At 41.9% G+C, this 57,448-nt stretch carries 57 protein-coding genes, 1 tRNA gene and 1 other RNA gene; 32 read left to right on the top strand and 27 right to left on the bottom strand.

Annotation, left to right across the window (positions count from 1 at the left end; translation table 11 throughout):
* Positions 1 to 234 precede the first annotated feature (234 nt).
* The 9 genes from JZO70_RS14600 to JZO70_RS14560 all read right to left on the bottom strand — a co-directional run bounded on the left by JZO70_RS14600 (position 235) and on the right by JZO70_RS14560 (position 5,318).
* Positions 235 to 450, bottom strand: a complete 216-nt coding sequence (locus tag JZO70_RS14600; protein WP_207674381.1) for a DUF4177 domain-containing protein — start codon at positions 448 to 450, stop codon at positions 235 to 237.
* A 9-nt stretch (positions 451 to 459) separates the two neighbouring features.
* A complete protein-coding gene (locus JZO70_RS14595) occupies positions 460 to 690 on the bottom strand; it encodes a hypothetical protein (protein WP_207674380.1) in 231 nt (76 codons plus the stop codon).
* 11 nt (positions 691 to 701) lie between these two features.
* A complete protein-coding gene (locus JZO70_RS14590; protein ID WP_207674379.1) occupies positions 702 to 929 on the bottom strand; it encodes a hypothetical protein in 228 nt (75 codons plus the stop codon).
* Positions 930 to 940: 11 nt separating this feature from the next.
* The gene (locus JZO70_RS14585) at positions 941 to 1,531 is read right to left on the bottom strand and encodes a TetR/AcrR family transcriptional regulator (protein WP_207674377.1); all 591 of its coding nucleotides are present in this window, start codon (positions 1,529 to 1,531) and stop codon (positions 941 to 943) included.
* Positions 1,532 to 1,803: 272 nt separating this feature from the next.
* Entirely contained in the window at positions 1,804 to 2,562 is a 759-nt protein-coding gene (locus JZO70_RS14580; RefSeq protein ID WP_207674375.1) for an ABC transporter permease, read from the bottom strand.
* Positions 2,555 to 3,346, bottom strand: a complete 792-nt coding sequence (locus tag JZO70_RS14575) for an ATP-binding cassette domain-containing protein (protein WP_347565163.1) — start codon at positions 3,344 to 3,346, stop codon at positions 2,555 to 2,557. The genes JZO70_RS14580 and JZO70_RS14575 overlap by 8 nt, the downstream gene beginning before the upstream one ends.
* A gap of 165 nt (positions 3,347 to 3,511) precedes the next feature.
* On the bottom strand, positions 3,512 to 4,153 hold the full coding sequence (locus tag JZO70_RS14570) for a TetR/AcrR family transcriptional regulator (RefSeq protein ID WP_207674373.1): 642 nt from the start codon (positions 4,151 to 4,153) through the stop codon (positions 3,512 to 3,514).
* 160 nt (positions 4,154 to 4,313) lie between these two features.
* The gene (locus tag JZO70_RS14565; protein WP_207674371.1) at positions 4,314 to 4,604 is read right to left on the bottom strand and encodes a hypothetical protein; all 291 of its coding nucleotides are present in this window, start codon (positions 4,602 to 4,604) and stop codon (positions 4,314 to 4,316) included.
* 66 nt (positions 4,605 to 4,670) lie between these two features.
* On the bottom strand, positions 4,671 to 5,318 hold the full coding sequence (locus JZO70_RS14560; RefSeq protein WP_207674369.1) for a TetR/AcrR family transcriptional regulator: 648 nt from the start codon (positions 5,316 to 5,318) through the stop codon (positions 4,671 to 4,673).
* 240 nt (positions 5,319 to 5,558) lie between these two features.
* Between JZO70_RS14560 and JZO70_RS14555 the strand changes: the two genes are divergently transcribed.
* From JZO70_RS14555 to JZO70_RS14545, 3 genes are all read left to right on the top strand, one after another.
* On the top strand, positions 5,559 to 6,911 hold the full coding sequence (locus JZO70_RS14555; RefSeq protein WP_242703959.1) for an MATE family efflux transporter: 1,353 nt from the start codon (positions 5,559 to 5,561) through the stop codon (positions 6,909 to 6,911).
* 87 nt (positions 6,912 to 6,998) lie between these two features.
* Entirely contained in the window at positions 6,999 to 7,217 is a 219-nt protein-coding gene (locus JZO70_RS14550) for a hypothetical protein (RefSeq protein ID WP_207674367.1), read from the top strand.
* 192 nt (positions 7,218 to 7,409) lie between these two features.
* A complete protein-coding gene (locus JZO70_RS14545) occupies positions 7,410 to 8,132 on the top strand; it encodes a dihydrofolate reductase family protein (protein WP_207674365.1) in 723 nt (240 codons plus the stop codon).
* A 69-nt stretch (positions 8,133 to 8,201) separates the two neighbouring features.
* Here JZO70_RS14545 and JZO70_RS14540 read toward each other — a convergent pair whose 3' ends face one another.
* Positions 8,202 to 9,950, bottom strand: a complete 1,749-nt coding sequence (locus JZO70_RS14540) for a 1-deoxy-D-xylulose-5-phosphate synthase (protein WP_207674363.1) — start codon at positions 9,948 to 9,950, stop codon at positions 8,202 to 8,204.
* Between the two features lie 28 nt (positions 9,951 to 9,978).
* The gene (locus JZO70_RS14535; protein ID WP_207674419.1) at positions 9,979 to 10,851 is read right to left on the bottom strand and encodes a DUF3737 family protein; all 873 of its coding nucleotides are present in this window, start codon (positions 10,849 to 10,851) and stop codon (positions 9,979 to 9,981) included.
* A 265-nt stretch (positions 10,852 to 11,116) separates the two neighbouring features.
* Between JZO70_RS14535 and JZO70_RS14530 the strand changes: the two genes are divergently transcribed.
* Both JZO70_RS14530 and JZO70_RS14525 read left to right on the top strand, forming a co-directional pair.
* The gene (locus JZO70_RS14530) at positions 11,117 to 11,683 is read left to right on the top strand and encodes a flavodoxin family protein (protein ID WP_207674360.1); all 567 of its coding nucleotides are present in this window, start codon (positions 11,117 to 11,119) and stop codon (positions 11,681 to 11,683) included.
* Positions 11,676 to 12,398 carry a dihydrofolate reductase family protein gene (locus JZO70_RS14525; protein ID WP_207674359.1) on the top strand — a complete coding sequence of 241 codons (723 nt, stop codon included), beginning with the start codon at positions 11,676 to 11,678 and terminating at the stop codon, positions 12,396 to 12,398. The genes JZO70_RS14530 and JZO70_RS14525 overlap by 8 nt, the downstream gene beginning before the upstream one ends.
* A gap of 109 nt (positions 12,399 to 12,507) precedes the next feature.
* Here JZO70_RS14525 and epsC read toward each other — a convergent pair whose 3' ends face one another.
* A complete protein-coding gene (gene epsC / locus JZO70_RS14520) occupies positions 12,508 to 13,146 on the bottom strand; it encodes a serine O-acetyltransferase EpsC (RefSeq protein ID WP_430748901.1) in 639 nt (212 codons plus the stop codon).
* 20 nt (positions 13,147 to 13,166) lie between these two features.
* Positions 13,167 to 14,345, bottom strand: coding sequence for an MFS transporter (locus tag JZO70_RS14515; protein WP_242703958.1), 1,179 nt, complete (start codon positions 14,343 to 14,345; stop codon positions 13,167 to 13,169).
* A 252-nt stretch (positions 14,346 to 14,597) separates the two neighbouring features.
* Between JZO70_RS14515 and JZO70_RS14510 the strand changes: the two genes are divergently transcribed.
* The 6 genes from JZO70_RS14510 (at position 14,598) to JZO70_RS14485 (ending at position 20,239) form a co-directional block, all read left to right on the top strand.
* Entirely contained in the window at positions 14,598 to 15,380 is a 783-nt protein-coding gene (locus JZO70_RS14510) for a transporter substrate-binding domain-containing protein (protein ID WP_207674353.1), read from the top strand.
* Positions 15,381 to 15,392: 12 nt separating this feature from the next.
* A complete protein-coding gene (locus JZO70_RS14505) occupies positions 15,393 to 16,052 on the top strand; it encodes an ABC transporter permease subunit (protein WP_207674352.1) in 660 nt (219 codons plus the stop codon).
* A gap of 11 nt (positions 16,053 to 16,063) precedes the next feature.
* Positions 16,064 to 16,795 (top strand): amino acid ABC transporter ATP-binding protein, encoded by a 732-nt coding sequence (locus tag JZO70_RS14500; protein ID WP_207674350.1) that lies wholly within the window; start codon positions 16,064 to 16,066, stop codon positions 16,793 to 16,795.
* 23 nt (positions 16,796 to 16,818) lie between these two features.
* A complete protein-coding gene (locus JZO70_RS14495; RefSeq protein WP_207674348.1) occupies positions 16,819 to 18,255 on the top strand; it encodes a glycoside hydrolase family 1 protein in 1,437 nt (478 codons plus the stop codon).
* Positions 18,256 to 18,870: 615 nt separating this feature from the next.
* Positions 18,871 to 19,413 (top strand): hypothetical protein, encoded by a 543-nt coding sequence (locus JZO70_RS14490; RefSeq protein ID WP_207674346.1) that lies wholly within the window; start codon positions 18,871 to 18,873, stop codon positions 19,411 to 19,413.
* A gap of 214 nt (positions 19,414 to 19,627) precedes the next feature.
* The gene (locus tag JZO70_RS14485) at positions 19,628 to 20,239 is read left to right on the top strand and encodes a YczE/YyaS/YitT family protein (RefSeq protein ID WP_207674344.1); all 612 of its coding nucleotides are present in this window, start codon (positions 19,628 to 19,630) and stop codon (positions 20,237 to 20,239) included.
* 167 nt (positions 20,240 to 20,406) lie between these two features.
* Here JZO70_RS14485 and JZO70_RS14480 read toward each other — a convergent pair whose 3' ends face one another.
* Together JZO70_RS14480 and JZO70_RS14475 are read right to left on the bottom strand one after the other, a co-directional pair.
* Complete coding sequence (locus JZO70_RS14480) at positions 20,407 to 21,192, bottom strand: ankyrin repeat domain-containing protein (protein WP_207674417.1); 786 nt, start codon at positions 21,190 to 21,192, stop codon at positions 20,407 to 20,409.
* A gap of 255 nt (positions 21,193 to 21,447) precedes the next feature.
* Positions 21,448 to 21,756: a MerR family transcriptional regulator gene (locus JZO70_RS14475; protein WP_207674342.1), complete on the bottom strand. Its 309-nt coding sequence runs from the start codon at positions 21,754 to 21,756 to the stop codon at positions 21,448 to 21,450.
* A gap of 88 nt (positions 21,757 to 21,844) precedes the next feature.
* Between JZO70_RS14475 and JZO70_RS14470 the strand changes: the two genes are divergently transcribed.
* The gene (locus tag JZO70_RS14470) at positions 21,845 to 22,216 is read left to right on the top strand and encodes a carboxymuconolactone decarboxylase family protein (protein ID WP_207674341.1); all 372 of its coding nucleotides are present in this window, start codon (positions 21,845 to 21,847) and stop codon (positions 22,214 to 22,216) included.
* A 94-nt stretch (positions 22,217 to 22,310) separates the two neighbouring features.
* Here the strand turns inward: JZO70_RS14470 and JZO70_RS14465 are convergent, their stop codons facing one another.
* From JZO70_RS14465 to JZO70_RS14455, 3 genes are all read right to left on the bottom strand, one after another.
* Complete coding sequence (locus JZO70_RS14465; protein WP_207674339.1) at positions 22,311 to 22,478, bottom strand: PspC domain-containing protein; 168 nt, start codon at positions 22,476 to 22,478, stop codon at positions 22,311 to 22,313.
* 112 nt (positions 22,479 to 22,590) lie between these two features.
* Positions 22,591 to 22,958, bottom strand: a transfer-messenger RNA (tmRNA) gene (gene ssrA / locus JZO70_RS14460).
* Positions 22,959 to 23,029: 71 nt separating this feature from the next.
* Positions 23,030 to 23,797 (bottom strand): Cof-type HAD-IIB family hydrolase, encoded by a 768-nt coding sequence (locus JZO70_RS14455; protein WP_207674337.1) that lies wholly within the window; start codon positions 23,795 to 23,797, stop codon positions 23,030 to 23,032.
* A 146-nt stretch (positions 23,798 to 23,943) separates the two neighbouring features.
* Here JZO70_RS14455 and JZO70_RS14450 point away from each other — a divergent pair, with 146 nt between their 5' ends.
* Complete coding sequence (locus tag JZO70_RS14450; RefSeq protein WP_207674335.1) at positions 23,944 to 24,663, top strand: response regulator transcription factor; 720 nt, start codon at positions 23,944 to 23,946, stop codon at positions 24,661 to 24,663.
* On the top strand, positions 24,660 to 26,138 hold the full coding sequence (locus JZO70_RS14445; RefSeq protein ID WP_207674333.1) for a sensor histidine kinase: 1,479 nt from the start codon (positions 24,660 to 24,662) through the stop codon (positions 26,136 to 26,138). The genes JZO70_RS14450 and JZO70_RS14445 overlap by 4 nt, the downstream gene beginning before the upstream one ends.
* Before the next feature lie 30 nt (positions 26,139 to 26,168).
* On the opposite strand, the gene JZO70_RS14440 is transcribed toward JZO70_RS14445, so the two are convergent.
* The 3 genes from JZO70_RS14440 to JZO70_RS14430 form a co-directional block, all read right to left on the bottom strand.
* Positions 26,169 to 27,611 (bottom strand): NCS2 family permease, encoded by a 1,443-nt coding sequence (locus JZO70_RS14440; RefSeq protein WP_207674331.1) that lies wholly within the window; start codon positions 27,609 to 27,611, stop codon positions 26,169 to 26,171.
* A gap of 212 nt (positions 27,612 to 27,823) precedes the next feature.
* A complete protein-coding gene (locus tag JZO70_RS14435) occupies positions 27,824 to 28,504 on the bottom strand; it encodes a hypothetical protein (protein WP_207674329.1) in 681 nt (226 codons plus the stop codon).
* 144 nt (positions 28,505 to 28,648) lie between these two features.
* Entirely contained in the window at positions 28,649 to 30,796 is a 2,148-nt protein-coding gene (locus JZO70_RS14430; RefSeq protein ID WP_207674328.1) for an LTA synthase family protein, read from the bottom strand.
* 186 nt (positions 30,797 to 30,982) lie between these two features.
* Here JZO70_RS14430 and JZO70_RS14425 point away from each other — a divergent pair, with 186 nt between their 5' ends.
* From JZO70_RS14425 to ybaK, 3 genes are all read left to right on the top strand, one after another.
* On the top strand, positions 30,983 to 32,155 hold the full coding sequence (locus JZO70_RS14425) for a class I SAM-dependent methyltransferase (protein ID WP_207674327.1): 1,173 nt from the start codon (positions 30,983 to 30,985) through the stop codon (positions 32,153 to 32,155).
* A 14-nt stretch (positions 32,156 to 32,169) separates the two neighbouring features.
* The gene (aroD, locus tag JZO70_RS14420) at positions 32,170 to 32,919 is read left to right on the top strand and encodes a type I 3-dehydroquinate dehydratase (RefSeq protein WP_207674325.1); all 750 of its coding nucleotides are present in this window, start codon (positions 32,170 to 32,172) and stop codon (positions 32,917 to 32,919) included.
* 165 nt (positions 32,920 to 33,084) lie between these two features.
* Positions 33,085 to 33,573, top strand: a complete 489-nt coding sequence (ybaK, locus tag JZO70_RS14415) for a Cys-tRNA(Pro) deacylase (protein ID WP_207674323.1) — start codon at positions 33,085 to 33,087, stop codon at positions 33,571 to 33,573.
* On the opposite strand, the gene JZO70_RS14410 is transcribed toward ybaK, so the two are convergent.
* Positions 33,570 to 34,826, bottom strand: coding sequence for a BaiN/RdsA family NAD(P)/FAD-dependent oxidoreductase (locus tag JZO70_RS14410; protein ID WP_207674321.1), 1,257 nt, complete (start codon positions 34,824 to 34,826; stop codon positions 33,570 to 33,572). The two genes, ybaK and JZO70_RS14410, sit on opposite strands and share 4 nt — an antisense overlap.
* A gap of 94 nt (positions 34,827 to 34,920) precedes the next feature.
* On the opposite strand from JZO70_RS14410, the gene gdhA reads away from it, so the two are divergent.
* From gdhA to JZO70_RS14395, 3 genes are all read left to right on the top strand, one after another.
* Positions 34,921 to 36,264 carry an NADP-specific glutamate dehydrogenase gene (gene gdhA, locus JZO70_RS14405; protein WP_207674320.1) on the top strand — a complete coding sequence of 448 codons (1,344 nt, stop codon included), beginning with the start codon at positions 34,921 to 34,923 and terminating at the stop codon, positions 36,262 to 36,264.
* 91 nt (positions 36,265 to 36,355) lie between these two features.
* Complete coding sequence (locus tag JZO70_RS14400; protein WP_207674318.1) at positions 36,356 to 37,702, top strand: glucose-6-phosphate isomerase; 1,347 nt, start codon at positions 36,356 to 36,358, stop codon at positions 37,700 to 37,702.
* Between the two features lie 341 nt (positions 37,703 to 38,043).
* Positions 38,044 to 38,262 carry a hypothetical protein gene (locus JZO70_RS14395; protein ID WP_207674316.1) on the top strand — a complete coding sequence of 73 codons (219 nt, stop codon included), beginning with the start codon at positions 38,044 to 38,046 and terminating at the stop codon, positions 38,260 to 38,262.
* Between the two features lie 175 nt (positions 38,263 to 38,437).
* Here the strand turns inward: JZO70_RS14395 and JZO70_RS14390 are convergent, their stop codons facing one another.
* Entirely contained in the window at positions 38,438 to 39,037 is a 600-nt protein-coding gene (locus JZO70_RS14390) for a TVP38/TMEM64 family protein (protein WP_207674314.1), read from the bottom strand.
* 180 nt (positions 39,038 to 39,217) lie between these two features.
* Between JZO70_RS14390 and JZO70_RS14385 the strand changes: the two genes are divergently transcribed.
* Entirely contained in the window at positions 39,218 to 40,570 is a 1,353-nt protein-coding gene (locus JZO70_RS14385) for an Nramp family divalent metal transporter (protein WP_207674312.1), read from the top strand.
* Between the two features lie 394 nt (positions 40,571 to 40,964).
* Here the strand turns inward: JZO70_RS14385 and JZO70_RS14380 are convergent.
* Positions 40,965 to 41,052 (bottom strand) — tRNA-Ser (locus JZO70_RS14380).
* 42 nt (positions 41,053 to 41,094) lie between these two features.
* Positions 41,095 to 41,667, bottom strand: coding sequence for a TetR/AcrR family transcriptional regulator (locus tag JZO70_RS14375; protein WP_207674310.1), 573 nt, complete (start codon positions 41,665 to 41,667; stop codon positions 41,095 to 41,097).
* A gap of 383 nt (positions 41,668 to 42,050) precedes the next feature.
* Here JZO70_RS14375 and JZO70_RS14370 point away from each other — a divergent pair, with 383 nt between their 5' ends.
* Both JZO70_RS14370 and JZO70_RS14365 read left to right on the top strand, forming a co-directional pair.
* The gene (locus JZO70_RS14370; protein WP_242703956.1) at positions 42,051 to 42,803 is read left to right on the top strand and encodes a threonine/serine exporter family protein; all 753 of its coding nucleotides are present in this window, start codon (positions 42,051 to 42,053) and stop codon (positions 42,801 to 42,803) included.
* Positions 42,804 to 42,815: 12 nt separating this feature from the next.
* Positions 42,816 to 43,274 carry a threonine/serine exporter family protein gene (locus JZO70_RS14365; protein WP_207674308.1) on the top strand — a complete coding sequence of 153 codons (459 nt, stop codon included), beginning with the start codon at positions 42,816 to 42,818 and terminating at the stop codon, positions 43,272 to 43,274.
* Between the two features lie 93 nt (positions 43,275 to 43,367).
* Here JZO70_RS14365 and JZO70_RS14360 read toward each other — a convergent pair whose 3' ends face one another.
* Entirely contained in the window at positions 43,368 to 44,171 is an 804-nt protein-coding gene (locus tag JZO70_RS14360; RefSeq protein WP_207674306.1) for a Cof-type HAD-IIB family hydrolase, read from the bottom strand.
* Between the two features lie 167 nt (positions 44,172 to 44,338).
* On the opposite strand from JZO70_RS14360, the gene JZO70_RS14355 reads away from it, so the two are divergent.
* Positions 44,339 to 45,541, top strand: coding sequence for a multidrug efflux MFS transporter (locus JZO70_RS14355; protein WP_207674304.1), 1,203 nt, complete (start codon positions 44,339 to 44,341; stop codon positions 45,539 to 45,541).
* A gap of 48 nt (positions 45,542 to 45,589) precedes the next feature.
* On the opposite strand, the gene JZO70_RS14350 is transcribed toward JZO70_RS14355, so the two are convergent.
* Positions 45,590 to 45,775: a YjzD family protein gene (locus JZO70_RS14350; RefSeq protein WP_207674303.1), complete on the bottom strand. Its 186-nt coding sequence runs from the start codon at positions 45,773 to 45,775 to the stop codon at positions 45,590 to 45,592.
* A 101-nt stretch (positions 45,776 to 45,876) separates the two neighbouring features.
* Between JZO70_RS14350 and dnaE the strand changes: the two genes are divergently transcribed.
* From dnaE to JZO70_RS14310, 8 genes are all read left to right on the top strand, one after another.
* Positions 45,877 to 49,164 carry a DNA polymerase III subunit alpha gene (gene dnaE, locus JZO70_RS14345; protein WP_207674301.1) on the top strand — a complete coding sequence of 1,096 codons (3,288 nt, stop codon included), beginning with the start codon at positions 45,877 to 45,879 and terminating at the stop codon, positions 49,162 to 49,164.
* A 137-nt stretch (positions 49,165 to 49,301) separates the two neighbouring features.
* On the top strand, positions 49,302 to 50,264 hold the full coding sequence (gene pfkA, locus JZO70_RS14340; protein ID WP_207674299.1) for a 6-phosphofructokinase: 963 nt from the start codon (positions 49,302 to 49,304) through the stop codon (positions 50,262 to 50,264).
* Between the two features lie 70 nt (positions 50,265 to 50,334).
* On the top strand, positions 50,335 to 52,119 hold the full coding sequence (gene pyk / locus JZO70_RS14335) for a pyruvate kinase (RefSeq protein WP_207674298.1): 1,785 nt from the start codon (positions 50,335 to 50,337) through the stop codon (positions 52,117 to 52,119).
* A gap of 176 nt (positions 52,120 to 52,295) precedes the next feature.
* Positions 52,296 to 52,841 (top strand): YceD family protein, encoded by a 546-nt coding sequence (locus tag JZO70_RS14330; RefSeq protein ID WP_207674296.1) that lies wholly within the window; start codon positions 52,296 to 52,298, stop codon positions 52,839 to 52,841.
* 63 nt (positions 52,842 to 52,904) lie between these two features.
* Entirely contained in the window at positions 52,905 to 53,084 is a 180-nt protein-coding gene (rpmF, locus tag JZO70_RS14325; protein WP_207674294.1) for a 50S ribosomal protein L32, read from the top strand.
* A 146-nt stretch (positions 53,085 to 53,230) separates the two neighbouring features.
* The gene (gene gndA, locus JZO70_RS14320; protein ID WP_207674292.1) at positions 53,231 to 54,652 is read left to right on the top strand and encodes an NADP-dependent phosphogluconate dehydrogenase; all 1,422 of its coding nucleotides are present in this window, start codon (positions 53,231 to 53,233) and stop codon (positions 54,650 to 54,652) included.
* 147 nt (positions 54,653 to 54,799) lie between these two features.
* The gene (locus tag JZO70_RS14315) at positions 54,800 to 55,486 is read left to right on the top strand and encodes a response regulator transcription factor (RefSeq protein ID WP_207674290.1); all 687 of its coding nucleotides are present in this window, start codon (positions 54,800 to 54,802) and stop codon (positions 55,484 to 55,486) included.
* On the top strand, positions 55,483 to 56,991 hold the full coding sequence (locus tag JZO70_RS14310) for a HAMP domain-containing sensor histidine kinase (RefSeq protein ID WP_207674288.1): 1,509 nt from the start codon (positions 55,483 to 55,485) through the stop codon (positions 56,989 to 56,991). The genes JZO70_RS14315 and JZO70_RS14310 overlap by 4 nt, the downstream gene beginning before the upstream one ends.
* Positions 56,992 to 57,448 lie beyond the last annotated feature (457 nt).

Raw genomic sequence — 57,448 nt, 5'->3', positions numbered from 1 at the left:
ACAGGTAAAAATGGATATATCAATACTGAGTATTGTGGCACGCCGGCTCTTTGTTTACTTTAAAGATGTAGGTGAATTGGAAAGAAATGAAGTAATTACAAGAATTGTCTATCCGGTAGTTCAGCTAAAAATTAACAGATATCAGGCTGTTCCAATAGTGGAGAATATATGTGACTAGGAAGATTCATCTTGGCATGTGGCTGGCAAAGAAAGGGAAGAGTATACAGCGTGCAATCACGAGGATTCCACAACCGTCTTTTTAAGTACAAGAAATTGCATTTGAGCAATACCAAAAATAGTATAGGCAGAACTACCTAAGCCTTTTTGTGAAAAAATAGCAACCAGCTCCCAGCCACGCTCTCCGGCCTGATTGAGCTTTGCGGTCAATCCTTCGCAGGAATGACTGATTTCGTCGTTAGTGAAGGGGATAGTTTTGTATTTGTATCGCATAGTGACCTCCTAGTCATCTTGATCTTGTGAAAGCAGCACGGCACCGGCTAGTCCTAAAGTTCCCAGCACGATCAGTGAAGGCTTTTTGAATAGCGCCCCTGTTCCGATTAAACTAAGGCCAACGAAACTGTTCGTGACACTGCAGGCACGTCTTGTTGCGGGGGTCGGGCGTGGAATTTTGATCGATAGTCCCAAGTCATCTGCCAAATTTTCAAAATAAGCTGCTGTTTGATTTATCATAAAAATACCTCCTATAAATAGCTCATGATTAGCTGGGTTCCCGAACTAATCACCATGAGCAAACCAATTCCGCCGACAATCCAAGGGTAATTTCTTTTGACAAGGTTCTTGATCAGGAAAAATGCGATCAACAACATTGCGAGGCCAAGTACCAAGGTCACCATCCAGCCTACCCGAAAAAGCGGAACAAATTGTAAAAAGCTTCGTTGAATTGCAGCGATTATTTGTAAATGATCCATGCCTATTCCTCCTATTCAAACAGCTCAGCGACTAACTTATCTACCATAAAATCAAAAATCTCAAAATAATCATACATTTCAGACAGTGTCTGCTTGGTGGCAACCGTCGAAAGCAGGGCGCTTAACACCCCAAAAGCTTTAGCATCGTCAACTTTTGGTTTTAATTGTGCCGCTTTACAAACCTCTCTGAAAAAGGAAATGCTTTCAAATTTAAGTTCTTCCATGTTCTCATCCGAAAGCTTGGTAACAAACGCTCTAAAATCAGGTGTATTAACATCATAGAGAAAAGGTTTGCTGTCGAACTCACGGAACAACTCCTTGAGGGCTTTCGCCAGGCTGGCTTGGTTCGCTCCTTGCAGCACAGTTTGTAAAAATTGATCGGTTAATCGAACTTGGATTGCTTTAGCAGTTTCGAAAAACAGTTCCTCTTTAGTGGAGTAGAGGGAGTAAAATGTACCAATCGCAATAGCGGTGTCACTGCACAGCTGCTTAATACTTGTTTTCTTGTATCCTTGTAATACCCAAAGCTGTTCACAAAGGCTCAGCAATTGTTGCTTAATGTTCTCCTTGTCCTCTTCAGACAAGACTGGTTTTGAAGGCATATCAATCAAGCTCCTTTCTTTGCGAATTTATTTTGTGAATATTCGTTTATAAATGTTCGCAAACAAAGAATAACACGCTCTTACCCAAAAGTCAATTCAGTAAAGGTTCAGCTGTAAGCAAATCACGATTTGCCGTCAAGGTAATGATGGGATAAGATCGGATTTCTCTATCAACCAAATCCGCTTCTCCTATCACAAGGGGTGAAGTCAATTAAAAAAACACACGTCAACTGGCCAGTCAGCGTGTGCTACGAATTTATCACAAATTTTTCCTAAGCGGTTTTCTTTTTGTAGACTTGCAGCGAAATAAAATAGGTCACTAGGATGGTGCCGATACACCAAGTCAAAGCGACCATTAGGCTATTATCCAACGGCAAATCCAAGGTCAACGATCGGATGCTATCGATAATTGGCGTCATCGGCTGGTTTTTAGCGAACCAGCGAATGCCGCCAGTCATCGTTTCCACCGGAGCAAAGCCAGAACTAATAAAGGGGAGAACGAAAAAGGGAAGCATTAAACTGATGGAACCCTCGGCGGACTTGGCGATTAATCCACAAAGTACACTGACCAGCGACATGGCAATGTTCACCAGAACAAGCAGTCCTAGGACAACACCCCAATCCTTAAAGCCAGCTTGCGGTCGAAACCCTAAAACCAAGGCAGTAGCGAAGATGATCACAGTGGCAATCGTATTTCTGACAACTCCAGCGCCGGTATGGCCGATGATCACCGCCGATTTTGAAATCGACATCGTACGGAAACGATCGATGATTCCTTTAGTCATATCGGTTGCGACATTCATGGCTGAATATTGCGAAGCTTGACCGATACTTTGCATGATAATGCCGGGCACGATGAAATCCACATAATTAAAATCGGCTAAATTTGTCATATTGCCCATGATGGTAGTAAACAGCAGCATGACGATAAACGGGAGAAAGGTGGCAGTTAAAAGAGCTTCTGGATTTCTCAGCGAGATGGACAAACAACGTTTAAACATAATCCACGAATCAAAAATTGTATTACGCATGAATTGTTTCCTCCTTTGTTTCATCGATCAAGCTTAAAAAAACATCTTCTAATGAAGGCAAGTTTTGTTCGACACCATCAGCGGCCATATCATTTTCACGTAACAGCTCCATGGCTTTTGTGGCACTTTTTTCACTGTTAAAGTTTAGTGATACACCGCGGCTAGGCATGATTTCCTTGAGATATTGCGGGGTGCCTTCCACCAGTATTTGACCTTTGTGGAGGATCGCAACATTGTCCGCCAAATATTCCGCTTCTTCTAAATATTGGGTAGTCAAGAATACAGTGGTTCCTTTTTCGGATAGATCTTTTACCAGATCCCACATGGCGATGCGGTTTTGCGGGTCCAGTCCGGTGGTGGGTTCATCTAAGAAGAGGACTTGCGGGTTAACCATCAGACTCATGGCGATATCTAAGCGCCGCCGCATCCCGCCAGAATAAGTGGAGACCCTGCGATCAGCTGCATCGGTTAAGTTGAAAAAGGCTAACCATTCGACAATTTTTCGTTTAACATTCGGCAAACGTCGCAGCTGCCCAATTAGTTTCAAATTTTCTCGGCCGGTTAACACTTCATCAACGGCGACAAACTGGCCAGTTAAGCTGATAAACTCCCGCACCTGATCACCTTGAATCACGACATCACAGTCGTTGACCGTTGCTTTGCCGCCATCTGGTTTCAGTAAAGTCGACAGAATTTTAACAATCGTGGTTTTTCCGGCACCGTTGGAACCCAGCAGAGCATAGATGGTACCGCTGGGAACCGAAAAATTGACATCTTTTAGCACCACTTTGTCCTGAAAGCTTTTCTTTAGGGCAGAAACTTCAATAGAAATAGGTAGATTTGAAATAATAATTCCTCCTTAGATGTATTCTTACTGTAAAACTGAAACGAAACGATTGAAACTTACATACCTGACAAACGAATGTATTGAAGCAAAAGACAAGTTTACTTAGTCTGCTTCAGCGAAAAAAGGCAGTGATTTGATTGATGTTTCCAAGTCCTGGTCGTAAATCGGCAGCCCCATTTTGTCTAGTATTTCAAAGATAAATAGATATTTGCTTTGCATTTTCTCAACACTGTCGCCAGTGACCGAAAGCATGAACCAAACATCAATAAACGATAAAAATTCGGCTAATTCTTCGGCGTACTTAGTATGAATCGAGCCGTCTTTTTGACCTTCCTCAATCAACTCCAGCCAATAAGGGCATAAAATCCGACGATTGGAGTCAATCATTCGGACTAACACTTGCGGATTGTTCAAGAGGGGAAGAGACTGTTTGGATAATTCCAATTGATTTTCATCGGCTTTGTTTAGCATGATGGCCAGCCGCATTTTTTGTAACCCATTTAAATCAGTCCGCTTTTTGACTATTTCAAAGGGGTTATTAGCAAAGAACATCTTATCTCCCAGCGCATCCATAATATCTTCTTTTGATTTGAAATGATGATAGATGGCTCCTTTGGTCAACCCATTCAATTCATTGACGATATCCTGAATGGTGGTGTCGTCGTAGCCTTTTTCTATAAATAGGTGTTCCGCTGCTTTTAGAATTTTATCGACGGTGATTTCTGGATATTTGTTTCGAGCCATCTTATCCTCCTTCAAAACATCCATACAGTATGAATGTATATGGGTTTAAGCGTCCGAGTTATCAGGAATATCTGACAATAGTTCAACAACAGCAATTGCGGTAATGATGGCTATCGTTGTCCATTTCACGCAAAAGTATATGTTCCTCATTGTTCCCACCTCATTTCTTCCTAAATACAGCATATTTAACAAGTTTTCCGGCAATTACTAGGCTGCCACCAATTAAGCAGGCCTTCGCCGTTTTATCGTAGCCGTTTTCAACAAAGGGTACAGCGCTGGCGATTAGTCCAACTCCAGTCAAAATGGTAATCGTATTTCCGACTATCCGAACCGGTCGAAATCTCCAGGCGCAGGTGAGGGACTTATCTAGCAAATCTGCTGCTTCCTCAACTGTTTCTTCAATCACATCACCAAAATGCTCCATTGCTGCGTCAAATTCTTCTTCTGTCATGTTAGTTCCTCCTTTTTATACATGCTGAATGTATGTATTTAAAAAAATAAAATTGCCGGAGCAATTTTATTCAGTTAGTATAGTTTCCAATGTCTTTTTAGCATACCCAAGTGTTTCATCGTCAATGACAGGTACTCCAATTGAATCAAGGATATCCTTCATCAAATAGAGTCTTTCCAGCACTTCTGCCTTAGAACCAGGGAATATCGCTGGCGGCAACCAAACATTTAAAAGTAGGGTGAATAAGCTAGGTAACGCTTTAGGGTATTTTATATCCTTTATCGAGCCGTCATCAATCGCTTCTTGAAAGAGTTTCTCAAAAAGCTTAGCAGCAATAGTTTGGTTGCTTTCCATAAACTCGGCTAAGATTCTAGGATTCTCTAGTAGAGAAATAGACATGACGCCGACTTTTTGCTGATCTTCGTTTTGTAAGGACAATTTGATGACTTTTTTTATTTTCTCTAAACCAGTCAACTCTTTTTCCGCCATCACTTTTTCAAAAGGATTATTGTCCCAAAACAATTTGGTCCCTAAAGCGTCCAAAACTTCTTCCTTCGATTTAAAATGATGATAAAAGGCGCCTCTAGTCAATCCTTCTAGTTCGTTGACGATATCCAGCACGGTAGTCTCTTCATAGCCTTTTTCAAGGAAGAGTCTCAACGATGCATCTAAAATTTTTTGGACCGTTTCTTCAGGATATTTATTACGCGGCATGTTTAACCTCCTCTATACATACACTGTGTTTGTAAGTTCAGGCTAACATACACAGTGTATGTTGTCAATTGCTTGCTTGTAAACAAGATACTTTGGAGAGGTATTTTTATTCTAAAAAATCGTTGACTAGAAGGCACGATTTGATATGCTTCTACTATAAAGAGCGGCGATTGACCGCAATGCCTATGTTTAAGTTGGTAATTTTTGAACATTTACCTAAAGTAGAGAGGGGGCTTCAATATGGGAAAGGATATGACGCAGGGGAGTATTGTGAAGGTTTTACTGCTGTTTACAATACCATTGGTTCTTAGTGGGGTGTTTCAACAGTTGTTTAATTGGGTAGATGCCTTTATTGTTGGGAATGTGGAGGGGGAGCTTTCGCTTGCGTCGATCGGAGCGACGACAGCCATTTATAATTTGTGTATTACGATGATTGTCGGCTTTACCTCTGGAATATCTGTGTTGTCTGCACAACATCATGGCAAAAGGAAATTCTGGGAAATGCGGGAAACCTTGTTTTCCTTCGCATTTATTTTGGGCGGGATTTTTCTGCTGGTGTCATTATTAGGCAGTGTGCTGACTACTTCGATTGTCACGATTCTTGATACGCCTGAGAAGCTGATCACGCTAGCAAGCAGCTACTTAAAAATTATGCTGCTGGGTGTTCCCTTTTTAGCGATTTACAATGTTTACTCAGGTGTATTAAGAGGCGCCGGTGACAGTAAAGCGCCGTTTGTTTCGATTCTAATTTCCTCACTGGCGAATGTAGTTTTGGATATCTTGTTTGTGGTGGTTTTACGTAAAGGTGTAGCAGGTGCCGCGGCGGCTACAGTCATCTCGCAAATAGCGATGACTCTATTTTTGGTCTTTTATACGGAAAGAACCTATTCTTATTTAAAGTATCGCCTCGATAAAAAAATATTTGAGCAGAAAAATATGATGGAGGGGACAAGGTTTGGTGTGCCGCCAACCATTCAAGCAAGTATTAGTTCTATGGGAAATATTATTCTTCAGCGATTTATGAATGGATTTGGTGAACAAACTATTGCGGCCATAACAACAGCTTATCGAGTTGATTCGGTCATTCTTTTGCCGATTGTTAATTTCGGTTCAGGGGTTGCTACTGTTGTGGCACAAAATATTGGTGCTGAAAATGAGGAGCGAGCAAAACGAACGTTGAAAATCGGGTTAATCATCATTGCGATAATCTCGCTTAGTATCTCCCTGTTTATCTTTTTATTTGGTGAGTATCTGTTAGCCATGTTTGGGCTGTCCGCTGCTTCGGTCGGTATTGGAAAGACATTTTTCCGAACTTTGGCTCCTTTCTATATTATCTATGGTTTTTCGATGGTCATTAGGGGATATATTGAGGGAAATGGCGATATGGTCTTCTCAAGTGTTGCAGGAGTAATTTCTTTATTTGCCAGGATAGCCGGCTGCTATTTATTGGTAGAGTTGTTTGCTGGCAATGTTCTAGCAATAGCTGAAGGTCTTTCTTGGATTGTTTTACTTGTGCTTTACATGGTTAGGTATTGGAAAAATAATTCAAAAAAGAAGAATGGCGCGGATCAGACAAGTATAAGTTCTGATTAGTTAGGATTCATGTATGAGCAGAAAATACTATATATAGTGGGAAAACTATTGAACTCTCTGAAATCTATTTTACGAGAGGGGACAACCATGGGAAATGTAGAGCAATTGTTTTGTGAGATATGTAGAGACTTCTCTGATGTTAAGTACACGATTACCCCGATTACCGAAATGGTTAAAAATGTAAGTTTTACCTACAACAAAAAAGCTGCGAAATGTACTGGTTGCGATTCAGAAATATTTGTGCCAGAAATACATGACGAAAATCTAGAAGCTAGATTGGCAGCCTATCATACGAATGTTTTATAAAGTTAAAGAGCCGATAACGAGAAGGTTCCTTCCTTCAATCGTTATCGGTTCTTTTTGATATTTTTCCTGCAGTTAGTTTTTCATCTGTTTTTTGAAGAACTCCTGTCTTCCTCTTGACTTAACCACGACATTAAGTGATAAAGTGAAGTTAATAGAGCGAGACTGACAGCTCATAAAGGAGAGTAGATTATTATGACTAGACCCAAGATTACGCTGCACATTTTCACTTCAATGGATGGAAAAATTACCGGTTCATTTGCCAATGCCCCAGAGTGCAAGCCCGCCGCTGAACTATTCAAAGCGATTGGTTTTCAGGAGAATCATCCGGCGAGCTTTCATTTTCAAGGTTGGCTTTACGGCAGCAGTACTGGTGAAGAATTTACCAATCATGCGAAGCCAGAGCTGAAGGAAGTAACCGCCGATGTGCCTAAAGGAGATCATATTATCAATTTGGGCAAAGAAAAATATTTCATTGCCTTTAATCGAACTGGCAAACTTGGCTGGCAGGAGAACACAACTTCCTATGCCGATGTTGAGGCTCATGTATTGGAGATCTTGACGGAACAAGTAACGGATCAGTACAAAGCTTTTCTGATCGAAAAAGAAATCCCTTATTTAATTGCAGGTGCAGAAACAATTGATCTGGGGCTGGCCTTGGATAAATTAGCCACGATTTATGGCTTGGACAATCTTTTGCTGGGCGGCGGAGGTGTCTTAAACTGGAGCTTTTTAGAGGCTGGTTTAGTAGATGAGGTCAGCTTGATTGTCGCTCCGGCGGTGGATGGCGATCCGCAAGATACGGCCTTGTTCAATTCGCGATTCACGGGGAATCCCGGTCCTATCGGCTTTACCTTGAATTCAGCGGAGGTACTGGACGGCGGCACGCTGTGGCTGAGATATAGGCCGAACAACTAGTTTTGCGGTAGGGTTTACGACAGACAAAAAGGTGAGACAAACTTATTCGGGTTTGTCCCACCTTTTTTGCTATATATGCTTTTTAACTTCTGCGACAATCGCTTCCGGCGTTAACCGATAGCGCTCGGCTAATTCCTCCATCGGCACATTATCGGTAAATTCTTTGGTGGCGCCAAAGTTCAGCACCTTCATCGCTGAATCGCCATAGAAGGCAGCGATCGTTTCGCCAAAGCCGCCGGTCAAACTGCCATCCTCCAAGGTAATCACTAGAGAGTGTTCCTGTTTTAAACCCTCTAAGCAATTCTTATCTAAATCCGTGATGAACAGCGGATTAATCAAAGTAGGCGAGATGTCTAATTGGTCTGTCAACCGTTGATAAACCTCTTTGCCTAAAGAAAGATAGCTGCCTAAAGCTAGAATCGCGACTTTTTCACCAGCTTTTTGGATGTCGTATCGTGCTTGACTGTAGTCCAAGAAGGCCGTGTCTTTGGAAATCACTTCGCCAGCCGGCAAACGAATCGCCACCGGTCCTTCGGTTTGAACCAGCGCCCATTTCACCATTGCCAGCAGCTCTTCCTTGTTGGTAGGTGCCAGATACTTGATATTTGGAATACTATTAATCATAGGAATGTCGAAAATCCCTTGATGGGTAATATCGCTTTCGTTCACATGACCGTTGCCCACGATAATGACAGCCGGTAATTGATTCACTGCTAAATCATGAGACAACTGATCATAAGCCCGTGGTAAGAAATAGCTGGAATGGAACAGAACTGGGCGAATGCCGTTTTTGGCTAACCCAGCCGCAAAGCTGACCGAATGAGCCTCCGCGATCCCCACGTCAAAATAATGAGCAGGGTGTTTTTCTTTTAGCTGTGGCAAATCAAACATACCGGGAATCGCGGCATTGATGGCGGCCAATTTTGTATTACCAGCTGCAATTTCCGCCATTAAGTGCTCCACCACAACACCACTGTAGCTTTGTTGGTTAGAAGAATTTAGACCTTCACCGCTCTCCAGATCGAAGGGCGGGCGCCAGTGATACAAGCCTTTATCCGCTACGGCATGGTCATAGCCATGACCTTTTTCGGTATGAACATGCAGCACAATTGGATGATCAATGTCTTTGACTGCTTCAAAGGCCGCGATCATACTTTCCACATCATTGCCTTCTTCGATATAGCGATAATCAAGGCCTAAGCTTTTGAACAAATTATTCTCTGACTGGCCTTGGGTTTCTCGCAGCTCAGCCAAGGTACGGTACAAGCCGCCAAAGTTTTCGTCAATCGACATTTCGTTGTCGTTTACAATCACAATCAAGTTCGAGCCTAATTCAGCAGCGTTGTTCAAGGCTTCAAAGGCCAAACCGCCGCTTAAGGAACCGTCCCCGATCAAAGCCGCCACATTGCCTTTTTCCTGTTTCAAATCCCGCCCTTTTGCTAATCCTACCGCTAAGCTGATAGAAGTAGAGGTGTGGCCGATTTTAAAGAAGTCGTGCTGACTTTCATCCTGGGAAGTGTAGCCAGACACGGTTGAAAAGGTGTCTTCTTCCAGAAAGGCCGATTTCCGGCCAGTTAAGATTTTGTGGGGATAGGACTGATGGGAAACATCCCAAACAATCTTATCCGTGGGTGAATCAAAGACATAGTGAAAGGCAATGGTGAGTTCCACCGTTCCTAAGTTGGGGCCGACATGGCCGCCGTTTTTGCTGACTTTGTTTAGCACAGCCGCTCGGATATCGACGGCTAAGGCGGTACGTTCTTCTTGATTTAATTTTTTGACATCCTCGGGTCCATTGATACGTGACAAAATTTCCATCTATAGTATTCACTCCTTGTTTCAAATATTAGTTGTTTGCTAAAACCGTCATTTTTTCGTAGGCTTCCATCAAACAAATTCTCGTTTGGGTTGGATCAATTTCGGCTTCCTCCATGATCAGTTCACCGATATTTTTGGCTTTGATGGTGCCGGAAATCGGGTTTTTGACACTGTCAATCGTGGTATTAACGGAAACATCCACGGTTGAGTATTCAAAAGCCAAATCGGTATTGATGATTTTGCCGTTTTCGATCACTAAATTTTCCACATAACACAGGCCTTGTTCGCTTTCGATGTAGCAATTGACAAAGCGCAGGTTGGTAGAATTCCAGCCAAGGTATTCGCCGATAATTACTGAATCGTAGACAGTGACATCCTTACAGTTCCAAAAGGCATCCTTGGAAATTAATTTGGAATTGTGGATTTCGATATTTTCTGCGCCGTCAAAGGCATAGTTGCCGCTTAGTGAGAAATCAACGGCCGTGATGTTTTTACTATTCATGGCAAAGTAATTGCCCTCTGCCTGAACATTGTCCAGCGTAATATTTTCACAGTTCCAGAAGGTTTCTTCGGCTTTCGGCATGTGGACGTTGGTTAAACGAATATCCTTGCCGCGGCGGAAGGTTTTCGGTGCTTGGATGATGCTGTCGGTAATGGCGATATTGTTGGTGTACCAGATACCGGAACGAGCAGTTTCTAACAGGGTAGTGTTGCTGACTTCGACATTTTCACAGTACCACAAAGGATATTTCCAGCGGAAGATGCTGTCGCTGATGTCCAGGTTGCGGCTTTCTTTTAATGGAGATTCACCGTCTTCAAACACGGAATTTTTTACAATCAGGTTGTTGCTTTTAAATAAGGCACGTTCTCCGGTTAAGTGTTGTTGGTCAATAGTGTTCATCATTTTAATTTTCCTCTTTTCTTTTTTTCAGCAGGGCAAGTTGTTCTGGGTATTCCTGCTGCGGTTGGCTAATGGGTCAGTCGTTTCGGCTGGTATCCTTCCAGCTGATGAGTTCACTCTATCACTTAAAGTCAAGGTTAAGTCAACGATAAAAAACGAATTTCTTTTAAAAAAATTTCTTTTCCTAAATTGCGGAAAAAGGCATTGACTTGATGTCGAGGTTAAGTGTTAGGCTTGATCTAAAGGGAACGAGGAGAGGATTAAAATGAAAAAAATATTAGTATTGGTGGGCAGCGGCACACCTCGAGGATCGACCATGCAGCTGACGGATGCCTTTATCGCCGGGGCCCAAGAAGCCGGTCATCAGGTGAAGAAGGTTTTTCTTGGCAACAAGCAAATCGAAGGCTGCCGCGGCTGCAATTTTTGCCAAAGAAGCGGCAGCTGTGTGATCAAGGACGACATGCAAAAGCTGTATCCGTTGTTTGAAGAAAGCGATGTGTTGGTTTTTGCCTCCCCGTTGTTTTTCTGGACGATTTCCGCCCGCATCAAAGCTTTTATTGAACGTTTGTATGCCACGTCTAAAGATGACAAGTTCCCTAAGAAGGAAACGATGCTGCTGATGACAGCCGGGGACGAGAACTTTTGGACCTTTGAACAGTCGGTTTCCTATTACCGCTTTGTCACCCAAGCGATTGAGTGGCAGAACATCGGCATGTGCCTGGCTGGCGGAACCAAGATCGAAGACGGCAAACACATCATTAAAGAGAACTATTTGGAAGAAGCCTTCCAGTTAGGAAAAAATACGATTACAAGGAGCGAACAAAATGACTAGACCGTATATTTTTTGCCACATGTTTACCTCATTAGATGGAAAGATTTTAGGTCCTTACATGGACACCCCGGAAAGCGACAAGTCGGGGGATCTGTTTTACGAAATCGCCTTCGGGAAAAATCGTCATTATGATCACCAAGGCTGGCTGTCTGGACGAACGACGACAGATGACAACTTTACCCATTACAAGGAACCCGTGTTAGAAACTGATTTCCCTGAGGTTCCGGCGGGGGATTTCGTAGCAGAGCATGATTTATCCATGTATTATATTTCGATTGATGCTTCTGGCCGTTTAGGTTGGGAAAGCAATCTCTTGACCTATCGAGAAACGAAGGCTCATGTAATCGAAGTTCTGTCGGAAAAAGTCGGCGACGATTACAAGCATTTCCTGCGCCAGCTGAATATTTCTTATATCATTGCCGGAAAAGACAGCATCGATCCGGTATTAGCGGTCAAGAAGCTGCAGGAATTGTTCGACATGAAAATGATCATGCTGGGAGGCGGCGGTGTCTTGAACTGGTCCTTCATCCAAGCCGGGATGTGCGATGAACTCAGCGTGGTAATGACGCCAGTAGCTGACGGTTCCTCTGATCTGCCATCCTTGTTTGAAACCAAAGAGGGCTTGACTGAGGCCAAACCAGTTACCTTCAGCCTGGAAAGCAGCAGTACCTACAAGGATGGTACCCTGTGGTTGCGGTATTTAGTGAATAATTAGTAAGCAAATAGACTACCAGTAAACTCTTACGTTTAGCTGGTGGTCTTTTCCTTGTCTTCCGAAAAAAGGCCTGCCAACTTCATGGAAGCTAGCAGGTCTTTTCAGTCAATTAGCGGCAGCAACAGGAAGTCAAAACTTCTTCTGCAACTTTCTGATTAACGGGTATCTTAATTTCCTGCGAAACAGGCTGGTTGATCCGAACCACAGCCGCTGGAATGCCCACCACTGTCGCGTAGGCAGGGACTTCTTTCAGAACGACACTACTGGCACCAACTTTAGCGTATGCACCAACCACAATCGGTCCTAGCACCTGCGCATGGGCGGAGATCATGGCTCCTTTTCTAACCGTCGGGTGGCGTTTGCCGGTGTCTTTACCGGTTCCTCCTAAAGTTACTCCGTGAAACAAGACCACGTCCTCTTCAATCACGGCAGTTTCGCCAATTACTAAGCCCATCCCATGATCGATAAAGACACCATGGGAAATTTGCGCCCCAGGATGAATTTCGATCCCAGTCAAAAAGCGGCACCACGCCGCATGCAGCTTAGCCAACAGGAAAAGCTGATGACGGTACAAAAAATGGGAGAGACGATGTCCCAATAAAGCGTGAAAGCCAGGGTAAGTGAGTAAAATTTCCAACGTCGAGTGTGCTGCCGGGTCATTTCGTTTGGCAGCTTGAAGCGCATGTTTTAACCAACGCATTTTCTTCCTCCTATCAAAATTTGTACTAAAAGAGAAAACAACTTGAATCAGCTGTTTTCTCTTTGTATTTATTCTTTAATCGCTGAAGCGGTCATATTTTTAGTACCCAGTGAATTCCGCAAGACAATCGACAGGATGCTTAAGATCAAGAAGGCAATCGCACCGATCAAGGTAAAGCGGGTATCAAAGGCGGTAATCAGCATGCCGCAGATAAACGGTCCAAAAGTGGTGCCTAGATTAGCAGCTGTTAAGAACAGACCATTTGAGAAGTCCGGTGCCTCCGAACCAAATTCAGAAATCAAGTACTGATTCACATTGGCAGCAATCCCCGCCAAAATACCTAGAACAATAATCAGCACTATTGCTGCCAAGCTCATACTTCCGAAAAAGAAAATCAAGGCGAAGGTAGTGATCAAGGCAAATGGCAAAGCGAAAATGGTTTTCTTGGCATTGGTGGTCAGAATTTTTCCGGCAATTACATTTCCAACAATATTGGTCAAACCGTAAACCAGCAGGATGAAGCTGACGGAGCGGCTAGACATATGGGTTACAGTATCCAGAAAGTCTGACAAGTAGCTGTAAAAGCCGAAGACGGCACCATTTAATAAAATCACAGTAACAATTGACACCAGCATTTGCGGTTTTTTCAAAACGCCTACCTGTTTGCCGTAAGAAAGACGAGTAGTTACCGGAATTGATGGGACGAAAATCAAGGTAGCAAGCAATACCAGGCCGTTAACTGCCGCGAAGAAAACCATCGACATAGCGAAGGACACTTCGTTGGCGATAAAGCTGGTAACCGGAACCCCCAGCACCATCCCAGAAGACACGCCGATGAAGACTTTAGAGACAGCCTTGGCTGATTGGTGGGCCGGCACAGAAGTTCCTGCCACGGTCAAAGCCATCGACACATAAATCGGATGGAAGGCCGCCGGAATGATCCGGGCCAAAAGCAGTACGGTAAAGCTTGAGGCAAAGACTGAGACGATATTGCTGATGGTGAAAATGCCTAAAGCCAGCACCATCACTGTTTTACGATTCACCTTGGAAAACACCAGCGGCATCGTCGGTCCAGCAATCGCCACGATTAAAGCAAAGGCACTCACCAAAAGGCTGGCGGTAGGAACCGTTACGTTAAATTCTTCAGCGATCAGCGGCAAAATTCCGATAATCCCCATTTCCGTATTCATAATTCCAAAGACACCGATGGTTAATATTAAGATCAACAGACTATTATTCTTTTTCAAATGTATCTCTCCCTTAAAAGTTTGTACCCAGAGCATAAGCCTTCACCTTGAGGTCAAGTCAAGCATAAAAAGAAAAAAACTTTTATTTGGTAATTTGAGTGAAGTTCAAAATTCTCCTATATAATAGAAGGAATTTTTCAAAAGTCAGCCCAGCTGCCAGTTCTGCAAAAAAATTTAAATAAGCGCTTGACTTAAAGTCAAGGTTAAGGAATAAAATCAAAACATAGAAGAGCGTAATAGGAGGAAAATAGTATGAAAAAATTAGCGATTATCACCTCGCTGCTGGCAGCTTTAGTCTTAAGCGCCTGCAGCAATGGCCAAGAAAATCAATCCGCGTCGTCAACTGGCACTGAAGAACGAAAAGTCTTGCGAGTAGGAACAGAAGGTTCGTATCGGCCGTTTTCTTATCATAATGATGAGGATGAATTAGTCGGCTATGATGTGGAGGTGGCTCAAGCAGTGGCCGAACAAATGGGCTACGAGGTTGAGTTCCATGAAGCAGCCTGGGATTCAATGCTGGCGGCCTTTGATGGGGATCGGACCGATGCCATTTTCAATCAGGTAAGTATTACCGACGAACGTCGGGAAAAATATGATTTCAGTGAGCCTTATAGTGTGGCTCATATTGCTTTGATTGTTCATGAAGACAATAATGAAATCCAAGATTTTTCTGACTTGACGGGGAAAGGCGTAGCCCAAACCATTACCAGCAACTTTGCCCGTTTAGCTGAAGAGGAATACGACGCCAATGTAGTGAGTGTGGAGACCTTCAACAATTCCTTTGACCTAGTGATGAACGATCGAGCGGATGCTACGTTAAATGATGATGTCATTTTCTACGATTACTTGAACCAGCAACCAGATACACCATTAAAAATCGCTGCAACCTTAGATGAAGGCGTACCGGCAGCTGTCCTGCTGCACAAGGATGATCCCTTGCTAGATGAAATCAATGCGGCGTTAGCAGAGCTGCAGGCCGATGGCACTTTAACTGAGATTTCTGAAAAATACTTTGACCGGGACATTACCCAATAAGGAGGAGAGATAGTGGAACGATCCCTTGAAATAGTCCAAAGCTCACTGCTGCCATTACTGCTGGCCTTTTTTGAGGCGACGATTCCTCTCACCATTATTTCTTTCGTGTTGGGGGTCATCATCGCCGTCATCACCGCCTTAGCACGGATTTCCAAGAACAAGCTGTTGAACAGTTTCTTCTATCTATATGTCTGGATTTTTCGCGGCACGCCGTTACTGGTACAGCTGTTCATTATCTTTTTCGGTTTGCCATCGGTAGGAATTCAGCTGGAGGCTTGGAGTGCGGCGATTATCGCTTTCTCCTTGAATACCGGCGCCTACGCTTCAGAGACGATCCGCTCGGCGATTTTGGCCATTCCCGCCGGACAATACGAATCGGCTGCGTCTTTAGGCATGAGCCAGCGCCAAATTTTTACCCGAATTATCGCACCGCAAGCTTTAAAGATTGCCCTGCCGCCCTTGTCCAACAACTTTGTCAGTCTAGTGAAAGATACTTCGCTGGCTGCCAGCATTACCATTGTAGAAGTGTTCTTGACGGCTCAACGGATTGCCGCGCGAACCTATGAACCGCTGTTACTGTATTGTTTAGTGGCCGTTTACTATTTGATCTTTTGTACATTGTTAAATTACTTGCAGTCGGTGCTGGAACATCGCATGGCGCGATATGAATAGGGGGATAAAAGATGTTAACAATCGAAAATCTAACCAAAGCCTTTGACGATCAAACCGTGTTGAAAAACATCACCGTCTCCTTTCGCGAAGGGGAGACCACGGCAATTTTAGGCCCTTCCGGTTCAGGAAAAAGCACGTTTTTGCGGGCGATTGACCTGCTGGAGATTCCCGAAAGCGGCAGAATTGCCATTAATGATCTAGAAGTAACATTTCCCAGCAACCCAACCTTCAAGGAGAAAAAGAATTACCGGCAATATTTCAGTATCGTCTTTCAAGCCTATAATCTTTTCCCTCATTTCACGGTGCTGCAAAATATTATGGAGGGCCCGGTGCAGGTGAAGGGAGTCAGCAAGGACCAGGCCAGACAAAAGGCCATTCAGCTGTTGACTAGGGTTGGTCTGGCCGATAAGCAAAATGCTTATCCTGCTCAGCTTTCCGGTGGCCAGCAGCAGCGGGTGGCGATTGCCCGAGCTTTGGCGATGGAGCCGTTATTCATGCTTTACGACGAACCAACCAGCGCCTTAGATCCGGAGCTGTCTAATGAAGTGCTGCTGACGATCCAGCAGCTGGCGGAAGCCGGCAATTCGCAAATTGTCGTCACTCATAATTTAGAGTTCGCCCGCAAGGTAGCCGACCGGATCTTGTTTATGGATCAAGGCCAGCTGCTCTTCGACGGCTCGACGGAGTTGTTTTTCCGCAACAAAAAAGATCGGATTCAACAGTTTATCCAGCAAATTGCTTAATCATACAAATTGGAGGAGAAAGAATGAGTTTTAAAGAAGGATTTTTATGGGGCGGCGCTACAGCTGCCAATCAATGTGAAGGGGCCTATGACGCAGACGGAAAAGGTTTATCAGTTGCCGATGCGATGCCAGGAGGAAGACAACGCTTTTCCGTCATTTCTGCACCGGAGTTTAATTGGGAAATTGAACCAGATAAATATACGTATCCCAACCATGTGGGCATTGATCATTATCACCGCTTTAAAGAAGATATTGCCTTGTTTGCGGAAATGGGCTTTAAGTCCTATCGTTTCTCGATTGCCTGGAGCCGCATTTTTCCAAAAGGCGATGAAGAAACCCCAAATGAAAAAGGCCTGGAATTTTATGATCAGTTGATTGATGAATGTTTGAAGTACGGGATTGAACCAGTGGTGACGATTTCCCACTATGAAATGCCTTTGTATCTAGCCAAAGAATACGGCGGCTGGAAAAATCGCCAAGTAGTAGACTTTTTTGAACGTTATGCTACCATTTTGTTTGAACGCTACGCCCAAAAGGTAAAATACTGGATGACCTTCAACGAAATCAATTCGGCGATGGAATTTCCGGCCCTTTCTCAAGGCTTGATCGTTGCTACCGGTTCAGAGGATTACACCAATCGCTTCCAAGCTTGGCATCATCAATTTGTCGCCAGCGCCTTAGCAGTGAAAATCGGCAAGTCGCAGCGCAGCGATATTCAAATCGGCTGTATGCAAATTTACGCGCCGTTGTATGCCTTCGATTGCAATCCAGTGAACCAATTCGCGTCTCAATTGAAGCAACGGGCCTTTGATTATTTCACCAGCGACGTGCAGGTAAGAGGGTATTATCCAACTTATTTGAAGCAGCTGCTGAAGGAATACGATGCCGAGGCACCTAAAATGGAAGAAGGCGACGAGGAATTATTGCGGGAAAATACCGTTGATTATATCGGCTTTAGCTACTACATGAGCATGGCCATCAACGAAACCAGCGCCGAAGACAGCGATCCAGCTGCCGGAAATCTAATGGAAGGCGTCCGCAATCCTTTCCTAGAATCCAGTGAATGGGGCTGGCAAATCGATCCACTAGGCCTGCGTATTTCCCTAAATGACCTGTGGGATCGCTATCAAGTCCCATTGTTCATCGTGGAAAACGGCTTAGGCGCCAAAGACGAAATCAACAAAAACGGTGAAATTATCGATGATTATCGGATCGATTACATGCAAAAACATATCGCTGCTATGCATGATGCGGTAGAAGATGGTGTCGATCTGATGGGTTACACACCGTGGGGCTGTATCGATTTAGTCGCAGCTTCTACCGGAGAGATGAGCAAACGCTACGGCTTTATCTACGTTGACCTGGACGATGAAGGCAACGGAACCTTAGATCGCAAGAAGAAAAAATCCTTCGATTGGTACAAAGAAGTGATTGCTACGAATGGAGAAGCGAGTTTGTAAATAGATTTATATTAGACCAAATAGTCTGGCTGAGGGATTCAGCGGGCTGTTTGGTTTTTTTCGTGGATAAAAAAGGCGACTAAAAAACAGTATGCAACAAAGCGTGCATACTGTTGAAGTCAGGTGTTACAAGACGATTTATGTCAGAACAAATGGATAAAGAAATTTTTTCTATGGAATAAGACTAGAGAAATTGACAAAGAAACAACAGAACGCAATAACAAGGAACCCTATCCCAAATGCTAAGCCATGCCAAAGTCCCAACATGATAAATGGTGACGTAGCCTCATTTCCTTCTGTTTTAACCTGAGTGAATGCTCGACGGAACGAAAATAGCTGCCAGATACTTAATAACAAAAAGATGCATCCGAATAAGTAACGCATATGATCACCCCTCTATTTAAATATAGCATGATTTGATAACGTTTTCAAACGAGCGTTAAAAAACAAATGAGCAGATATAAAAAAATACGCCAGTATTATCATACGATATATTTGAATGATTTATCGAAAAATAGACAATACGGCCTTAATTCTATTTATAGTGCCTTTTATTCAAAAGCACAATAGTGTAAAATGTATTATATATAAAAAAAGAAAAAGTGGGGAAATCAAATGAAAATGAGAGCGTTTACTATGTTGTTTACATGTGTTAGTCTGTTAACTCTGACTGCATGTTCACCTGGTTCTTCAACAGAATCATCATCTACAGAAGAAACTTCGGTTAGCACTGAAACCAAAAAATCTACGGAAACAACGGAGTCTACAAAGTCTTCAGAAACAACCGAGTCTTCAGCAACTGCGACAAGCATGCCTGATCAGTTTTCACTAATGATTGAAGCTGCTCAATCGCAAATACCTACGTTGATGGAACAAATGGGCGATGAATACTCTGATATAAGTATTACAGAAGGTGAAAATCATACCATCGTTTACACTTATACAACTGCAGTTGACCCTGGATACGCCGTCGATATGGAAGCTTTGAAACCTGTGTTAGCAAAAGGCCTAAAACCTGTAATCAATCAAGCCAAACTTATTGCTGACGACGTCAAAATTCAAGTTATTTATCTTAGACCAGATAAGACTGAAATCGGTAATGTCATTATCACACAAGAAGATACAAACAATATTGACAGTGAAACACCGGAACAATAAGCATTTGATAATCTGAAATAAGTAAAAGAGAGGCGTGTATCGTCTCTTTTTTATTTTGAAAAAGAAAGGGATTTAATTTATCATAGCCTGCTTGAGTCGATTTATTGACTCTAAGTCTTGAAAGCCGATACAATTAATTAAAGCTTAACTAACAGCTTTTAGGAGCTGATTGCAGTCATCGCTTTTCTTAGACCAACAAGCGAGGTAGATAAATATGATAGGAAAAAAGCATTCGGTAAAACAATATATATTAGCGCTAACGGGAACCTTCATTGCAGCCATCGGTATACGTCTGATTGTAGTAAGCGGATCGGGAGCGGATGCTATGAGTACCTTTATAATGGGATTGATGGAGCACCTGCCATTTCGTTTCGGGACCGTGAGTAACATTTTTAATGGGAGCTTATTGGTAATTATTTTCTTATATGATCGTCAGCTGATTGGAGTAGGCAGCATTATCAAAAGTATTGGCGTCGGAATATTTCTGAACTTGATTGAATCCGCGGGGTGGCTGCTTAATATTCCAGCGATTTTAGATTATCCAGCTGTTACGGTAGGAACCATAATCCTGGGTATGGGTACGGGGATTTATCTGTTAGCCGATGCTGGCTCGGCTGCTTATGATAGCTTGATGATTATTTTGCAACGATTGCTGAAGGTGTCGGTGAAAACAGCCCGAATTATTTTGGATGGCAGCTTCTTTTTAGCCGGCTATTTACTAGGAGGAACCATCGGATTAGGAACGATCATCGTGCTGTTGGTCATGGGCCCGTCCCTCGAATTGACCTTGAAGCATTTGCCTAAGCTAAAGCTGTTTCGAGTATGAAGAGTTAAGAAAATAAACTAATGAAAATCCACTTATACTTGTGATCCAGTGGACGAACGAAATAAACGATAGAAAAGCTATCTAAAAGTAGACAGCATTTCTATCGTTTTTTGGCTTTTTAAAAAGATTAGAACCTAGCTACCAAACTTCTTATACCCGTTTTTTAATCAACCCTGTGCCTCTTGAAGCATCCTGGCAATATTTCCATAGCCTAATTGATTCGCATAATCTCCAGCGGATTTCCCATAATTATCTCTAATCTCAGGATCAGCTCCGTTTTTCAACAGTTCAGCGACAATATCCTGATAAACCTGTGACCCATCTCGCAAGGCAACGGCTTCGATTAAGGCAGTATAGCCATAATTGTTTTGATGATTGATATCCACCCGTCCATCAGCTAACAGGATCTTTACGTTTTCAAGGTGTCCTTTTTCAGCAGCCGGGATCAGCGCATTGCCGCCAAAACGGTTGGTGATAGTTTGGTCAGGAGTTGCGTGTACTAGCATATAAGAAAGAATTTCTGTTTTTCCTTGTGCGCCAGCATAGAGATAAGGACTGTCTTGAATGGCTTCTTGCTTATTAATGTCAGCGCCGGAATCAATCAGCGCTTTTGCAATTTCAACTTGGTTGTTGTGAACAGCAATCATTAGTGGCGTCTCGGACTGCTGGTTCACCTCATCAATCGGATAAGCCGAAGATTTTAGAATTTCGTTGGTTTGATTTAAATCATTAGCCGAAACAGCCTGGATTAAGCTTCCTGCGGGGTAATTCATAGTAGTATCCTCCTCTGAATGTTTAGTTGTAGAATCTATCGGTTGCGCGCTTTGTTGAAGGGATGATTGCGCAGAACTGCTGGTGACTGTTGAATCCGTGACCGCGCTTTTCGGTGAACGGTCCTGGCAACCTGCTAATACAATAAGGAAAGTAAACACGATAAAAGCCGCTTTCCACAGGTTTGACTGCAAAATTCTCAATAAAATAACCCCTCTCTTGTTATCACGTATTATAGCATTGAAGAGATTATTCAACCGCTTAGGTGACTTGAAATAAAAAAAGATGGATTCTTTCTACAAGTAGAACTAAGTCCATGAGGAAATTTAAATTACACAGCACAACTGCAAAAATAAACGCTTAGTTCCACTTTATTCCGTGAACTCCTGTCTAACTGAAGCATAGTGTGCTTTCTTTTCCTGCAAAAAATCAATATGCTACTGTAAATTCTTCTTCTCCAGCTCCAGCAGCTGCTCTTGTTCCTCCAAGATCGCAATCCGCTGCAAAATAGTTTCGGCCCCTTTTTCTCGCAATTTTGAGTATTCGATGATTTTTGCTAAAGGCATACCGGTTTTTTTAGCTCTCTGAATAAATTGAATCCAAGCAAGATCTTCCTCAGTGAATACCCGATAGTTATTGGCAGTGCGTCGAGGGTGCAGCAATCCTAGCTCTTCGTAATACCGTAAAGTCGGTATTGATAAATCTGTTAATTTGGAAACTTCTGAAATTTTGTAGGTTAGATTCATTTTTTCGTCCTTTCCGAAAATTTGTAGTTGCTGTCAAGTAAACTTGATAGTTTATGATCAGTATATTAAAGAAAAGGAGACAGTGATCATGAATAAATTTGAACGAGGCTTAAAGATAAGAGAACAAATAATTGGGGAAAAAGCTAGTGGATCAGTCACAGATAGTTTAAAGGACATTGCACCGATTTTAGACAAGTACACACAGGTGGCATTCGATGAAATGAGCAATCGGGATGCTTTGAACATGCAGCAAAGAGAAATGATTACGTTGACTACTTTGGTAACGCAAGGAGACACGGCTTCACAGCTGCGCGTCCACATTCAAGGTGCTCTGAACGTTGGATTATCCCAAGAAGAAATTGTAGAAATCTTTATCCAATGCCTGCCATATGTCGGGTTTCCCAAAGTCTTGAATGCTGTTTCGGTTGCAAAAGAGGTTTTCAAACAAAGTAGTAATTGAAATAAAGCAGAGTCTTTTTTAGGCTCTGCTTTTATCTTTATCTATTCATCTAAAAGTGTAAATGCAATGTGAACTAAAATCTTGAAATCACAAATCAGTAGTCAACACTCGGCAGCATTACCGCCAAAATGATATAAGGCATGAACATTCCTGGAAACAAGAAAAGGATTCTAAACAGCAGGGGTGAGGTACCAAAAAAATCGGCGAATCCGGCACAAACACCAGCAAAAATTTTATCTGGAGACTTTCTGAGTTTCTTCATTTGAATAGCTCCTTTTTAATTAATACTATCAGGTTTGGGTATTAAAGCAACTAAAGATAAAAACAAAAAAGAGCAAAATCCCAAAATAGGATTTCACTCTTCAGAAAGCTTTTAATGGAGCTGGCGGGAGTCGAACCCGCGTCCAAACATATTGACTACCCAAAAATCTACGCTCATAGTCATACTATTTAAGATTCGCTTTGCCTTCTGCCGCATGACAGGCCGCAGGCATTGCTAGTCTGATGATCTCTTTTTCAACTTGCAGACGGAAAGTTGAAACGTATCCCACTAATTTTGAGACCCTTACCCGAGCACATGGGCGATACCGGGAGGATCTACGCTAACTGTTTTTAGGCAGCTAAAGCGTAAGTATTGTTATTGTTTTTAGCAGTTATATTTAACTGTAACGTTTTAGCGTAGACGTAACCTACGAAGCGCAATTCAGGCTCAAACTATGCCTGTCGAATCCGTAACAGCCCCTTCTTAGAATTTTACTGCAAGATTTATTATAACATCTTCAAAGTGAAAAAGCAAAAAAGGGACCGTAGTTTCTAAATTAAATCGTAATGTTTTAAGGCTTTTATAATTCCGCCGTTAGTATTTTTATCCGTAATGAAATCTGCCTGTTCCTTTACTTCCGTCAAAGCATTGCCCATGGCGATTTTGTGGTCACAAGCTGTCAGCAATGCCACATCATTTATCCCATCACCAAAGCCGAAGGTAGGAATATCCGGCAGTTTCAAATAATCCTTCACCGTTTGCACACCGGTGCCTTTATTAATCCCTCTATTCACCACATCAATACAAAACGGGCCATTGCGATAGAAGGTAAATTCAGGAAAAGCTTCTTTATAAATCGAATCGTTTCCTTCAGATAAAACCAAGATCATATTGGTAGTAAATTCCCGATAAGCCTCCGGATGAATCGGCGGCAACTCTAAATGAAAATAATCATAAGATTTTTGGACAAATTCATTCACCCCTGAGATAAACAACTGTTCCGTAGAATGAAAAGCCAGCTCGTCTTGCAAGTCGCGAGCAAAGTGAAGCATCGTCTCGCAGCGCTCCGGCTCGATTTCGTTAGCCTCGACAATTGTTCCATCAACTTTTACCATCATGCCGTTCATGGTAACCGTCGACGCGATATGAGAATCCTGTTTGATCTGCTGGATTTCCCGTTCATTGCGGCCGGTAGCGATAATCGGCAACACTTTGTTTTTCTTCAATTGACCAATCGCTTCCCCAACTTCACTAGAAACCTGAGACTTTTCGTTCAATAACGTACCATCTAAATCAAAAAATGCAATTGCTTCGTACATATAGTATCCCCTTTACTTCTTTTCTTTATCTTAGCAATTATTGAAGAAAAAACAAATACTTATTGAAGATACTGGTAAGGTAATGGTTGAAAAGATCGATTTAGAGTATACTAATTATGAGAAACGCTGATAATGGAGGAAAACCTATGAATATACTAATGATTGAAGATAATGAATCTGTTTCTGAAATGATGCAAATGTTCTTCTTAAACGAAGGCTGGGATGCAACCTTCAAATACGATGGCAAAGATGGACTGGATGCCTTCAAGGAAGATCCGGAAAAATGGGACATGATCACCTTAGACTTGAACCTGCCTAGCATGGACGGAATGGAAGTCGGACGAGAAATCCGCAAAATCTCCAGCACTGTGCCGATTATTATGTTAACGGCCCGTGATTCAGAGAGTGATCAGGTGATCGGATTGGAAATGGGTGCCGACGACTATGTAACTAAACCATTTTCACCGCTAACCTTAATCGCCCGCATCAAAGCCTTGCATCGCCGCAGCGAACTAGCAACAGAACAACAAACCGGCGGAGCAGGGGACGGCAGCTTTGATATTCAAACCCAACATTTCAAGATGAATTTGAAAACCCGGGAAGCTTACTTGCAAAACAAACCAGTCGAAGGCTTAACACCGAAGGAATTTGACTTGCTTTATACGATGGCGAAAAAACCACGCCAAGTCTTTACCCGAGAACAGCTGTTAGAATTAGTCTGGGACTACCAATACTTTGGTGACGAACGAACCGTCGATGCCCATATTAAAAAGCTGCGTCAAAAAATTGAAAAAGTGGGGCCGCAAGTCATCCAAACTGTCTGGGGCGTGGGCTACAAATTCGATGATTCTGGAGTTGGGCAATGAAATACCTTTACCAGCAGCTCTTAGCCTTTGGCGGGTTGATTTTGTTGATACTGCTGACTTTAGGACTAACTTTTACTCAGTTTACTAGGCAAACAATGGAAGAAAGCAACTACAACCAGTTGATCGGTTTTACCCGTTCAATTGAACAAACGGCAGCTCAGCTGGCAGACCAATATCCTTTATATAAAGATCCGGATGAAGCCTTTTTAGGTTCTATTGCCCTAACCGAAAATATGCTGAAGCCGCAAGATGTTAAATTTGTCTTCATTGACGCCAACCAAATAATCCGATTTCCTAGTAACAAAAAGGTTGCCGAGCAAACCTTGATTACCCAAAGTCAGTGGGAGGAATTAAGTAACGGTCAGGAACAAAAACTAATCCGTTCCACTGACATGTACGGTAATGAACGCTCTACTTCCTATGCAATGGTGCCATTTTTTTTACCTGAAAAAGTATTTTACGGCGTCCTGATTGTCACTCAACCGGCGGGCAACGTTAGTGAAAGTGTCAAATCCGTAACTAGCGATCTATTTAAAGGCTTCATCATTGCCTCGGTAATAGCTACTATTGTTAGCTACTTTTTCGCCACTCGCCAAGTAAGAAGAATTAATCGCATGCGTTCAGCTACCCGAAAGATTGCTAACGGTGACTTTGACGTAACTTTACCCAACAACGGTAAAGACGAGTTCGACGATTTAGCCGAAGATTTCAACAGCATGACGGTTTCCTTAAAAGAATCCCAGGAAGAAATCGAGCGGCAGGAAGAGCGCCGACGCCAATTTATGGCGGATGCCGCCCATGAAATGCGGACTCCACTAACCACTATCAACGGACTTTTGGAAGGTTTGCAGTACAATGCCATCCCAGAAGACCAACGCAGCAAGGCCATTACCTTGATGCAAAACGAAACTTCGCGGTTGATTCGATTGGTGAATGAAAATCTCGATTATGAGAAAATCCGTACCAACCAAATCAGCATGATAGTGAAGAAATTCAACGCCACCAAAGCTTTACGGGGCTTATTGACTCAACTAGAGGCAAAAGCGCATGCAGCCGGTGATCAGCTAGTATTGACCACTACCGAAGAAATTGATATTTACGCTGATTACGATCGCTTCATTCAAATCATGGTGAACATCATCCAAAATGCGATTCAGTTTACCACTGATGGTACGATCACCATCAATATGTACAAAGAAGAAAAAAACACCGTCGTGCAAATTTCCGATACCGGAATTGGCATGAGCGAGGATCAAGTGAAAAATATTTGGGATCGCTACTACAAGGTGGATCCTTCTCGCAAGAACACCAAGTATGGTGAATCAGGTTTAGGCCTGTCCATCGTGCAAGAATTAGTACGTCTCCACAATGGAACCATCAAAGTCGAAAGCGAACTGGAAAAAGGCACCACCTTTACCATCAGCTTCCCCGACGAAGAAGTAACCGAACCAAAAGAAACGGAGCAGCCATCCTAGGCCGCTCCGTTTTTTAAGTCTTATTTGCTTTTAAAGTACAGCTAAAATGACAAAGTTCAAAATAAACAGCAGGTTAACAATCCACAACACGGGTGAAACCTCATTAGCTTTGCCTTTAACAACTTTAACAATCGCGTAGAAGATAAAGCCAGCGGCGATTCCATAAGAAATGCTATAGCACAAGCCCATAAAGATACTTGCGAAGAAAGCGGGAACTGCTTCTTCCAAATCCAACCAGTTAATATCCGCAAAGGAAGCCATCATCATCACACCCACCAAAATCAACGCCGGTGCAGTCGCTTGGCCAGGCACAATAGCGATCAACGGAGAAAACAAACTGCTTAAAGCGAACATAGCCGCTACCACGACTGAAGTTAACCCAGTCCGTCCGCCAGCTCCAATCCCAGCAGCTGATTCCACAAACGTTGTCGTATTCGAAGTCCCAAAAATTGCCCCGATCGAAGTCGCAATCGCATCCGCAAACAATGCACGATCCATTTTAGTTTTAAAGCCTTTAGAATTCGCCGTTTCCAATGCCAATTCATCTTCCTTCGAGAAAATCCCCGTCCGACGCCCAGTTCCAATAAAGGTACCAATTGTGTCAAAGGTATCCGACAAACTGAAGGCCAAAATTGTCATTAAGACCTGCGGCAATTTAGAAGAATCTGAGAACAATGCACCCATCCCTTCAGAACCAAAAGCTGCACCAAAGGTCGTTCCTAATTCAGAAATTGAATTGCCTAATGAGTTGCTTTGGAAATCAATCGCACCTAATTGCACCACGCCCATTGGAATTCCAATCAAGGTAGTAGCAACAATCCCAATCAAAATCGCACCGCGCACATTTTTTACAACCAAAATTGTCGTCAGTACCAACCCAATCACAGCCAGTAAAATTGGTGCATTGTTAAAGTTAGCCAAAGCCGGTACCACACCGCTGTTCATGGCAACGTTGGTAGCTTGACCGTTTTCCACCACACTGCTGGTAATGGTTGCTGAATCAGCTGAGAAGGCCAGCAGTCCAGCATTTTTAATACCAACATACGCCACAAAGATCCCTATCCCGCCGCCAATTGCGTGCTGCATACTTTCAGGAATCGCATGAATAATCAGCTTACGAATTTTTGTCACGGTAATTAATATATTGATAATTCCACAAATGAAAACCATGGCTAGTGCTTCTTGCCAAGAATAACCCAGTCCAAACACAACAGTGTAGGTGAAGAAGGCATTCAGCCCCATACCAGGTGCTTGAGCGTAAGGAACATTCGCAAACAATCCCATAACCAGTGTCCCAATGACTGAAGCAATGATCGTTGCTAAAAAGACTGCTTGAAAAGGCATGCCTGAAGCAGACAACACAGTCGGATTGACAAATAAGATGTAACTCATAGCAAAGAAGGTAGTAATCCCTGCCATTATTTCAGTTGAAACTGTGGTATTTTGTTCTTTCAACTTGAAAAACTTTTCCATCAGAATAAACGCTCCTTAAAGTAGATTTAGTATAAAAGAGAATACTTTCCGATTATATGAAATCTGACACAGTAATTCAATCAAAAGTTGAATGAAACGACCAATAAAAATAGGAACGTTCGTGTTTTGCTCGCGAACGTTCCTAAATGATGGTTTTCTGATGACAAAAAAAGTAGAAATTGCTCATAATTGAATGAATCGTGAAATAGTATCTACCGATGCTCCAAAGCTGAACGGGCTCTGGAAGTTTTCCTGCTGATTAGACCTCGGAAGAACAGACTAACTGGAAGTACTAACACAGCCAGCAGACTACCCGCCTTCACCAAAGAAGTCATAAACATCTGGAAAAAAGTTCTCGAGGAGATATCCAATGAAAGAGGCCAGCGAACAGAAAAAGCGAAACCGCTATCGCCGTTACTTAGCACAAAACTTGGCAGATCATTGAATCGATCCAGACTATATTGGTAGAAACGCTGCAAAAATTGTTGATAGCTGGATTCGAAAATCACGAACAACGCCATCAACAAAAACACAGCCAGCAGGATAACGATTAGCAGCTGCAAAGAAAAACTCAACGGATTATGGGAAAAGTAATCCATGACATTTTTGCGTTTAATAAAAAGAACCATAAAACTGACCAGCAAAATAACTACAATAGCAAGACAGCTATACATAAACCAATCGGCAAAGTAAGACTGAATTTCTTCTACCTCGCCATTGGTAAATAATTGTATATCATAAGTTGCCAAATTAGCATGCAATTGGGAAATCATCGAATAAAGCAGTAATAGCGTTGTTAAGGCAAACAAAGCAATACTGGCAAAAGCAAAAGTCAAATAGAAGGACAGTTTGCTTTTGGTTAGATCATTTAAAGCCGTTTGTAGGGAACTCATTTACCTCACCTCATACTCTAGTATAGAAAGTGAATTTGAAAGAAGTATGAAGTCTCTAAGAAAAAGTGACACTTTTTTTATAGCGATGAACCGAATTCGTTAAAAAACCTCCTTCAGCAAGTTGCTAAAGGAGGTAGTAGGGTCTTATTCTTGAACCGGCGCTTCTGGCGTTTCAGTTACTTCCGGTGTTGCAGCTGGTTCATTGTATTGCTTATAGGTTTTAGTTTGGTACATATCTTGTGTGGACGTACCAAGTTGACTGTAAAGGCTAGTTGATTGATCGCCAAGCTTGCTTTCAGTTTTCTCAAGCTGCTGCAGAGCATTCTTGTAATCGTAGTCGGCCGGATCGATGGTTTCCATACCGCTGCCGGTGTAGAAGCGCAACAGATCACCGTTGTTAATATTATCCGACGTGCTCAATTGCTGACTAACCGCCTGCTGCCATTCTTCGGTTTTCGCTTGCAGATTTTCATCTGGAGCTGTAACCATAAAGCCAGTATGGTTGTCATACAGGCTGCCGCCATAGTATGTGTAATCAGGTGTTACATAATCGCCGCTGCGGAAAGCAACCAGCTGATCATTTTCAGGTGACAACAAATCTTGACCTAACTGAATGTACTTGCTGGAATCAATTCCTAACAAATGCAATAAAGTAGGTAAAGCATCAATTTCGCCGCCGTAAGTATGATTCACTCCGCCGTTTTCTTGACCTGGAATATGAATCATATAAGGAACCCGCTGCATTTGCGCATTGTCAAAGTTGGTCCAAGATTCCTTGGTTTTGCCAAGTAGTGGTGCCAATTCAGAGTTCCGTGAAGTTGAGATACCATAGTGGTCGCCATACATCACGATGACTGAATTTTCGTACAAACCGCTAGATTTCAAGTAATTGAAGAATTCTTCAACGGCTTTGTCTAAGTAGTTGGCTGTTGCAAAGTAACCGTTGATGGTTTCATCATCAGTGGTCGCCATTGGGAAACCACCTTCGTCATTTTGGAACTCACTATATGGATAGTGGTTAGACACGGCAATAAACTTAGAATAGAAAGGCTGCTGCAAACGTTCCAGGTATTTCACTGATTGCTGGAAGAATGGTTTGTCATGCAAGCCGTATTGGAATGAATTATCTTCGTTTACATCATAGTAAGATGAGTCAAAGAAGTGATCATAACCAAAACGTTTGTAAGTTTCGGTCCGGTTCCAGAAGTTTCCTGAATTTCCGTGGAAAGCCGCACTGGTGTAGCCAGCTTCCTGTTTCAAAATATCCGGTGCTGCTTGGAAGGTATTTTTGCCGCCCAATTGGGTAAACAACGATCCTTGGTTCAAGCCGAATAAAGAATTTTCTAACAAAGTTTCAGCATCTGAGGTTTTCCCAGCTTTTACTTGGTGGAAAAAGTTATCAAAGCTGAAGGTACTGTTTTCATGGTAAATACTGTTGATGAACGGTGTTACTTCATGTTCTTGACCAGCTTCATCCGTCAATTTGTAATCAATCAAAAATTGTTGGAAGCTTTCCAAGTGAATGTAGATGACGTTTTTGTCTTTCGCAATGCCATACAAATCTTCGTTAGGCGCTGCATAATGATCTTCCACGTAAGCTTCAACATCAGTCAAATCATTGGGACTAGCTTCAGCCCGAACTTGGTTGGTTTTGTATGTTTGGATTCCGTCATAAGCAGTAAAGGCGCTAATACCTAGATACTTCACTAAGTAATCCCGTGAGAAGGTACGAGTTAACAATTCAGGACGATCCGCTTCCGCTAAGAAAAGGTTCCCTGAGAAAATCATCACTGACAAAGCGGTCATGGCAAAGGCCATTCTTGCCCGGACCGGACGTTCTTCCCGTTTGATAACTTTTTTCCAAACCAGAATCGGCAGGATAACCAAGTCAATCACAAACAGCAAGTCATAAGGACGGAACAAGCGAATCGCGCTTTCTCCCAATCCGCTGGCTACTTTACCAGCACCTAACAAGGTGTTAACGGTAATAAAGTCGGTGAATTCACGATAGTAAACCACGTTAGAGAAAATCAAGATAGTCGTCAACGCATAGATAAACAGCATCGTTCGATAGGCGGCTTTAGGTCTTCTCACATACAACGCAATCGACAGCAAGAACATGGTTGTCGCAATCGGATTAATAAATAGAATCAAATATTGTCGTAGGCTTTCAATACCTAAATTAAATTCAAAGAGATAAGCAAAAATACTTTTGGCCCACAAGAGAAACGTCAATAACGCGAAGAATCCTAGGCGTTTATTTAAAAATGTGGGTACTTTTATGTTTTTCAATACATAACTTCCTTTCTATAGAAGAAGTGTAGAATGTGAAATTTATTCACTCCATATCATTCTACCCGCTTGGAGAAGGTACGTCAATCTAACTCGAGATGATGAATTGATGTTTAAAAAAAACTTTATTAACACAATATGAGCGATTTCTTTGATATACTAATAAGAAGAAAGCAGGGATTAAGTGTGCAAGTAGAAATCAAAGACCAAGCCGCGAAGAAAATTCGCCGTGGAATTCCATTAATTCAAAAAGAAGATCTTAAAAAATACCATGAAACTTTTCCTAAAGAATGGGTGAAGTTTGTCGATAAACAAGGCAAATATGTGGCCACAGGCTACTTAGGAAAACAAAACAAAGGCATCGGCTGGGTAGTGGATCGCAACGATTCAGCGCTGAACGATGAATTCTTTGAACAGCTCTTTCAAACCGCGATAGACCAGCGCAGTTTTTACTTCTCCGATGAAAGTACTACCGCTTTTCGTTTGATTAACGGTGAAGGGGACGGACTTGGCGGGATTACTGTCGATTATTACGACGGTTATTTAGTTGTCTCATGGTACAACGAGACCATTTACCATTTCCGTAAAAAACTGACTGACAGCTTGCAAAAGCTGCTTCATCCAAAAGGCATCGTGGAAAAAATCCGTTTTACCAGCGATCTGCCGGAAAGCAACTGGGTCAGCGGCAGCAAGCCGGAAGAACCTTTACTGGTAAAAGAAAACGGCGTAAATTATGCCACCTATTTAGATGAAGGCTATATGACGGGGATTTTCCTTGATCAAAAAGAAGTTCGAGGACGCTTAATCGAGGGTGTTGCTCTAGGCAAACGCGTGTTGAACATGTTCAGCTACACCGGTGCCTTCTCAGTAGCCGCTGCTTTTGGCGGAGCTTTGGAAACCACCAGTGTCGATTTGGCGCAGCGCAGTCGCGCAAAAACCGAAGAACAATTTGCTGTTAACGGCATTTCTTTAGATCAGCAGCGGATCGTTGTAATGGATACGTTTGAATATTTCCGTTACGCCGCCCGCAAAGAGCTGACGTATGATCTGATTGTCTTAGATCCGCCAAGCTTTGCCCGAAACAAGAAAAAGACCTTCTCAGTATTAAAGGATTATGGACGCTTAATCGAAGGCAGTCTAGATATTTTGTCTGCTGAAGGAACCATTATTGCTTCAACCAATGCGTCAAATTTCACAATCGAAAAGTTCCAAGCAGCAATTGAAGAAGTATTCATCAAAGAAAATGTAACGTATCATTTAACTGAAAGCTATCGTTTGCCACCAGATTTTCCAGCGGTGGAACAGTTGGCTGAAAGCAATTATTTAAAGGTCTTGATATACGAAATTCAAAAAGAATGATGGAGACGATGTAGATGATGGATGTAGAAGTGAGAAATGTTCGTTTTAACGCCGGAAGACCAAAAATCTGCGTGCCGTTGATCGGGCGCACCTTTGACGAAATTATTGAACAAGCCAGCCTGGCAAAGAAGCAGGCCGATGTCATCGAATGGCGGGCTGACTACTACCAAGATTTATTAGATGACGAGGAATTATTAATTACTTTGTTAGCTTTGCGGGACGAATTACGAGAAATCCCATTAATTTTCAATCTGCGTACCAAACCAGAGGGCGGCGAAGTGGAGCTGTCCTTGCGGGATTACCGCCGCATCAATGAGTTTGCTGTTTCTTCACGGGCTATCGACATGGCGGACATCGAGTTAAGCCACGTAGACAAGCTGGGCTCCACCTTCATCAAGTGGATGCAGGCTTTGGACGTCAAAGTCATCCTAAGTGACCATAACTACGAAAAAACACCAGAAAATGCTGTGCTGCTGTTCCGTTTAAACATGATGGAGCATTGGGGCGCCGATATTGCCAAGATCGTGGTTGTTCCTGGAGATGAAGATGATGTAATCCGTTTAATGGAAATGACCCTGAAGGCCCAAACCTTTGTGACCTTGCCAACTGTCACGGTTTCCATGGGTAAGCTAGGTAAAATTTCAAGGGTAGCCGGCTACTTGAACGGTTCTTGCATGACCTATGCTTGCTTACCAGGCTGTGCTTCAGCTGAAGGCCAGATCGAAGTAGAAAAATTGACCATGATTTTAGATGAATTTAGTTAATAAGACGGCCGTTTTGTCTCTTGGAGACAAAGCGGTTTTTCTTATATAGAGGCATTGTTCAAGACGATAGGATTTCTTTGTACCGTATCGGAGAAGGAAGTCTGCGTACATTTTCAATTGTCTCTGACGAATTTCTTTGCTATGCTTTTAGCGAGGTGGATTGAGATGGCAAAAAAGAAGGTAACCAAAACCAATGCGATTCGACTAGTGGAGCAGAAAAAAATGCCTTATGTCGAACATGAATATCAATGGAGTGAAGATGATTTAGGCGCCGGTCATGTGGCAGAACAAGTCGGCATCCCGCCTGAGCGTATTTTTAAAACACTAGTGGCGGTGGGGAACAAAACCGGCCCCATCGTAGCAGTCATTCCCAGCAATCACGAACTGGACTTGAAAAAAATCGCTAAAGCCAGCGGTAATAAGAAAGTCGAGATGCTGCATTTGCGGGATTTAGAGGCCACCACCGGTTATATCCGCGGCGGCTGTTCGCCGATTGGTATGAAAAAGCTGTTTCCTACTTATTTAGAGGAAACAGCTCAAGAATTTCAGCAAATTGCGGTATCAGCCGGCAAGCGGGGACTGCAAATGGAACTAGCCCCCGATGCGATTGTTCAGCTGACTCGCGGCCATTACGTGTCCATAGTCAAAGACTAAGCGAAGGACTGATACGCTGCATGGGTACCAGCAACATAACCTGTACAAAAGGCACTGGTGATATTGAAGCCGCCCGTATATCCATTAATATCCAACAGTTCACCGGCAAAAAACAAGCCGGTGATTTTTTTGCTTTCCAGCGTTTTAGGAGAGACTTCTTTTAATTCGATCCCACCGCCAGTCACGAAAGATTTTTCTAAGCCAAAAGTCCCTTTAGCAGATAATTCCCAATGCTTGCAGTAATCATTCAAGGCTTCCAACTTCGCTTTCGGCAATTGATTCGCTGCAATGTCACTTATTTCCAACTTAGTCAGAAAATGCTGCAGCAGACGTTCCGGCAAGAATCCAGTCAAAGCATTTTTCATTTGTTTAGTTGAAGCTGTCACTTGCTGGGTCAATTGCTCCAAAACCTCAGCCTTAGTTAAGTCTGGGAAGCAGTCCAAAACCAACGTAACTCGATCCTGCTGCTTCAACAATTGATTCACAAAGCTGGAGCAGCGTAATGCTGCCGGACCGGACAAGCCGAAATGAGTAAACAACAAATCCATCACATGGGAAGCCACCACTTTTTTCTTTTCATTTACGACACTCAATTGAACATCCCGCAATGACAACCCCTGCAGTTCCTTCTTTTGAATAAAGTCCTCATCTAATAAAATTGGCGATTCAGTAGGGTACAAAGGAGTTACGTGGTGCCCCAAAGATTTAGCCAGCCGATAGCCATCGCCAGTCGCCCCAGTTGAAGGATAAGTCAGGCCGCCAGTTGCTAAGACCACACTTTTGGCAGAATAATCGCCAGTCTCCGTGCGCACGCCGGTGATCTTGGTACCGTCGTGAATAATTTTTTCTACCGCAGTCTGGTAGATCACGGTCACGCCCAGCTGATCCATTTCATTTTTCAGGCCTTCGACAATTGTTTTAGATTTGTCGGTAGTAGGAAACATCCGGCCATGATCTTCTTCTTTTAAAGCTACACCGCGATCTTCAAAAAAGCGAATGATATCCTGATTGTCCCATTGAGAAAACGTACTGTATAAAAAGCGCCCATTTCCCGGAATGTGCTGAATCAAATCTTCCACCGGTCGATTATTGGTAACATTGCAGCGTCCGCCGCCGGTCATCAACAATTTTTTGCCTAAGCGTTTGTTTTTATCAATAAGTGCCACCTTTGCGCCATTTGATGCAGCTGCGATCGCTGCCATCATGCCGGCTGGACCAGCACCAATGACGATGACTTCGAAATTTTTATCCATTTTTTCACCTCGTTGCAAAGTTTATCATGAAATTTCTAACACTTCTATTAGAAAATGATGTAAACTATGAGTATCTAATGTGAGGAGGAGTTTTATGCAAGCAAAGCAATATGTCGAACAGATTCAACAGTACTTAGAGGAAAAGGATCCAAATCAATCTGAATTTCTGCAAGCTGTAGAAGAGTTTCTACCTACAATTGTCCCTTTTTTAGATGAACATCCTGAATACATTGAACATAATATTTTGGGAATCATCGTAGAACCAGAGCGCATGATCCAATTCCGTGTGCCTTGGCAAGATGATAAAGGCAACTGGCAAGTAAATCGCGGCTACCGCGTACAATTCAATTCTGCGATTGGGCCTTACAAAGGCGGCCTGCGTTTCCACCCAAGTGTGAATATGAGTATCTTGAAATTCTTAGGCTTTGAACAAATCTTCAAAAACAGCCTGACTGGTCTGCCAATCGGCGGCGGGAAAGGTGGTTCTGACTTTGATCCTAAAGGTAAATCAGACCCTGAAATCATGCGTTTTTGCCAAAGCTTCATGACTGAATTGTCAAAACATATCGGCCCTAACTTAGATGTACCAGCTGGTGACATCGGTGTTGGCGGACGGGAAATCGGCTATTTATTCGGCCAATACAAACGTTTACGTGAATACGACGCCGGCGTGTTAACAGGAAAACCTCTAGGCTTTAACGGCAGCTTAGGCCGTACCGAAGCAACTGGTTATGGTGCTGTATACTTCGTTAAACATTTACTAGAAGACAAAGGCGATTCTTTCCAAGACAAAAAAGTATTGGTTTCCGGCAGCGGAAATGTAGCCATCTATGCGATTGAAAAAGTGCAAGAGCTTGGCGGAACTGCCGTGACTTGTTCCGATTCCAACGGCTATGTCTACGACAAAGACGGTATCGATCTAGATCTGTTAAAAGACATTAAAGAAGTTCGCCGCGAACGTTTAACCGAATACGTAAAAGAACGCAGCAACGCTGAATATTTTGAAGGTTCTGTTTGGGACTTAGAAACAGCAGCCGATATTGCTTTACCATGTGCTACTCAAAACGAAATCGACAAAGCCAAAGCAGAACGTTTAGCTGCCAACGGCGTAAAAGTAGTTGCTGAAGGAGCGAATATGCCAAGTACCATGGATGCTGTCAAAGTTTACCATGAAAATGGTGTCTTATACGGACCTGGTAAAGCCGCTAATGCTGGTGGGGTAGCTGTTTCCGCTCTAGAAATGAGCCAAAACTCGCAACGTCTATCATGGACCAAAGAAGAAGTTGACGGCAAATTAGACGACATCATGAAAAACATTTATGAAACTTGTCGTGACACAGCTGCAAAATATTCTGAAAAGGATAACTATGCCGCAGGTGCCAATATTGCCGGCTTTGCTAAAGTCGCTGACGCGATGATCGCACAAGGTTTGGTTTAATCGAAGAAATTGAAGGTTCAGGCTTGAAAAAAAAGCAAAAGAAACGTAAAGTATAACCTGTACGAAGTGATTTACAAGGAGGAAAAAAATCATGTCACATATTCATTTCGATTATTCGAAAGTCGCTCCATTTGTTAATGAACATGAAATGGAGTACATCAAAGGTCAAGTTGCTTTAGCCCACAAAGAATTACGGGAAGGAACTGGCGCAGGAAACGACTATCTAGGCTGGATCGATTTACCAGTTAACTATGACAAAGACGAATTTGCCCGCATCAAAAAAGCAGCAGAAAAAATTCAATCTGATTCTGAAGTATTAGTAGTTATCGGAATCGGCGGTTCTTACTTAGGAGCTCGTGCCGCAATCGAATTCTTGCACCAAACATTCTTTAACGTATTGGACAAAGCAGATCGCAAAGCACCGCAAGTATTCTTTGCCGGAAATTCAATCAGCTCTACTTATATTGCTGATTTAATCGAAGTAATCGGTGACCGTGATTTCTCAGTAAACGTTATTTCTAAATCAGGTACTACAACTGAACCTGCTATCGCTTTCCGTGTCTTCAAAGAATTACTAGTGAAGAAATATGGTGAAGAAGAAGCAAACAAACGTATCTACGCAACAACTGACAAAGCTCGCGGCGCAGTGAAAACTGAAGCTGATGCAGCTGGTTGGGAAACTTTTGTAATTCCTGATGATGTTGGCGGACGTTTCTCAGTATTAACAGCTGTTGGTTTATTGCCAATCGCTGCTAGCGGAGCAGATATCGATGCATTGATGCAAGGTGCTGCAGACGCTCGCGAAGCTTACTCAAGCGAAAACTTGGATGAAAACGAAGCTTACCAATACGCAGCAATGCGTAACTTGTTATACCGTAAAGGTAAAGTAACCGAAATCTTGGTTAACTACGAACCAGGTATGCAATACTTCAACGAATGGTGGAAACAATTGTACGGCGAATCAGAAGGAAAAGACTTGAAAGGGATCTACCCATCAAGTGCCAACTTCTCAACTGACTTGCATTCATTTGGCCAATATATTCAAGAAGGCCGACGCAATATCTTTGAAACGATTGTTAAGGTTGAAAAACCTCGCAAATCTGTGGCGATTCCAAGCCAAGAATCTGATCTGGATGGCTTAGGCTACTTGGAAGGCAAAGATGTCGACTTTGTAAACACGAAAGCTTACGAAGGCACATTATTAGCTCATACAGATGGCGGCGTACCTAACTTGGTATTAAACATCCCAACCATGGATGCTTACACTTTAGGTTATGCAATGTACTTCTTTGAAATTGCTGTAGGTATTTCTGGTTACTTATTGGGGGTTAACCCATTTGACCAACCAGGAGTAGAAGCTTACAAAAAGAATATGTTTGCTTTACTAGGCAAACCTGGCTTTGAAGATCTTGCTAAAGAATTGAACGAACGTCTATAATCAAAATCATAGCGCAGCGAGCTTTTCCGATTCATTCGGAAGACTCGCTGCGCTTTTTTGCGTTGTCCAAGTTTTTCTCAGAGTAATAATCATCTTTGAAATATAAGAAGGTACTTATCCAATTGTAGTTAATTGATTTGTTTTATGTGAAGAGTGAGGACAGCTGATAGGGGTAAATCTATAACTAGCATAAGATAACGCAGGGAAAAGGATCAACAAATCTTTATATATCAATAGATTTATGGGTGCCATTTGAAATTTGTTCAAAAAATTACCACACAACCGTTTTCATGAGAAAATTATTATGTTATTATAAAAGCATGAGAAAAAGGAGGATGGAAATGGAAAATATTGAGATAGGTGGTACTTATTCATGCAGAGCAATTGGTTTGGAAAAAGAGGTAGAAGGCGTTGTAGAACGGCTGTATAACAACACTGTGATGATCAGTGTCGTCACGTATGATCCAATTGATCGGGCACGAGTAATTGAGCTGCAAAATCGGTTGTTGGTGAAATACGAGGACATTTCCAATCAGCTCGCGTTGGAACATTTAGCATAATTAGTAGCCGATGTGTAATTAAAATTAATACTTAAACGAACAAGGGGGCATTCTTTTGCTCCCTTTTTTAATTGCATAGAAAAACATGCATATTTCTGTAACGAGAAGACTTTAATAACAATATTTTGGAGATATGCATAGATGTGATTTTTTTGCAAAAGAAAAGACTCACCAATTAGTGAGTCAGTAAACCTGCTAACCAGCTGCCGCCATGCAGCAACGCTAAACTGTATAGGAAAATTGAAACTGGCTTAGCCAGCAAAATAATCGCTGTATATTTCTTAAAAGACATATTAGTGACGCTTGCCATTAAACACAGCGCATCATCTGGTGCCACCGGTAAGAAGATTGCTAGAGCGAAAAGCTTTTCAAAGCGCTTGTCATTTTCTAACCAATGACTATATTTTTGATAGATTTTATCACTGACTAAGTGACTAATTAATGGTCGACCGTAGTGTCTGCCTAAAAGGAATAAAATAATTGAGCCCAAACAAATTCCCACATAATTATAGATAAAGCCCCAAACCGGTCCAAAGATCAACACTCCGGCTGCTAGGCTGATTCCCCCCGGCAAAATCGGAATAACGACTTGAACCATTTGTATGACGATGAAAATGAGCGGCCCGACGATAACTGATTGACCAACTAAGCTTTGCAAGGAATTCATATCCTTAAAGACTCCTAGATGGTAGAAATAGACAGCTAAACCAACAGAAAAGGCCAACCCGGCAAAAGAAATTGCATTAAGCAATCTTCGTGACTGTGCGATACTCATTTTCTCATCTCCTTGATTTTTATCTTATACCTCGAAGTATATGACAGATTGATCCTTTGTGCATAGGACTGGGGTCGGATTTTTAAAAAAAGATAGAAACTTTAAAATATTTTACACTTTTTTTGTTATAGGATATTCTGGATGTAGGAATCAATGAATCGATGGAAATGAGGAATTCTTTTGACCAAAGAGAAAAATCTGATCCATGAATCAGATGGCGTAAGCCTAGAGGAAATAAACGGTACGGTAAAAATACCTAAGAATGCCAGTTTCTGGAAGAAACTAACACTTTACAGCGGCCCAGGTGCACTGGTAGCTGTCGGTTATATGGATCCGGGGAATTGGATTACATCCATTGCTGGCGGGGCAGAGTATAAATACAGCTTGTTAACGGTTATTCTGCTTTCCAGCCTAATTGCCATGCTCTTACAAAGTATGGCGGCTAAGTTAGGGATGGTAACTGGAAAAGATCTGGCTCAAATGACTAGGTCCAAAACCAGCAAAGGCCTAGGCTTTGTCTTATGGATAGTAAATGAAATGGCGATTATGGCCACGGACATTGCTGAAGTAATTGGCGGGGCAGTAGCTCTTCAGCTATTATTTGGATTGCCATTATTAGTTGGAGTATTGATCACTACTTTTGATGTTTTGCTTCTTCTTTTGCTGACGAAGCTAGGGTTTCGCAAGATTGAAGCCATTGTGGCGGTACTGATCACTGTGATTTTCTGTGTCTTTGGCTATGAAGTAGCCTTAGCAGACCCACATTGGGGAGAGGTAATTCGTGGCTTTGTGCCAACTGTCGAGATTGCTACAGATCGTTCGATGCTGCTGTTGGCCTTGGGGATCGTTGGAGCGACAGTTATGCCCCATAATCTATATTTACATTCTTCAATTGCCCAATCACGAGATTTTGACCGAAAAAACGAGAAGGAGCTGGCTGAAGCGGTTCGTTTTACTACTTGGGATTCCAATATTCAACTGACAGTGGCTTTTATTGTAAATTGTTTGTTGTTGATTTTGGGCGGCGCACTGTTTTATGGTACTAATAGTGATCTTGGCAAATTTGTTGATCTATATGATGCCTTAAAGGACCCTTCGATTGTCGGAAGTATTGCCAGTCCTTTGTTAAGTACTCTATTTGCAGTGGCTTTGTTGGCCTCAGGGCAGAATTCGACGATCACTGGAACTCTTTCTGGTCAAATTGTCATGGAAGGCTTTATCCGCCTTAAAATGCCCCTGTGGATGCGCCGGGTCATCACCCGTTTACTAGCAATTGTTCCAGTAATCATTTGTGTCATCCTATATGGTGGCAATGAGAACGCAGTGGAAAACCTGTTGTTGTACACTCAAGTTTTTCTAAGCGTAGCCTTGCCGATATCAATCATTCCGCTGACCTTATTTACCAGTGACAAAAAATTAATGGGCAAGTTTGCAAACCCAAGCTGGGAGAAATATCTAGCATGGGGGATCACGATTATTCTAACTATTCTAAACCTATTTCTGATTTACGGGACATTAACGGGTGCGAATTAAACCTGCTGTAAATTCATTAGAAAAAAAGAAAGGCTTGCTGTCTCCGACGAAACAGCAAGTCTTTCTTTTGGAATCATTCAATTTAAGAATGCTTCAATTGGACGACGCGGTCAGCACAAGACACTTCCCCAAGTTCTTGTTTGCGTCGAACCATTAGTCAATAGGAGCGTATGTGCTCATTTATAATTATAAGTGTCATGACTTTTTTATGCAACTGATTATTTGATAACTCTTTAAAAAATCATAGTTATTTTTTAATAAAAATGTCTTTGTAAGTTGAGTCTGACTATAGAAAGTTTGCTTAAAGTTAGTCGGTTTCAATTAAAAAAGCTTGAAACACCAGCAGAATATATCTCTGCATCAGCATTTCAAGCTTTCCAAACGGCAACCTATAAGGAAGGTACGGGATTTGAACCCGTGCACCACATTGCTACGGCTCGCCGGATTTCGAGTCCGGTGCATTACCACTCTGCCAACCTTCCGCATAGAATATGTTACCTTTTTTCATTTAAATGTCAAGTGTTTTACAGCTTGTCTAGTACAGCTGTGTCTTCAGTATCTAAGATATGATCAATCGCACGGTTGATCAAGTGTACCATGTCCTCTTCAGTAGGTTCAATGATTCCGGAAGACATTAAAGTAGCAATCCCGGTAACGGTAATCCAGGTCCCAACGTGAAGTGCATTAATTTGCTCATCAGTTAAATTTTTGTATTTTGGATGTTTTTCAGTTAATTCGCGGAAATACTTGTAAGAAAAATCATGCATTTTTTGACCGCCGCCATATTCCTGTACGAACAAGGCATTGTATAGTTTGCTGCGTTCTTTAGCAAAGTAAATATAGTTTAATCCCAAATCAACAATCGCATCCCCGGTGCGTTTTGCTGGGAAGATATCATAGTACAAATGACCGCAAATCTCATCCAATAAAGTATTCTTCAAATCTTGCATGTTTTTGAATTCCAAATAAATTGGTTGTGTACTAATTCCCATCTTTTTGGCAATGTTTCGAGCAGTGAATCCGGAAAACCCCTCATTTTCCACAACTTCATACGCAGCCTTTAAAATCTGCTCCTTCGTGTACACTTTTCTTCTCATACTTGTTTCCTCCCAAGATGTTATTATTTTTCCTGTCAATTCATTTTAATCAAAAAGTAAGCGGTTTGGCAACCCTAATATGTTACGTTATCTAAAATAAGGCGAAAAAATTTAAAAAAAGAGTGTAAATTTTCCGATTGTTCCGTAAAATAGCATCTGAAATCGTTTTAGCAACAGCTGTTTCAATAACGTGTGTTTTTCTAACACTAAAATACGTTATACTTAAAAGGAAATAAATGCAAGAGAATTATTCCAAAAGACCAAGAGCGTTTTAGATCTGTGTTACTTTATCTCATATTATAGCAGGAAGTCGTCGTTTTTTCTTGCCTATTCGACTTCTTTTTCCTAAGATGAGGGAAAGAGTACAAAAAGGAGGGGTTGATTTGGCCCAACAAAGTTATGCTCAATTAGTTTTGATTACCTGCTTGAAGGCGGGAAAGATCATGATGGAGTCTGGATCAGAGGTCTATCGGGTAGAAGATACCATGAAGCGTATTGCCCAAAATGCTGGACTAGAGGATATCCAAACATACGTAACAGCAACCGGACTGATAGTAGGCTCTCCTTCAGAGGAAAATAGCCAAGTCATCCAAATCACTCAACAATCGATTAATTTGGAGAAGGTAGCAGCGGTGAATCGTGCCTCGCGGTTATTTGCAGAAGGACGATTGCCGTTACCGGATTTTTATGAACATTTAAATGAGATTGACCATGTAACCCCTGACTTTCCCTATACTTGGAAGATTTTGGCCTCCGGGGTGGTCAGCAGTACTCTTATGATTATTCTGAGAGGTGATTGGCAAGATTTTATTGCTACCTTTATCATTGGAATGTTGGGCTTTTCGGTGCATACCTTTTTTGGTAAAAAGCTGGAGATGAAATTTTTAAATGACTTTTTGGCCTCTTTGCTGATTGGAGTTTTAGCTATTTTGTCGGTGCATTTTTCAGTGGCAAAGGAGATTGATAATATCATTATTGGGTCCATAATGCCTCTCGTACCGGGACTTGCAATCACGAATTCTTTTCGTGATATTATGGCCGGACACTTAATCAGCGGAGTTGCTCGAGCCACTGAAGCATTGTTTGTTGCTGGAGCCATTGGCGGCGGAATTATTGTCGCGTTTAATTTTTTTTAGGAGGAGTATGTAGTGGTTTTTCTGATGAATTTCATTTTCAGTATGCTTAGTACGATTACCTTTGGCATTATAACTAATATTCCTCGTAAAGCATTTCTCACTTGTGGTATTACTGGAGCGATGGGCTGGATGACCTTTTGGATCTGTCAAACGTATTTTGATCAAAATATCGGTTTCTCCAATTTTTTGGCGGCGATGGTGATTGGGTTAATGAGCATTTTTTTCTCCCGCAAAAAACAGATGCCGGTAATCGTGTTTAACGTACCTAGTCTGGTACCGCTAGTTCCTGGTGGACCGGCTTACATGGCAGTCCGGGAAATGATGGATCAAAACTTTGATGTTTCGATGGAATACATCGCAGTCGTTTTAGTAACCTCTGGCGCGATTGCCTTGGGGTTTATGTTTACCAATGTCATTGAGCGTTTCTTGAAACGAACGAAAGCAACCTTGATTCGGGAAAGAAGACGTTGATAGAGACATTAAAATCTGGACAGGAGCTTCATGAGTGATCAAGCACGGCTCCTGTTTTTTAAAATAAAAAAAGCCGATGAAAAATCCATCAGCTTATAAGTCTAGATATTTTTCAAGATAGTCAGCTAAGCCGTCCTCTGAGTTAGGCTTTGCAGTAATGTCATTAGCGACTGATTTTACTTGATCTGTCCCGTTAGCCATCGCAACACCCCAACCAGCGTAAGCCAGCACATCAACATCGTTGTGTTCATCGCCAAAAGCAATAATATCTTCTTTATTCATATCAAAGACTTTAACGATGTGAGCCAACCCGTGTGCTTTTTGAATGCCTTTTGCTACAATCTCCAAAATTGCGTTCGGTCCGCCCCAAGTATTAACTTCCACCGAAGCGCCGTACTGCTGCTTCAGCTCTTCTGCGACGCTTTTCAGGTTTTGCGGCTGACTGCGTACAATTACCGAAGTCGGATTTTTTTTCAATGAATCCTTTGTCAATAAATTTTCAGCCGAGACTTCGCTGGCAAACATATGCTTATCAAAGAAGCTTAAATCATCGATGAAGAAAGTATCGCGATCTTCAGCGGCAATAAAATCTAACTTTAGGTTTTTCTTCTCTTGCATAATATCAAAGACGATATTACGATTAAAAGAAGTTTCAAGCTCTTGGTCCCAATGTTTTTCCGGCAAGTGGACTAATGCACCATTGAAATTAACCATCGGCGTGGATAACTGCAATTCGCGATAAAACTCGCTGCTCATGCGGTAAGGTCTGCCGGTAGCTATGACCACAGAATGTCCGTCCTCCATTGCGCGTTTTAGCGTGTGTGCCGTGCGCTCGGATATTTTTGATTCTTCATTTAATGTTGTTCCATCCAAATCGATGGCAATCATCTTTTTCATAGTAATCATCCTTGTCTCAATTTGTTACAGTCTAGCATATCCTATGAAAAACGCAACCAACTCGCTGTAAATTTAACACAGAAAACAGTCTTTTATTCTCACAAAGTTTGACAGACTTTGATATAGTAGTAGTTGAAGAAAAATGTGAAAAAAGAGAGCTGAAAAAAATGAAAATCAATTGGCGAAGAAATCTGTTTATTTCCTGGATCGGCTGTTTCTTTACAGGAGCGAGCTTTAGTTTAGTGATGCCTTTTTTACCGGTATACATTGAACAACTGGGAACACCAGAGCCTCAGGTAGAAATGTTTGCCGGTTTAGCGATTTCGGTGACCGCCTTTGCAGCAGCAATCGTATCACCAATCTGGGGAAATTTAGCAGATCGCAAGGGAAGAAAGCTGATGATGGTCCGTGCCGCAGCCGGTATGACTATCACCATGGGATCGTTGGCCTTTGTGCCAAATGTTTATTGGTTATTAGCTATGCGGTTTATGACCGGTGTACTTTCAGGGTATATTCCGAATGCCACGGCGATGATTGCCTCGCAAGCACCGCGGGAAAAAAGTGGTTGGGCATTAGGAACTTTGTCCACTGGAGCAGTTGCCGGAAGTTTGATCGGGCCGTCTATCGGTGGGATGCTGGCTCAGTGGTTTGGGCTGGAGAATGTCTTCATTATTACTGGTATTATTTTAATGATATGCACGATTTTAACTATTTTCATGGTACAAGAGAATTTTCATCCAGTTGAAAAACAGGACATGCTCAGCATGCGAGAACTTACTAGAAAAATAAACCATCTTCCGATTCTAGTCGGCTTATTTATAAGTACTATGATCCTGCAGCTTGGTGCCACCAGTATTAGTCCTATTCTGACTTTATACATCCGTCAGTTAAGCGGCAACAGCAGCAATGCTCTATTAATTAGCGGCTTTATTATTTCGGCTGCAGGTGTTTCCGCCATTATTTCTTCGCCAACGCTTGGTAAAGTTGGCGACCGAATCGGTAACCATAAGATTCTATTGGGAGGCTTATTCTTGTCCTTTATTTGTTTTATCCCAATGGCTTATGTCAAAACACCGTTTCAATTAGGGGTGCTGCGTTTCTTCTTAGGCTTTTCAACGGGTGCTTTGATGCCTTCTATTAATACGCTGATTGGAAAGATCAGTCCGCCAGAAGGGGTTAGTCGTCTTTACAGCTATAATCAAATGTTCAATAACTTTGGCCAGGTATTAGGACCAATGATCGGTTCAACCGTAGCCCACTCATTAGGGTACTCGGCGGTGTTCTTAGTGACTAGCGCCTGTGTCTTTGGTAACATTTTACTGAGTCTGTTCAATTTCCGAGGGCTTTTATCCAGTAAGACTAAAATTTAACTTCACATAAAGAAAAAACCAGTTACAATATAGTAACTGGTTGTTTGCTTAATGATTGGTGGATTGACGTGCAGGCTTCATTGCATATGAAAGCAAGACTGTAATGACACCGACAATTAACGAAACAATCGTTGACAGTTGGAAGTTATAAGTCGCGCTTTGCAAAGCGCCGCCTAAGTAACAAACTGCTTGTCCAATGGCAAATGCCCAGAAGAAGGTAACGAGATATTTCATTAAGAACACCTCTTTTCGTGTCGATTTCTAGCACTAGTTTAGCATTTTTTTGAAAAATGTAAAGAAAAGTCTTCATAAAAAGAGTTTAGCAGGAGGAGCCTATGAATTTTCCACAACTATATACAAAAACTTCCTATTCGCTGCTGCAAAGTACTTTGACCATCTCCGAGTATGTTCAAAAGGCCAAAGAAAAAGGCTATCAAACGCTAGCTCTAACGGATGAGCATGTCTTGCATGGGGCAGTTGAATTTTATCAAGCCTGCAAACAGCAGCAAATAAAACCGATTATCGGCCTAGAGCTGGATGTAATGTCTCAGTCAGAAGAGAACTTTATCATCCTTCTGTATGCTAAAGATTTAATCGGTTATCAAGAATTAATGCGTCTTTCCACTCAAAGAATGACGGAAGAAAAGACGCTGCACTTAGTTGATTATATCATCAACCCGCAGCACTTAATGATGGTGTTGCCCATCAGCAAGCTCCCATTAGATGGGGATACTGCTGCGGTCTTAGACGAAGTAAAAAAACATCTTCCTGAGAATATATTTTTAGGCTGTTCCTTAACCAATACTGATCAAGCCCATGCTTTGAGCCGAGACTACCAATTACCTTTGGCTGCCATACATGAAGTGAGATATTCCAAGCCAGAAGAAGCTTTTGCTATCGATGTCATGCAAAATATCCAGGCAGGGACTCAGCTAACTAGGGATGCAATAGTCGCCAAAAGCGGTGACAGCTACTTATTATCAGAAGAACAGCTTCGTCAGCACTTTGAAGAGACCAAGCACACAGAAGCAATTAACAATGCAGTTTTCTTAGCAGACAGTTGTCAGCTGGATATTCCGCTGCATCAAAAACTGCTGCCTCATTATCCGCTTCCTCAGCAACAAACAGCTAAAGACTTTCTAGAAGAGCTCTGCTGGGAAAGTCTGCCCTTGAGAGTGGACGAGGTCTCTGCAATTTATCAGGAACGTTTGACTAAAGAGTTATCCATCATACATACCATGGGCTTTGATGATTATTTTCTAATCGTCTGGGATGTCATGGATTACGCCCATCGCAATAAAATTGTCACTGGAGCTGGGCGGGGATCAGCCGCAGGTTCGTTGGTTGCTTATGTCCTGTCAATCACCGACGTCGATCCGATCCAGTATGATTTACTATTTGAACGTTTTTTGAATCCCGAGCGCTTCAGCATGCCAGATATTGATTTGGATATTCCCGATAATCGCCGGAACGAAATTTTGCATTACGTCAAGGAAAAGTACGGTCGTTTCCATGTGGCGCAAATTGCTACTTTTGGTACGATGGCGGCGAAAATGGTGTTGCGGGATGTTGGTCGGGTTTTTGGTTTGTCGCAAAGTGAAGCCAATCGCTGGTCCAAAGCTATCCCCAATCAGTTAAAAATTACTTTGGCGGAGGCCTATGACCAATCAGAAACCTTGAAGCGTCTGGTAAATGCTGATCCTAGAAGTCAATTGATGTTCGAAACAGCCCTTAGCTTAGAAGGACTACCAAGACACGTGTCCACCCATGCTGCCGGAGTAGTGATCAGTGATCAAGAATTAATACCGATTGTCCCATTGCAAAATGGCGCAGAAGACATTTTGCTAACCCAATTTACCATGAGCGATGTAGAGACAATTGGGTTATTGAAGATGGATTTTCTGGGTCTGCGGAACTTATCTATCATTGATACCGCCTTGCGCAACATCAAAAAAGTCTATCAAGAAGAGATCAACTTAAAGCAGATTCCCTTAGACGATCCAGAAACCTTAGCGCTTTTCCAACGAGGAGAAACCAGCGGGGTATTCCAATTTGAATCTGCTGGTATCCGCAATGTGCTGCGTCGCTTAGGTCCTACTTCAATCGAAGATATTGCTGCCGTTAATGCGCTGTACCGACCAGGTCCGATGCAAAATATCGACCACTTTATTGCCCGTAAAAAAGGAAAAGAGGCTATACAATATCCAGAAGAATCCCTAAAGCCGATTTTGGAAAATACGTATGGCATTATCGTTTACCAGGAACAGATTATGCAGGTGGCCGCTAAAATGGCCGGCTTCAGTTTAGGTCAGGCAGATATCTTGCGGAGAGCCGTTAGTAAAAAGAAAAAAGATTTATTAGATGAAGAGAGACGTCACTTTGTATCCGGAGCAGTTGAGCAAGGCTATACCCAAAAGAGTGCAGAAGAAGTCTATGACTATATCGACCGTTTCGCCAACTACGGTTTTAACCGATCTCATGCTTTTGCTTATTCCTTTGTCGGATATCAGATGGCTTATCTGAAGGTTCATTATCCAGGGCCGTTTTATACAGCGCTGCTCCAGTCAGTTCGTAACGATGCTAAAAAGATGCGGGAGTATATAGTAGAGGCGAACCGGGCGGGAGTCCAGTTGTTAGCCCCGGATATTAACAAGAGCTACTATAGTTTCACATTAGTAGAAAAAAATACGATCCGTTTTGGTTTGGATGCGATTAAAGGAGTTCGCCGTGATTACGTCGCCAATGTTATGGCGGAACGCAAAAAGCATGGAGCTTATAAATCACTAGACGATTTTTTGCTGAGAATTGAAGAACGGTGGCTAAAAACGGAATACATTGAACCATTAATCGTGGTCGGTGCTTTTGACGGCCTTCATGGCAATCGCCGTCAGCTGAAAGCAGAGTTGGGAGGCAAAATTCAAAACGTTCTATACAGTGGTGGCAGTGATTCGTTACTAGATGTAATGAGTCTGAAAGAGCAAGAGGTTCCGGAATACTCGCTAGCGGAAAAATTGGATTATGAAGAAAAGTATTTAGGACTGTATGTCTCAGGACACCCAACTGAAAACTATCCAAAAATTAAAAGGCAAAAAAATATTCGTTTAGTGAGCGATATTCTGGCGGGTCAGAACGCAACAATGTTAATCTACTTAAAGGACCTGCGTGAGATTCGAACGAAAAAGGGCGAACAGATGGCCTTTTTGGACGGCAACGACCAAAGCGGCGAATTGTCCTTGACCGTTTTTCCAGTGCTTTACCGTAGAATTCGCAACGATCTTCAATTGGAGCAAGTATACCTCGTATCTGGAAAAATTGAAAAAAGTCGTTACGATCAAGCCTTACAAATGTTGGTAGAAAGCTTTGAGCCTGCTGATACAATAGAAGAAAGTTTATCTGAGGAAATTCTTTATTTACGGGTAGCGGATAATCAGGATAGTCGCATCCTGCAACAGGAAATTGCTGAAAAATTAAAAACCGCTCCCGGCAACATCCCAGTGGTCATATATTTCGAGAAAGATCGCCGAAAGATTGTGTTAGGAAAAGATTTTTGGATAGGGCGTAATACGCAATTGTTGATGGATTTACGTGACATATTGGGGGATAAAAACGTCGTATTACAGTGATTTCTTGTAACTTTCAAAACTTTTTTCAGGTATATCGGACTTTCCCATGAACTTTCCAAGACTTTTGGTTGCTTTGATGGTAGAATGTACCATGAATTAAGAACAATGCTTGATCAATAATTTTTTGAGGTGAGAAAATGAAACGCATTGGAATTTTAACTAGTGGAGGAGACGCTCCAGGTATGAACGCTGCTGTTCGTGCTGTTGTGCGTAAAGGAATCTACGAAGGCTTAGAAGTATACGGTATCAACTACGGTTTTGCTGGTTTAGTTTCTGGTGATATTCGTCGTTTAGATGTTGCTGATGTTGGTGATAAGATCCAACGCGGCGGAACATTTTTATATTCTGCTCGTTACCCTGAATTTGCTACCGAAGAAGGCCAATTAAAAGGGATCGAACAATTGAAAAAATTCGGAATTGAAGGGTTGGTTGTTATCGGAGGCGATGGTTCTTACCATGGTGCGATGGCATTAACTAAACATGGTTTCCCAGCAGTCGGAATTCCTGGAACCATCGATAACGATATTCCTGGAACAGATTTCACTATTGGCTTTGACACTGCAATCAATACTGTCTTGGAATCATTGGATAGAATCCGTGACACAGCGACTTCACACGTACGTACTTTCGTGATTGAAGTTATGGGACGCAACGCAGGTGACATTGCTTTGTGGTCAGGTGTTGCTGGCGGAGCAGATGAAATTGTCATTCCAGAACATGATTTCGATATGGCAGTAATCGCTAATAAAATCAAAGCAGGACGCGATCGCGGTAAGAAGCATTGCCTAATCGTTCTAGCTGAAGGTGTTATGGGCGGCAATGAATTTGCTGACAAATTATCTGAATACGGCGACTTCCATACACGGGTCAGCGTATTAGGACACGTAGTTCGCGGGGGCTCTCCAAGTGCACGCGACCGTGTATTGGCAAGTAAATTTGGTTCATATGCGGTTGAATTGCTGCAAGAAGGCAAAGGCGGTTTGTGTATCGGCATGTTAGAGAATAAAGTAATTGCGGCTGACATTATCGATACATTGGAAAACAACAAACATAAACCTGACCTGTCACTTTATGAATTGAACCAAACAATCTCATTTTAATCTCGTTAATGAAGTAGCGTAAAAGCTATTTGTTATAAAAGTAATACAACAAGAATAGGAGCGTTTATACATGAAAAAAACAAAAATCGTTAGTACATTAGGACCAGCAAGTAATACACTTGAAATCATCTCTGAATTGATCGAGGCTGGTGCAAATGTCTTTCGTTTCAACTTTTCTCACGGTGACCACGAAGAACAATTAAGTCGTATGACTTTAGTTCGTGAAGCTGTTAAGAAAACTGGAAAAGACGTCGGTATTCTTTTAGATACAAAAGGTGCGGAAATCCGTACAACTGTTCAAGACACAACTGATGCTGACTACGGTCGCGCTGGATATATTCAATTTAACGTTGGAGATCAAACACGAATTTCTATGGATCCTGAATTCAAAGGTTCAAAAGAAAAAATCGCGGTTACTTACCCAGGTTTGTTCGACGATGTTCACGTAGGCGGACACGTTTTATTCGATGATGGCTTAATTGACATGGAAATCGTTGAAAAAGATGCTGCCAATCGTGAATTAGTAGTAGTCGTTAAAAATGCTGGAATGCTTGGATCACGAAAAGGTGTTAACGCACCAGGAGTATCTATCAGCTTGCCAGGGATTACTGAAAAAGATGCTGAAGACATTCGTTTTGGTTTAGACAACGATATCGACTTCATCGCTGCCAGCTTTGTACGTAAAGCACAAGACGTTTTAGAAATTCGTGAAATTTTAGAAGAAAAAGACATGAACCATGTACAAATCTTCTCTAAAATCGAATCTCAAGAAGGTATCGATAATATCGATGAAATCCTAAAAGTTTCTGATGGTATCATGGTTGCTCGTGGCGACATGGGTGTTGAAATTCCAGCGGAAGAAGTTCCAATGGTTCAAAAATCAATCATCAAAAAATGTAACGCTGCTGGTAAATCAGTCATCACAGCAACTCAAATGTTGGAATCTATGCAAAGCAACCCACGTCCTACACGTGCCGAAGCTTCTGACGTGGCCAACGCTGTATTTGACGGAACAGATGCAACAATGCTTTCAGGTGAATCAGCAAACGGCGACTACCCAGTAGAAGCTGTAGCAACAATGGCTCGTATTGACCAAGAAGCAGAAAAAGCTCTTGAAGAAATGGGTACTTTCCAAATCAATGAATTTGATAAAACAGATGTAACTGAAACAGTCAGCTTATCCGTTGCTCGCGCTGCGCACAACTTAGGCGTTAAAACAATTGTAGCAGCTACTGAATCAGGCCACACGGCAAAAATGATCTCTAAATACCGTCCAGATGCAGACATCTTGGCTGTAACCTTTGATGAACGCACAAAACGTGGTTTGATGTTAAACTGGGGTGTTTACCCAACTGTTGCTGAAAAACCAACAACAACTGACGAAATGTTCGACCTTGCAACTAAGAAAGCTGTAGAATTAGGCTTTGCTGAAGAAGGCGACTTGATCCTAATCACTGCTGGTGTTCCAGTTGGTGAACGTGGAACTACTAACGTTATGAAGATCCAATTGATTGGTTCTAAATTGTTGGAAGCTCAAGGTGTAGGTGAAAAAACAGTTGTAGCTAATGCAGTTGTTGCATCTTCTGCTGAAGAAGCTGTGAAAAACGCAAAAGAAGGTATGGTTCTAGTTGTTCCAACAACTGATAAAGAATACATGCCTGCAATTGAAAAAGCAGCGGCTTTAATCGTTGAAGAAGGCGGATTGACTTCACATGCTGCGGTAGTGGGAATTGCGCAAGATGTTCCAGTTATTGTAGGTGCTAAAGATGCTACCTCAACAATCGTTGATGGCGAATTAGTCACTGTTGACCCTCGCCGTGGTATTGTATACCGTGGAGAAACAACAGCAATCTAAGGTTATCTTTTAGGGGGTGGACCAAGTAAAAATTGGTTCGCCCTTTTCGCTTGTTTTCATAAATAACAGCTTGGAAACGTGATAATGACAGTTTTTTTCGAGGTGTCAAGAAAATTTCATTGACAAGCAAATTTTCAACCTGTATAATATCGATTGTTGCTTAGAGGTGATGAATAATGAAATGGTCCATTATAGAATTGCGTCGTTATCAAGACGAACCGTTGAATTTTTCCGATACAATGGATGTCAGCGAATCGTTAAAACAACGTGATTCAGAAATTTTGGCAGTAGCACCTGTAAAAGTTACAGGAATTTTGTCTGTCGGGAAAAAAGAATATATTTTACATTATCGGTTAACGACGACTGTAACTGTTCCATCTTCCCGTTCACTTGAACCAGTCGATCTGCCGCTTGATCTTTCTGTGGATGAACTATTCATGACACAAGAGCAATGGTCGGCGCAGGTAGATGACCGTGAAGAAGAAATCATTGTGTTAGACAGTGACACTATCGACTTGACGGACTCTGTGGAAGACAACATACTGCTGGCGATTCCGCTGCAGGTATTAACGGATGAAGAGAAAGATGCTAAGGATTTACCTAAGGGTAATGACTGGCAAGTCGTCTCTGAAGAAGAATACCTTGCGAAAAAGGAGCAAGCAAAAACAATTGATCCTCGTCTTGCAAAGTTATCTGAGCTTTTCAATGAAGAAGATAATTAGTAAGATTGGAATAAAATGTATCTATTTTAAGATACTTCATTTTTACAAGGAGGTGTAACACCAATGGCAGTACCAGCAAGAAGAACATCAAAAGCAAAAAAAGCAAAACGTCGTACTCATTACAAATTAACCATCAAAGGTTTGAACGAATGTCCAAACTGTGGTGAAATGAAGAAGAGTCATCACGTGTGTGCCAACTGCGGCCACTACGATGGAAAAGATGTTATGTCTAAAGAAGCATAATAGCTTTTTAATGATAGAAAAAGCGAAAAACCTCAAGACTAACCATGGAGTCTTGGGGTTTTTTATGTATTGCGCACAATTCCTTTTTCATTTTTTGTACCTTAGGCTATAATGTAAAGGATAGTGGAATAATTAGGAGGTATATTATGTCAAAAGCACAATTTGGTGTTGTCGGAATGGCCGTTATGGGAAAGAATTTAGCTCTTAACATTGAAAGCCGCGGGTACACTGTTGCCTTGTACAATCGTACAGGCTCAAAAACACAAGTAGTGGTGGATGAACATCCTGATCGCAACTTTGAAGCAACCTTTTCAATTGAGGAATTCGTCAATGCGATTGAAAAACCTCGTCGCATTATGTTAATGGTTAAAGCCGGTCCAGCAACGGATGCAACAATACAAGAATTGTTGCCCCATCTAGATAAAGGTGATGTATTAATCGATGGCGGAAATACATTCTTTAAAGACACAATTCGCCGGAATGAAGAACTAGCTAACTCTGGTATTAACTTCATCGGTACAGGCGTGTCTGGCGGAGAGAAAGGTGCCCTAGAAGGCCCTTCAATGATGCCTGGCGGTCAAAAAGAAGCGTATGACCTAGTAGCGCCTATTTTTGAACAAATCGCTGCTAAAGCCGAAGACGGCGAACCATGTGTTACTTACATCGGTGCTAACGGCGCAGGTCATTATGTAAAAATGGTTCATAATGGAATCGAATATGGTGACATGCAATTAATCGCAGAATCTTATGACTTGATGCAGCAATTATTAGGTCTGTCTGTTGATGACATGGCTGACGTGTTTGCAGAATGGAACAAAGGGGAACTAGACAGCTACCTGATCGAAATTACAGCGGACATCTTAACTAGAAAAGATGACGAAGGTACTGGCAAACCAGTAGTTGACGTGATCTTAGATGCGGCTGGTAATAAAGGAACAGGTAAATGGACATCTCAAAGTGCTCTAGACTTAGGTGTTCCGCTTCCTTTGATTACGGAGTCGGTATTTGCCCGCTTTATTTCTGCTTACAAAGAAGAACGTGTAGCAGCAAGCAGCGTTTTATCAGGACCAGCTCCTTACAAGTACGAAGGCGACAAAGAAGAACTAGTTGAAAAAATCCGTGAAGCGTTGTACTTCAGCAAAATTATGAGCTATGCGCAAGGATTTGCTCAACTGCGTGCCGCTTCTAAAGAGTACGATTGGGAATTGCCATTTGGGGACATAGCTAAAATTTGGCGTGCTGGATGTATCATTCGTGCTCGTTTCTTGCAAAAAATCACTGATGCTTATGAAAAAGATGTTGATCTTGCAAACTTGATGCTGGACGAATACTTCCAGGAAATAGCCAGCAAGTATCAAGCAGCTGTTCGTGAAGTTGTAAGTATTGCTGTTCAAGCTGGAATTCCGGTTCCAACCTTCTCTTCAGCAATCGCTTATTACGATTCTTACCGGGCAGAACGTTTACCTGCTAACTTGATTCAAGCACAAAGGGATTATTTTGGTGCACATACGTATGAACGCACTGATAAAGAAGGAATTTACCACTACAGCTGGTATGATGAAGAATAATTAAGCTAAAACTAGGGATTTTTAACTGTTTAGAGGTCCCTAGTTTTTTTATTGGGCATTTCATGATAAAATGACAGTAGCTTTGAAAGGCTTAGACCTTTAAAATAGACGGTTTAGGCAAGTTCAATTTGGAAAGGAATAATGAGAATGAGTAATATTCTAATCATTGAAGATGAAAAAAACTTAGCTCGGTTTGTAGAACTTGAGTTGAAACATGAGGGCTACGAAACAGATGTTCATTATAATGGACGTACTGGATTAGAAGCAGCTTTAGAAAACGACTGGGATGCGATCCTGTTAGACTTAATGCTTCCTGAGTTAAACGGTTTGGAAGTTTGCCGTCGCGTAAGACAAGTAAAAAACACGCCTATTATTATGATGACTGCGAGAGACTCTGTTATTGATCGTGTTTCTGGCTTAGACCATGGTGCGGATGATTACATCGTTAAACCATTTGCGATCGAAGAACTATTAGCCCGTTTGCGCGCGTTGCTTCGTCGAATTGACATTGAAGGCGACAAAAATGTTGCAAAACAAACCACTATTACTTATCGTGACTTAACGATCGAAAAAGAAAATCGCGTGGTTCGTCGTGGTAATGACATTATTGAATTGACTAAGCGTGAATACGAACTGTTGTTGACCTTAATGGAAAACGTAAATGTCGTATTAGCTCGTGATGTCCTATTAAATAAAGTCTGGGGTTATGAAACTGAAGTTGAGACAAACGTTGTCGACGTATATATTCGTTATCTGCGTAACAAGATTGATGTTACCGGAGAAGACAGCTACATTCAAACTGTTCGCGGAACAGGATATGTTATGCGCTCATGAGAAAGCTTTTCAAAAAGCAAGGAGAACTGAAGGGGCCTTCACTTACTATTAAGTGGGCCTTTACAAGTTCTTTCTTTATATTCGTTGTATTTACCATTTTTGCGGTAATTACCTACAAATCTTCCATCAACTTAATTGTTGCTAAGGAACGAAACAATGTTGAACAAACGATTTCAGATGTCTCTTCCCGGTTAGCCAACTCGGATGAAGAACTAACCTTAGTGAATACATATCGTACGCTAACCGAGTCATCCAATCTAGATAACGCATTGTATGACCGCAATATGACGCTTGAAGGCAATATGCTGCGTATCGACAGTTTTGTCGCTGAATTAGGTCAGACGCAGCTCTCATTGGATATCTATAATTTAGACGAAAAATTGATTTTTAAAACACAGGAAGTCTATCATCCTTTGGTGCAAACAGAGCATAAAAGCCCAACGATTGTTACTTTGGATGAAAAAAATGGTTTTCTATCGATTGAACCGATTTATTCTAAAGAGACACGGGAACGAATCGGCTATGCCCAGATTTTTTATGAGTTGTCTGATTTTTATGAAATGCGCAGCAAACTTTTGATCACCTTGATCGTGCTGGAGATCGTATCTTTAGTGCTAAGCAGTTTCCTTGGTTTCTTGCTGTCATCCTATTTCTTGAAGCCGGTAAAAATTCTGCGAGATACGATGGAAATTATCCGCCAAGACCCACAAGCAGATGTTCATGTACCTGAAATTACTACAAATGATGAATTAGCTGACCTGGCGATGATCTTTAATGATGTCATTGATAGGATTCGCATGTATATCAAACAACAAGAGCAGTTTGTAGAAGATGTATCGCATGAACTGCGAACGCCAGTTGCAGTAATTGAAGGGCATCTTAGCCTGCTTAATCGCTGGGGAAAAGATGATCCTGAAATTCTGGAGGAATCGATTCAAGCTAGTTTACAGGAAATTGAACGCATGAAGAGTTTAGTTCAAGAAATGCTAGATCTCTCCCGTGCAGAACAAGTGGATGTCTATTATGGTAATGAAGTATCAAATGCTAAAGAAGTAACTTATCAAGTCTTTAATAATTTCAAGTTGCTATACCCAGAATTTACTTTTACTTTGGACGATGACTTGGAAAACGAACGACAGCTGAAAATTTATCGGAATCACTTGGAACAGATTATGATTATCATTATGGATAATGCTGTGAAGTATTCGACAGATCGTAAAGAAGTTCACATTTCTATTTCTTCGACATTGAATGAATTCGAAATTGCCATTCAAGACTTCGGTGAGGGAATTCCTGATGAAGATATTGACAAAGTATTCAATCGCTTTTACCGTGTGGACAAAGCACGTGCGCGAACAAAAGGCGGAAATGGGCTGGGATTATCCATAGCACATAAACTGATTGAAAGCTATAAAGGGCATATCAGTGTTGAAAGCTCGATTGGACAAGGGACAATTTTTAGAATTTTCATTCCGATGATGGAAGAGGAATCAGCCGAACAATAATCGGCTGATTTTTTTTACGCATTTTTCGACAAATATTGCATTAGACGCTTGTTATTTTTGATTTAAAATCGAACGTTACTTTGCTATTAGGCGATTTCGTTCGCGTAAGAAAAAAAGTTCAAAAAAATTGCATTTTATAGTTGCGTTAAAAGCCAAAGATTGCTATATTATTATTTGTTCCAACGAGATGAAATCTCCAAAAAATATTTTTCGAAAAAGTTATTGACGGATGATTTCACTTATGGTATTTTTATAAAGTCGCTGATAACGAGAGACAACAAACTTGTTTTTTTAAAATAAAAAAACGCAAAAAAGTTGTTGACATCGAGTCGGCAAAATGATAAGATTTAAGAGTTGCTGATGCAGCGAGAAACACACGATTTACTCAAGAATAGACCTTTGAAAACTGAACGAATAAAACAAACCAAATGTGTAGGGCGCTTCTATTATATAGAAG

The sequence above is a fragment of the Candidatus Enterococcus moelleringii genome, from assembly GCF_017377575.1.
Classification (GTDB): domain Bacteria; phylum Bacillota; class Bacilli; order Lactobacillales; family Enterococcaceae; genus Enterococcus_A; species Enterococcus_A moelleringii.
Note: the sequence above shows the minus strand (reverse complement) of the source record. Positions and strands in the feature narration are given on the sequence as shown.

Excerpts from the sequence above, each read along its gene's own strand:
- pfkA (WP_207674299.1), top strand. The coding sequence starts at position 49,302 with ATGAAACGCATTGGAATTTTAACTAGTGGAGGAGACGCTCCAGGTATG.
- JZO70_RS14600 (WP_207674381.1), bottom strand. The coding sequence starts at position 450 with ATGCGATACAAATACAAAACTATCCCCTTCACTAACGACGAAATCAGT.
- JZO70_RS14360 (WP_207674306.1), bottom strand. The coding sequence starts at position 44,171 with ATGAAAAAGATGATTGCCATCGATTTGGATGGAACAACATTAAATGAA.
- JZO70_RS14445 (WP_207674333.1), top strand. The coding sequence starts at position 24,660 with ATGAAATACCTTTACCAGCAGCTCTTAGCCTTTGGCGGGTTGATTTTG.
- JZO70_RS14540 (WP_207674363.1), bottom strand. The coding sequence starts at position 9,950 with ATGGAAATTTTGTCACGTATCAATGGACCCGAGGATGTCAAAAAATTA.
- JZO70_RS14510 (WP_207674353.1), top strand. The coding sequence starts at position 14,598 with ATGAAAAAATTAGCGATTATCACCTCGCTGCTGGCAGCTTTAGTCTTA.
- JZO70_RS14450 (WP_207674335.1), top strand. The coding sequence starts at position 23,944 with ATGAATATACTAATGATTGAAGATAATGAATCTGTTTCTGAAATGATG.
- JZO70_RS14465 (WP_207674339.1), bottom strand. The coding sequence starts at position 22,478 with ATGAAGAAACTCAGAAAGTCTCCAGATAAAATTTTTGCTGGTGTTTGT.
- JZO70_RS14435 (WP_207674329.1), bottom strand. The coding sequence starts at position 28,504 with ATGAGTTCCCTACAAACGGCTTTAAATGATCTAACCAAAAGCAAACTG.
- rpmF (WP_207674294.1), top strand. The coding sequence starts at position 52,905 with ATGGCAGTACCAGCAAGAAGAACATCAAAAGCAAAAAAAGCAAAACGT.
- JZO70_RS14560 (WP_207674369.1), bottom strand. The coding sequence starts at position 5,318 with ATGCCGCGTAATAAATATCCTGAAGAAACGGTCCAAAAAATTTTAGAT.
- JZO70_RS14585 (WP_207674377.1), bottom strand. The coding sequence starts at position 1,531 with ATGCCTTCAAAACCAGTCTTGTCTGAAGAGGACAAGGAGAACATTAAG.
- JZO70_RS14410 (WP_207674321.1), bottom strand. The coding sequence starts at position 34,826 with ATGGATAAAAATTTCGAAGTCATCGTCATTGGTGCTGGTCCAGCCGGC.
- JZO70_RS14470 (WP_207674341.1), top strand. The coding sequence starts at position 21,845 with ATGAATAAATTTGAACGAGGCTTAAAGATAAGAGAACAAATAATTGGG.
- JZO70_RS14350 (WP_207674303.1), bottom strand. The coding sequence starts at position 45,775 with ATGAAATATCTCGTTACCTTCTTCTGGGCATTTGCCATTGGACAAGCA.
- JZO70_RS14565 (WP_207674371.1), bottom strand. The coding sequence starts at position 4,604 with ATGACAGAAGAAGAATTTGACGCAGCAATGGAGCATTTTGGTGATGTG.
- JZO70_RS14545 (WP_207674365.1), top strand. The coding sequence starts at position 7,410 with ATGACTAGACCCAAGATTACGCTGCACATTTTCACTTCAATGGATGGA.
- gndA (WP_207674292.1), top strand. The coding sequence starts at position 53,231 with ATGTCAAAAGCACAATTTGGTGTTGTCGGAATGGCCGTTATGGGAAAG.
- JZO70_RS14355 (WP_207674304.1), top strand. The coding sequence starts at position 44,339 with ATGAAAATCAATTGGCGAAGAAATCTGTTTATTTCCTGGATCGGCTGT.
- JZO70_RS14315 (WP_207674290.1), top strand. The coding sequence starts at position 54,800 with ATGAGTAATATTCTAATCATTGAAGATGAAAAAAACTTAGCTCGGTTT.
- JZO70_RS14495 (WP_207674348.1), top strand. The coding sequence starts at position 16,819 with ATGAGTTTTAAAGAAGGATTTTTATGGGGCGGCGCTACAGCTGCCAAT.
- JZO70_RS14570 (WP_207674373.1), bottom strand. The coding sequence starts at position 4,153 with ATGGCTCGAAACAAATATCCAGAAATCACCGTCGATAAAATTCTAAAA.
- JZO70_RS14550 (WP_207674367.1), top strand. The coding sequence starts at position 6,999 with ATGGGAAATGTAGAGCAATTGTTTTGTGAGATATGTAGAGACTTCTCT.
- JZO70_RS14595 (WP_207674380.1), bottom strand. The coding sequence starts at position 690 with ATGATAAATCAAACAGCAGCTTATTTTGAAAATTTGGCAGATGACTTG.
- JZO70_RS14525 (WP_207674359.1), top strand. The coding sequence starts at position 11,676 with ATGACTAGACCGTATATTTTTTGCCACATGTTTACCTCATTAGATGGA.
- JZO70_RS14530 (WP_207674360.1), top strand. The coding sequence starts at position 11,117 with ATGAAAAAAATATTAGTATTGGTGGGCAGCGGCACACCTCGAGGATCG.
- JZO70_RS14440 (WP_207674331.1), bottom strand. The coding sequence starts at position 27,611 with ATGGAAAAGTTTTTCAAGTTGAAAGAACAAAATACCACAGTTTCAACT.
- ybaK (WP_207674323.1), top strand. The coding sequence starts at position 33,085 with ATGGCAAAAAAGAAGGTAACCAAAACCAATGCGATTCGACTAGTGGAG.
- JZO70_RS14400 (WP_207674318.1), top strand. The coding sequence starts at position 36,356 with ATGTCACATATTCATTTCGATTATTCGAAAGTCGCTCCATTTGTTAAT.
- JZO70_RS14555 (WP_242703959.1), top strand. The coding sequence starts at position 5,559 with ATGGGAAAGGATATGACGCAGGGGAGTATTGTGAAGGTTTTACTGCTG.
- dnaE (WP_207674301.1), top strand. The coding sequence starts at position 45,877 with ATGAATTTTCCACAACTATATACAAAAACTTCCTATTCGCTGCTGCAA.
- pyk (WP_207674298.1), top strand. The coding sequence starts at position 50,335 with ATGAAAAAAACAAAAATCGTTAGTACATTAGGACCAGCAAGTAATACA.
- JZO70_RS14330 (WP_207674296.1), top strand. The coding sequence starts at position 52,296 with ATGAAATGGTCCATTATAGAATTGCGTCGTTATCAAGACGAACCGTTG.
- JZO70_RS14490 (WP_207674346.1), top strand. The coding sequence starts at position 18,871 with ATGAAAATGAGAGCGTTTACTATGTTGTTTACATGTGTTAGTCTGTTA.
- JZO70_RS14455 (WP_207674337.1), bottom strand. The coding sequence starts at position 23,797 with ATGTACGAAGCAATTGCATTTTTTGATTTAGATGGTACGTTATTGAAC.
- JZO70_RS14500 (WP_207674350.1), top strand. The coding sequence starts at position 16,064 with ATGTTAACAATCGAAAATCTAACCAAAGCCTTTGACGATCAAACCGTG.
- JZO70_RS14310 (WP_207674288.1), top strand. The coding sequence starts at position 55,483 with ATGAGAAAGCTTTTCAAAAAGCAAGGAGAACTGAAGGGGCCTTCACTT.
- aroD (WP_207674325.1), top strand. The coding sequence starts at position 32,170 with ATGATGGATGTAGAAGTGAGAAATGTTCGTTTTAACGCCGGAAGACCA.
- JZO70_RS14390 (WP_207674314.1), bottom strand. The coding sequence starts at position 39,037 with ATGAGTATCGCACAGTCACGAAGATTGCTTAATGCAATTTCTTTTGCC.
- JZO70_RS14535 (WP_207674419.1), bottom strand. The coding sequence starts at position 10,851 with ATGAACACTATTGACCAACAACACTTAACCGGAGAACGTGCCTTATTT.
- JZO70_RS14590 (WP_207674379.1), bottom strand. The coding sequence starts at position 929 with ATGGATCATTTACAAATAATCGCTGCAATTCAACGAAGCTTTTTACAA.
- JZO70_RS14580 (WP_207674375.1), bottom strand. The coding sequence starts at position 2,562 with ATGCGTAATACAATTTTTGATTCGTGGATTATGTTTAAACGTTGTTTG.
- JZO70_RS14475 (WP_207674342.1), bottom strand. The coding sequence starts at position 21,756 with ATGAATCTAACCTACAAAATTTCAGAAGTTTCCAAATTAACAGATTTA.
- JZO70_RS14375 (WP_207674310.1), bottom strand. The coding sequence starts at position 41,667 with ATGAGAAGAAAAGTGTACACGAAGGAGCAGATTTTAAAGGCTGCGTAT.
- JZO70_RS14485 (WP_207674344.1), top strand. The coding sequence starts at position 19,628 with ATGATAGGAAAAAAGCATTCGGTAAAACAATATATATTAGCGCTAACG.
- gdhA (WP_207674320.1), top strand. The coding sequence starts at position 34,921 with ATGCAAGCAAAGCAATATGTCGAACAGATTCAACAGTACTTAGAGGAA.
- JZO70_RS14395 (WP_207674316.1), top strand. The coding sequence starts at position 38,044 with ATGGAAAATATTGAGATAGGTGGTACTTATTCATGCAGAGCAATTGGT.